The organism is Panacagrimonas perspica (assembly GCF_004364935.1).
Classification (GTDB): Bacteria; Pseudomonadota; Gammaproteobacteria; order Nevskiales; family Nevskiaceae; genus Panacagrimonas; species Panacagrimonas perspica.
Genome location: NZ_SOBT01000009.1, coordinates 960,069 through 1,016,912, shown reverse-complemented (window position 1 = coordinate 1,016,912; position 56,844 = coordinate 960,069). Strand labels below are relative to the sequence as shown.

At 65.6% G+C, this 56,844-nt stretch carries 49 protein-coding genes and 1 pseudogene (1 of these 50 cut by a window edge); 22 read left to right on the top strand and 28 right to left on the bottom strand.

The features are described 5' to 3' along the window. The 6 genes from DFR24_RS16070 to DFR24_RS16045 all read right to left on the bottom strand — a co-directional run. A protein-coding gene (locus DFR24_RS16070; RefSeq protein WP_133882396.1) for a hypothetical protein crosses the window boundary here: on the bottom strand, positions 1-185 show its 5' portion. It extends 328 nt beyond the left edge of the window; 185 of the gene's 513 nt are visible here — the first part of the coding sequence; it begins with the start codon at positions 183-185; its stop codon lies off the left edge, out of view. A 4-nt stretch (positions 186-189) separates the two neighbouring features. Further along, on the bottom strand, positions 190-450 hold the full coding sequence (locus DFR24_RS16065) for a toluene-4-monooxygenase system B family protein (protein WP_133882395.1): 261 nt from the start codon (positions 448-450) through the stop codon (positions 190-192). A 47-nt stretch (positions 451-497) separates the two neighbouring features. Further along, the gene (locus DFR24_RS16060; protein ID WP_133882394.1) at positions 498-2,012 is read right to left on the bottom strand and encodes a ferritin family protein; all 1,515 of its coding nucleotides are present in this window, start codon (positions 2,010-2,012) and stop codon (positions 498-500) included. Between the two features lie 28 nt (positions 2,013-2,040). After that, positions 2,041-2,415 (bottom strand): hypothetical protein, encoded by a 375-nt coding sequence (locus DFR24_RS16055; protein ID WP_246051674.1) that lies wholly within the window; start codon positions 2,413-2,415, stop codon positions 2,041-2,043. A 71-nt stretch (positions 2,416-2,486) separates the two neighbouring features. After that, complete coding sequence (locus tag DFR24_RS16050; RefSeq protein ID WP_162851250.1) at positions 2,487-2,888, bottom strand: nuclear transport factor 2 family protein; 402 nt, start codon at positions 2,886-2,888, stop codon at positions 2,487-2,489. 20 nt (positions 2,889-2,908) lie between these two features. Next, complete coding sequence (locus DFR24_RS16045) at positions 2,909-3,901, bottom strand: type 1 glutamine amidotransferase family protein (protein ID WP_133882391.1); 993 nt, start codon at positions 3,899-3,901, stop codon at positions 2,909-2,911. A gap of 300 nt (positions 3,902-4,201) precedes the next feature. Here DFR24_RS16045 and DFR24_RS16040 point away from each other — a divergent pair, with 300 nt between their 5' ends. From DFR24_RS16040 to DFR24_RS16015, 6 genes are all read left to right on the top strand, one after another. Beyond that, positions 4,202-4,804 (top strand): TetR/AcrR family transcriptional regulator, encoded by a 603-nt coding sequence (locus DFR24_RS16040; RefSeq protein ID WP_133882390.1) that lies wholly within the window; start codon positions 4,202-4,204, stop codon positions 4,802-4,804. 64 nt (positions 4,805-4,868) lie between these two features. Then, on the top strand, positions 4,869-5,576 hold the full coding sequence (locus tag DFR24_RS16035) for an SDR family oxidoreductase (protein ID WP_133882389.1): 708 nt from the start codon (positions 4,869-4,871) through the stop codon (positions 5,574-5,576). After that, on the top strand, positions 5,573-7,009 hold the full coding sequence (locus DFR24_RS16030; protein ID WP_133882388.1) for a DHA2 family efflux MFS transporter permease subunit: 1,437 nt from the start codon (positions 5,573-5,575) through the stop codon (positions 7,007-7,009). The genes DFR24_RS16035 and DFR24_RS16030 overlap by 4 nt, the downstream gene beginning before the upstream one ends. Before the next feature lie 168 nt (positions 7,010-7,177). Continuing rightward, positions 7,178-8,617, top strand: coding sequence for an ATP-binding protein (locus DFR24_RS16025; RefSeq protein ID WP_133882387.1), 1,440 nt, complete (start codon positions 7,178-7,180; stop codon positions 8,615-8,617). After that, positions 8,614-9,606, top strand: coding sequence for an O-methyltransferase (locus DFR24_RS16020; protein ID WP_133882386.1), 993 nt, complete (start codon positions 8,614-8,616; stop codon positions 9,604-9,606). Before DFR24_RS16025 ends, DFR24_RS16020 begins: the two co-directional genes overlap by 4 nt. After that, the gene (locus DFR24_RS16015) at positions 9,603-10,166 is read left to right on the top strand and encodes a hypothetical protein (protein ID WP_133882385.1); all 564 of its coding nucleotides are present in this window, start codon (positions 9,603-9,605) and stop codon (positions 10,164-10,166) included. Before DFR24_RS16020 ends, DFR24_RS16015 begins: the two co-directional genes overlap by 4 nt. Positions 10,167-10,184: 18 nt before the next feature. Here the strand turns inward: DFR24_RS16015 and DFR24_RS16010 are convergent, their stop codons facing one another. After that, positions 10,185-11,348: a DNA cytosine methyltransferase gene (locus DFR24_RS16010; RefSeq protein WP_133882384.1), complete on the bottom strand. Its 1,164-nt coding sequence runs from the start codon at positions 11,346-11,348 to the stop codon at positions 10,185-10,187. 105 nt (positions 11,349-11,453) lie between these two features. On the opposite strand from DFR24_RS16010, the gene DFR24_RS16005 reads away from it, so the two are divergent. Then, a complete protein-coding gene (locus DFR24_RS16005; RefSeq protein WP_133882383.1) occupies positions 11,454-11,912 on the top strand; it encodes a very short patch repair endonuclease in 459 nt (152 codons plus the stop codon). Here DFR24_RS16005 and DFR24_RS16000 read toward each other — a convergent pair. After that, positions 11,909-12,343: a helix-turn-helix transcriptional regulator gene (locus DFR24_RS16000; protein WP_133882382.1), complete on the bottom strand. Its 435-nt coding sequence runs from the start codon at positions 12,341-12,343 to the stop codon at positions 11,909-11,911. The genes DFR24_RS16005 and DFR24_RS16000 overlap by 4 nt on opposite strands. A 332-nt stretch (positions 12,344-12,675) precedes the next feature. Between DFR24_RS16000 and DFR24_RS15995 the strand changes: the two genes are divergently transcribed. The 3 genes from DFR24_RS15995 to istB all read left to right on the top strand — a co-directional run bounded on the left by DFR24_RS15995 (position 12,676) and on the right by istB (position 15,674). Further along, positions 12,676-13,287 carry a hypothetical protein gene (locus DFR24_RS15995; protein WP_133882381.1) on the top strand — a complete coding sequence of 204 codons (612 nt, stop codon included), beginning with the start codon at positions 12,676-12,678 and terminating at the stop codon, positions 13,285-13,287. A 94-nt stretch (positions 13,288-13,381) separates the two neighbouring features. Next, on the top strand, positions 13,382-14,878 hold the full coding sequence (gene istA / locus DFR24_RS15990) for an IS21 family transposase (RefSeq protein WP_133882380.1): 1,497 nt from the start codon (positions 13,382-13,384) through the stop codon (positions 14,876-14,878). Beyond that, entirely contained in the window at positions 14,871-15,674 is an 804-nt protein-coding gene (gene istB, locus DFR24_RS15985; RefSeq protein ID WP_133882379.1) for an IS21-like element helper ATPase IstB, read from the top strand. Before istA ends, istB begins: the two co-directional genes overlap by 8 nt. A gap of 307 nt (positions 15,675-15,981) precedes the next feature. Here istB and DFR24_RS15980 read toward each other — a convergent pair. The 3 genes and pseudogenes from DFR24_RS15980 to DFR24_RS15970 all read right to left on the bottom strand — a co-directional run. Further along, positions 15,982-16,842 (bottom strand): annotated as a pseudogene (locus DFR24_RS15980) (YifB family Mg chelatase-like AAA ATPase); the annotation flags it as partial. A 33-nt stretch (positions 16,843-16,875) separates the two neighbouring features. Beyond that, on the bottom strand, positions 16,876-17,148 hold the full coding sequence (locus tag DFR24_RS15975) for an accessory factor UbiK family protein (protein WP_133882377.1): 273 nt from the start codon (positions 17,146-17,148) through the stop codon (positions 16,876-16,878). A 15-nt stretch (positions 17,149-17,163) separates the two neighbouring features. After that, entirely contained in the window at positions 17,164-18,426 is a 1,263-nt protein-coding gene (locus DFR24_RS15970) for a putative Na+/H+ antiporter (protein ID WP_133882376.1), read from the bottom strand. Between the two features lie 191 nt (positions 18,427-18,617). On the opposite strand from DFR24_RS15970, the gene DFR24_RS15965 reads away from it, so the two are divergent. Genes DFR24_RS15965 through DFR24_RS15950 form a run of 4 tightly spaced genes read left to right on the top strand, consistent with a single transcriptional unit; the run spans position 18,618 to position 22,651 of the window. Then, on the top strand, positions 18,618-19,565 hold the full coding sequence (locus DFR24_RS15965; protein ID WP_133882375.1) for an ABC transporter ATP-binding protein: 948 nt from the start codon (positions 18,618-18,620) through the stop codon (positions 19,563-19,565). Next, positions 19,562-20,305 (top strand): ABC transporter permease, encoded by a 744-nt coding sequence (locus tag DFR24_RS15960; protein WP_133882374.1) that lies wholly within the window; start codon positions 19,562-19,564, stop codon positions 20,303-20,305. Before DFR24_RS15965 ends, DFR24_RS15960 begins: the two co-directional genes overlap by 4 nt. Before the next feature lie 17 nt (positions 20,306-20,322). Beyond that, complete coding sequence (locus DFR24_RS15955; RefSeq protein WP_133882373.1) at positions 20,323-21,723, top strand: GldG family protein; 1,401 nt, start codon at positions 20,323-20,325, stop codon at positions 21,721-21,723. A gap of 10 nt (positions 21,724-21,733) precedes the next feature. Beyond that, the gene (locus tag DFR24_RS15950; RefSeq protein WP_133882372.1) at positions 21,734-22,651 is read left to right on the top strand and encodes a DUF4340 domain-containing protein; all 918 of its coding nucleotides are present in this window, start codon (positions 21,734-21,736) and stop codon (positions 22,649-22,651) included. Positions 22,652-22,693: 42 nt separating this feature from the next. On the opposite strand, the gene DFR24_RS15945 is transcribed toward DFR24_RS15950, so the two are convergent. The 7 genes from DFR24_RS15945 to kdpF all read right to left on the bottom strand — a co-directional run bounded on the left by DFR24_RS15945 (position 22,694) and on the right by kdpF (position 32,019). Beyond that, positions 22,694-23,758, bottom strand: a complete 1,065-nt coding sequence (locus DFR24_RS15945; protein WP_133882371.1) for a Leu/Phe/Val dehydrogenase — start codon at positions 23,756-23,758, stop codon at positions 22,694-22,696. 133 nt (positions 23,759-23,891) lie between these two features. Then, complete coding sequence (locus tag DFR24_RS15940; RefSeq protein ID WP_133882370.1) at positions 23,892-24,584, bottom strand: response regulator; 693 nt, start codon at positions 24,582-24,584, stop codon at positions 23,892-23,894. After that, positions 24,581-27,256 (bottom strand): sensor histidine kinase, encoded by a 2,676-nt coding sequence (locus DFR24_RS15935; protein WP_133882369.1) that lies wholly within the window; start codon positions 27,254-27,256, stop codon positions 24,581-24,583. Before DFR24_RS15935 ends, DFR24_RS15940 begins: the two co-directional genes overlap by 4 nt. A gap of 122 nt (positions 27,257-27,378) precedes the next feature. After that, on the bottom strand, positions 27,379-27,963 hold the full coding sequence (kdpC, locus tag DFR24_RS15930) for a potassium-transporting ATPase subunit KdpC (protein ID WP_133882368.1): 585 nt from the start codon (positions 27,961-27,963) through the stop codon (positions 27,379-27,381). Between the two features lie 17 nt (positions 27,964-27,980). After that, on the bottom strand, positions 27,981-30,029 hold the full coding sequence (gene kdpB / locus DFR24_RS15925) for a potassium-transporting ATPase subunit KdpB (protein WP_133882367.1): 2,049 nt from the start codon (positions 30,027-30,029) through the stop codon (positions 27,981-27,983). Between the two features lie 185 nt (positions 30,030-30,214). Beyond that, entirely contained in the window at positions 30,215-31,912 is a 1,698-nt protein-coding gene (gene kdpA, locus DFR24_RS15920; protein WP_133882366.1) for a potassium-transporting ATPase subunit KdpA, read from the bottom strand. A 17-nt stretch (positions 31,913-31,929) separates the two neighbouring features. After that, positions 31,930-32,019 carry a K(+)-transporting ATPase subunit F gene (gene kdpF, locus DFR24_RS15915; protein WP_133882365.1) on the bottom strand — a complete coding sequence of 30 codons (90 nt, stop codon included), beginning with the start codon at positions 32,017-32,019 and terminating at the stop codon, positions 31,930-31,932. Positions 32,020-32,382: 363 nt separating this feature from the next. On the opposite strand from kdpF, the gene DFR24_RS15910 reads away from it, so the two are divergent. The 5 genes from DFR24_RS15910 (at position 32,383) to DFR24_RS15890 (ending at position 39,560) form a co-directional block, all read left to right on the top strand. Continuing rightward, positions 32,383-35,733, top strand: a complete 3,351-nt coding sequence (locus DFR24_RS15910) for a transglutaminase family protein (protein ID WP_133882364.1) — start codon at positions 32,383-32,385, stop codon at positions 35,731-35,733. A 229-nt stretch (positions 35,734-35,962) separates the two neighbouring features. After that, on the top strand, positions 35,963-36,862 hold the full coding sequence (locus tag DFR24_RS15905) for an acyl-CoA thioesterase (protein WP_133882363.1): 900 nt from the start codon (positions 35,963-35,965) through the stop codon (positions 36,860-36,862). Between the two features lie 271 nt (positions 36,863-37,133). Next, the gene (locus tag DFR24_RS15900; protein ID WP_162851249.1) at positions 37,134-37,874 is read left to right on the top strand and encodes a helix-turn-helix domain-containing protein; all 741 of its coding nucleotides are present in this window, start codon (positions 37,134-37,136) and stop codon (positions 37,872-37,874) included. A 46-nt stretch (positions 37,875-37,920) separates the two neighbouring features. Continuing rightward, positions 37,921-38,703, top strand: coding sequence for a TetR/AcrR family transcriptional regulator (locus DFR24_RS15895; protein WP_162851248.1), 783 nt, complete (start codon positions 37,921-37,923; stop codon positions 38,701-38,703). 95 nt (positions 38,704-38,798) lie between these two features. Continuing rightward, positions 38,799-39,560: a citryl-CoA lyase gene (locus DFR24_RS15890; protein ID WP_133882360.1), complete on the top strand. Its 762-nt coding sequence runs from the start codon at positions 38,799-38,801 to the stop codon at positions 39,558-39,560. 78 nt (positions 39,561-39,638) lie between these two features. On the opposite strand, the gene DFR24_RS15885 is transcribed toward DFR24_RS15890, so the two are convergent. The 3 genes from DFR24_RS15885 to DFR24_RS15875 all read right to left on the bottom strand — a co-directional run bounded on the left by DFR24_RS15885 (position 39,639) and on the right by DFR24_RS15875 (position 42,985). Next, positions 39,639-40,418 carry an SDR family NAD(P)-dependent oxidoreductase gene (locus tag DFR24_RS15885; protein ID WP_133882359.1) on the bottom strand — a complete coding sequence of 260 codons (780 nt, stop codon included), beginning with the start codon at positions 40,416-40,418 and terminating at the stop codon, positions 39,639-39,641. Positions 40,419-40,527: 109 nt separating this feature from the next. Then, positions 40,528-41,310, bottom strand: a complete 783-nt coding sequence (locus DFR24_RS15880; RefSeq protein WP_133882358.1) for an SDR family NAD(P)-dependent oxidoreductase — start codon at positions 41,308-41,310, stop codon at positions 40,528-40,530. A gap of 52 nt (positions 41,311-41,362) precedes the next feature. After that, positions 41,363-42,985 (bottom strand): AMP-binding protein, encoded by a 1,623-nt coding sequence (locus DFR24_RS15875; protein WP_210772521.1) that lies wholly within the window; start codon positions 42,983-42,985, stop codon positions 41,363-41,365. A gap of 307 nt (positions 42,986-43,292) precedes the next feature. Between DFR24_RS15875 and DFR24_RS15870 the strand changes: the two genes are divergently transcribed. After that, a complete protein-coding gene (locus DFR24_RS15870; protein ID WP_162851247.1) occupies positions 43,293-44,093 on the top strand; it encodes an enoyl-CoA hydratase/isomerase family protein in 801 nt (266 codons plus the stop codon). Positions 44,094-44,232: 139 nt separating this feature from the next. Further along, positions 44,233-45,393 carry an acyl-CoA dehydrogenase family protein gene (locus DFR24_RS15865; protein WP_133882356.1) on the top strand — a complete coding sequence of 387 codons (1,161 nt, stop codon included), beginning with the start codon at positions 44,233-44,235 and terminating at the stop codon, positions 45,391-45,393. Positions 45,394-45,450: 57 nt separating this feature from the next. Here DFR24_RS15865 and DFR24_RS15860 read toward each other — a convergent pair whose 3' ends face one another. Further along, positions 45,451-47,040 (bottom strand): acyl-CoA synthetase, encoded by a 1,590-nt coding sequence (locus DFR24_RS15860; RefSeq protein ID WP_133882355.1) that lies wholly within the window; start codon positions 47,038-47,040, stop codon positions 45,451-45,453. Between the two features lie 11 nt (positions 47,041-47,051). Then, entirely contained in the window at positions 47,052-48,833 is a 1,782-nt protein-coding gene (locus tag DFR24_RS15855; protein ID WP_133882354.1) for an FAD-dependent oxidoreductase, read from the bottom strand. 329 nt (positions 48,834-49,162) lie between these two features. On the opposite strand from DFR24_RS15855, the gene DFR24_RS15850 reads away from it, so the two are divergent. Continuing rightward, positions 49,163-49,453 carry a DUF1330 domain-containing protein gene (locus tag DFR24_RS15850; RefSeq protein ID WP_133882353.1) on the top strand — a complete coding sequence of 97 codons (291 nt, stop codon included), beginning with the start codon at positions 49,163-49,165 and terminating at the stop codon, positions 49,451-49,453. 179 nt (positions 49,454-49,632) lie between these two features. Here DFR24_RS15850 and DFR24_RS15845 read toward each other — a convergent pair whose 3' ends face one another. From DFR24_RS15845 to DFR24_RS15825, 5 genes are all read right to left on the bottom strand, one after another. Beyond that, positions 49,633-50,112, bottom strand: a complete 480-nt coding sequence (locus DFR24_RS15845) for a LolA-like protein (protein ID WP_133882352.1) — start codon at positions 50,110-50,112, stop codon at positions 49,633-49,635. Positions 50,113-50,162: 50 nt separating this feature from the next. Next, complete coding sequence (locus DFR24_RS15840) at positions 50,163-50,897, bottom strand: SapC family protein (RefSeq protein ID WP_133882351.1); 735 nt, start codon at positions 50,895-50,897, stop codon at positions 50,163-50,165. A 230-nt stretch (positions 50,898-51,127) separates the two neighbouring features. Continuing rightward, positions 51,128-51,922: a FecR family protein gene (locus tag DFR24_RS15835; RefSeq protein WP_133882350.1), complete on the bottom strand. Its 795-nt coding sequence runs from the start codon at positions 51,920-51,922 to the stop codon at positions 51,128-51,130. A gap of 10 nt (positions 51,923-51,932) precedes the next feature. Continuing rightward, positions 51,933-54,983 carry a two-partner secretion domain-containing protein gene (locus DFR24_RS15830; protein WP_133882349.1) on the bottom strand — a complete coding sequence of 1,017 codons (3,051 nt, stop codon included), beginning with the start codon at positions 54,981-54,983 and terminating at the stop codon, positions 51,933-51,935. Between the two features lie 9 nt (positions 54,984-54,992). After that, positions 54,993-56,633 carry a ShlB/FhaC/HecB family hemolysin secretion/activation protein gene (locus DFR24_RS15825; RefSeq protein WP_133882348.1) on the bottom strand — a complete coding sequence of 547 codons (1,641 nt, stop codon included), beginning with the start codon at positions 56,631-56,633 and terminating at the stop codon, positions 54,993-54,995. Positions 56,634-56,844: the final 211 nt, after the last annotated feature.

Genomic DNA, 56,844 nt, shown 5'->3' with positions numbered 1-56,844 from the left:
CGCGCGTCGCCCGGGATGTGCACCTCGAACGCGAAGAACGGCCACAGGTTGACCTCCTGCATCTGCGCGAACGCGAACAGCCATCCGCCGACCAGGCCGACGAACACGCCGAGGGCGGCGTGCCCCTGCATGACGTCCTGAAGCCGTTCCGCACGCGCGTCGATATCCGAGATCGTCGGTGCCATCGTCCTACTCCGCGTACCGGACACGGATCGCGTCCATCGGAGAGATGCCCGCGGCCTTCACCGTCAGCGAGTCCGCGACGTCCCGCCCCGACGAATCCGCGACGATCAGCCGGGCGTCGCGCGGGCGGACGCGAATGCCCACCACGTGCGAAGCGACCTTCGCCGCGGCCTCGGCGACGGTCTCGCCGCCGAGCAGGACCACGAGCAGCGACATGCAGTCGCCTTCGAATATCGCGTTCACGGGTATTGCTTCGGGCTGCGCCATGCGCGGGCTCCTCGGATTCGGTCTCGGGGGACGGATGCGATGCGGCGTCAGGCCGCACGACCCAGGGGCGAAGGCCTTCCGTACTCCGAGGCCCACCGGTAGTCGTAGGCGTCGGTTCCGCGGCTCGCCGGGTCCATCCCCATGAATTCGAGGATGCGTTCGACGGTCGGCGGCTCGGGACCCAGCCCGCCGGTCGCGATCCTCTCGACGACCGTCTTCTGATTGAGCATGTCGCGGTCCTGCCACCAGATCTGGCGGCACGGCTTCGAACAGAAGTGGTACTTCACGCCGCCGTGGACCAGGCTGTAGTTGGCCATCGGACAGGACGGATCGTTGGGCGCCGACGCGGTGCCGATCGGCACCTGGCAGCAGTTGCAGGTCCAACCGGGCGTCGCCGGCAGCGTGAGCGCTTCCTTGCCGGCGACGACGTTTTCGATCATCACGTCCCAGATGCCGCCGAACTGCTCTTCCCACTTCGGGTACTTCTTCACGAGCCAGTCGCGCTCCCGCCGGGAGACGCCTGCCTGAGGTCTCCAGTACATCGCCGGACGGAAGAACCAGATGCCGATGTGGCACGCGTGGTTCCAGGTTTCGAGTCCGTCGAGGAATTCCTGCCAGTACCAAGGTTTCTGGAGCCCGAACTCCTTGAGGGTGTCCATGTACTGCGTGACGAGCCACTCCTCGATGAATTCCTTGTACGAAACCTTCCGTTCGGCCAGGGGCGCGTAGTAGTCCATCGGGACGCCCAGCGCGAAGCAGAACTGACGCGCCGACAGCCAGAAGGACTTGTCGACCAACCACTGGGCACGTTTGGGGTCGTGCTTCATCAGGATTTCGATGGTCGGATGCCCTTGCTGCGCGTGGCGTGCTTCGTCCGTCTGACCCGACGAGATCATATTGGCGAAGCTGATGTCCCCCGCCGCCAACGCGTTGGCGGCCATGGCCACGAACGAGATGTTGGTGAAGCCGGTCTCGAAGGTGAAAGGCAGCTGGATGGCGACATCGACGGCACTCGGATTCGCCATCAACGAGTCGAAGACGCCGCGATTCGAGACGGTCACGAAATTGTTCGTGTGGAACGCGCGCTGCGCCCAGTCGAACTGAGGATCGCGGTCGATGAACTCGTGCGCGAAGTTCAGATCGAGCTGCGTGTGGCGGATCTCGTCCAGCATCCCGAACACCGCCATGTTGCGCCAAGCGGCCGACAGTCCGAAGCGGGCCATGCGCAGCTCGCCCACGCCGGCCATGTACTCGGCGCCGGTGGTCACGCCGTAGTGGATCTTGGTGGCGGACTTCCAGCCTTCGTCCATCTTCTGGAAAGCGCCCGACCGCTTCATGGCCGCCTTGACCGCGTAGGCGCCGGATTCCTTTTCGCGCTGCGTAGCGACGTACTCGGGATACGTCACCTTGAACGGCTCGTCCCAACCCTTCCAGTCGTCGTCCGGAACCGTGCCGCTGCCGGCCATAGCCTCTGGAAAGACCGCCTCGCGGTCCACGTAGGAATAGGTCCACTCCACATCCCTGTAGAGGTCGTACCAGTCTTCGCGCTTGAGTCGAGCCACGTCGTTCTCCTTCTCGGTTCGGGTGCCGTCAGGCGACGGCGGCGAGCTGACGGCGCATTTCGCGTCCGTCCCAGTACGCCGCGATCTCGGAGATCTTTCCGGCGTCGTTGTGCTTGAAGAGGTACAGGACCGGCAGGTCCATGCGGCCGCCGCGCGACGGGATGCCCGCGTACGGGCGGGTCTGGACGCCTTTCATCTCGACGGAGCACGCGCAGTTGCCGTCCGCGTCCGATTCGACCCACAGCACGCGGTGTTCCAGCGTCTCGAACGACGTCAGCATCTCGGTCCAGAGCGTCCGGCCGATCGACACGACGTGCCCTTCGCTGCGCTCGAACCGTTGCGTGCGCGGAAAGTCTCCCGCGACGTGCCGGATCGTGGCGCGTTCGTCGCAGAGCGAGGTCATCGATCGAACATCCCCGCTTCGGAAAGCCGCGAAAAAGTCTCGTGCGATTCGATCCGCATTCGTGTTGACGCTCATGCCGCCTCCGCCGCCGGTCCGTGGACATGTACCTCGCGCCGCCGCGCCCATTGCTCCCGGCACCAGTGCAGTTCGAGGGTCTCGATCCTCCCGTCGCGGTCGACCGCCACCCACGCCTGGTCGATCCACATTCCGGCGACATTGGCGGCGTCGGATCCGGGAAGCGACTGCAATCCGTCGAGCGTCACCTGGGCGACGCCGCGCGTCCCGCCCCGGAACGATCGGCGAATCCGCACGACGAGCGCCGGATTGCCTGCAATGAGCTCGCGCAGGAATGCGGCAAGCGGACGTTCCGTGTCCTGTTTCTCGGAAGATCCGCGCACGCGGGCGTCGGGTGCCAGGTAGGCGAGCGCACCCTCGACCGATCCGGCCTGAACGGCGGACAGCAGCTTGTCCAACGGTGTTTCGCGATTGCGGCTCATCGGCTTGCCCTTCCCAGAAGTCGCGACACGGCGGCCGACGCCGACAGATAGTTCTGCGTCGAAATCAGGTTCCGGTCGATCCGCACATTCGGCGTCCAAGGCGCAGCGGTGGCGACCACCGCGCCGCGGTTTTTCAGCAGCGTTTCGGTGTCGGCGACGTCGATGGACATCGCCTCGCGCACTTGGTCGCGCTCGTCGGCCGAGGGTCCAGTCGCCACGTATCCGTCGAAGAGCCAGCGGCCGTCGCCGAGCCGTCCCGCTTCGAGAGCAGCGGCCGCGCCGTACGACAGCAGGGCGATGGGCTTGCCCAGCGCGTGCGCCCGACCGATCGCATCGGCGACGTCCGGATCCGTGCCCGCGTCGTTAGCCGGGGCGCCGGCGACGATCAAACCGTCGACGGTCCTCAGGTCGACGTCTCGGAGCGCGAGCACCGTTGCAAACGCCGGCTCGAGGACACGCATCACCGCGGATCCCCGCTCGCGAGCGCCGCGCACGGCGGCGTCCAGCGCCTCCGCCACATCGGCTACGCCGAGTCGGGCGGCGACCGCGGGCTGCGCCGCGGCAGCAGCGTCGAATCCGGCGCGCTCCTTCAACGCCGCGCGCGCCGCGCGCTCGAGCGCCTCGAGAATCTTGTCCTGCGTTTCGCCGCGCGCCCGAAGCGCGGAGGCGAGATTCCTCGCACAAACGAATGCGCGCTCGGTGAGGTCGACCAGCGACAGGCTCGACGACTCGGGGTGCCGTGCGCTCGGACGTGCGATCGCCGCGGCGAAAGCGAGATCGGCGAGTTCGTAGTGGAAGCGCGGCTCGAGACTCAAGCGAGAAACGGCGGGCCTGGTGCCGGACGCCGTCGCGATCCGAAGCGTCGCCGACGCGCGCGCCGTCTCCTCGACCGCGCACGCCGCTTCGGACGCCCAGCATCCTTGTGCCGGGTTCGGCTTTTCGCCTGAGCCGATCTTCGGCTCCGCAACGACCAACAGGTACGACTTCATCTTTCTTTGTTCTCCTCGTCGCGCGCGGGCGTCGTGTCGACGCCCCGCCTCGCGATTCGCGTATTGCGGTCGCGAACCGTCTCGATGTGCGGAGATCGTAGGCAGCGCATCCGCGTGCGCCTACGCCCGATCCTGCGAGTATTCGTCGCGATTCGATTGTGTTCTCGGCGCCATAAGCCGCGTGTATCGAACTCATCGATTGCGCTCATACATGCGCGTTCGTCGGCCTTTTTTTGCGGTTCCACCGCTCGTTCGCGTTGCGGTATTGACGGCGCGCGCCTTTAATATGATGATCATCATATGACGAGCAGAATCTACGGCCCCGAAGGGAAAAAGCAGGCGACACGCGAGAAAGTTCTGGATGCGACGTCGAAGCTGGTCCGACGTGCCGGCTGCGACGGCGTGAGCGTCGGAGCTGTGATGGGTTCGGTCGGACTCACGCACGGCGGCTTCTACGCGCACTTTCCGACGCGGGACGCCCTGGTCGCGGAATCGATCGACCGTGCCGGCCTTCAGAGTCTCGAGGCCGTCCGCCGCGGCGTCGCCAAGCGGATCGAAGGGGGCGCCGCGCCCGCCGAAGCGCTCGTCGAAACCTATCTGTCGGATGCGCATCTGGCCGGCGTCGAGACCGGATGCCCCGTCGCCGCGCTGATCGGCGAAGCGGGCAGACAGGCGCCCGAGATCCGCGACGCTACGGAGCGTCGGTTGTGCCGCTTCGTCGAACTGGTCGGAGAACATCTCCCCGCCGGCAGCTCCCGGAACGAAGCCCGCTCCATCGCGGCGACTCTGATCGGTTCCCTTCAGATGGCCCGCGCGATCTCGGACCCCGCGCAGGCCCGCGCGACGCTGGCCACACACCGCCGAATGCTGCTGTCCCGACTGGAGAGCGCCGCTCTCCGCTGACGGATTCCGGGCCACACCGGAGTCCGCGGCATCCCTACCCGTTTTCCGTCACATGGAGCTCGTCATGCAGGTCAAGGATTCCGTCGTACTGATTACCGGCGCCAATCGCGGCATCGGCAAGGCGTACGCCGCCGAGGCGGTCGCACGCGGCGCGAAGAAGGTGTATGCGGCCGCTCGCGATCCCGCGTCGGTCGACATTGCGGGCGTCGTTCCGATCCGCCTCGATGTCACACGTCCCGAGACGATCGCCGCGGCGGCCGCGCTGTGCAAGGACGTTACGATCCTGGTGAACAACGCGGGCGTCGCGCAGCTCGGCGGGTTCATGGCCGACAACGCGGCGGAAGCGGCGCGCCAGCAGTTCGAGATCAATTTCTACGGCCCGTTGCGCTTGGCGCAGGAGTTCGCCCCGATCCTCGCCGCCAACGGAGGCGGCGCGATCGTCAACGTGCTGTCGGTGGTCAGTTGGTTCACCCTCCCGTTCCTCGGCGTGTACGGGGCGACCAAGTCCGCCGCATGGGCGTTGACCAACTCGCAGCGGCTCGAACTTGCCGCGCAGAAGACCCGGGTCGTGGGCGTGCACGTCGGCTTCGTCGATACCGATCTCACGAAGGGCATCGACAGCGAGAAGGTTGCGCCGCGACAGGTGGCGATCGCGACTTACGACGGACTCGCCGCGGGCCTCGACGAGGTTCTCGTCGACGAGATCTCGAAAAACGTGAAGGCATCGATGTCGACGGCCAAACCACTCTACCTGACCGGCCTGCAGGCATGAACGTCGGCGCGCCGACATCTGGAGCCGACGCCGAGATCGCGGTGAAGCGCGGATGGTCCGTATTCCGGATCGCCAGCATCGCGGTCTTCCTGGTTTCGTTGGACAGCACGGTCCTCTTCGCGGCGTTCGGCGCGCTGCGCCAAGGTTTTCCCGATGCTTCGGCCGCCGACCTGTCCTGGGTACTCAACGCCTACACGGTCGTGTTCGCTGCGATGCTGATCCCCGCAGGGGGATTGGCCGACCGCCTGGGCCGAAAGATGATCTTCCTGATCGGCGTCGGCGTCTTCCTGGCCGCATCGGCCGCGTGCGGACTGTCGACGACGGTCGAACTTCTCGTCGCTGCCCGCATCCTCCAGGCGGTCGGCGCAGCGCTGTTGACGCCGTCGTCCTTCTCGCTGGTCCTCGACGCTTTCCCGCTCTCGCACCGGGCGCTGGCCGTGAGCGCCTGGGGCGCGGTCGGTGCGCTGGCCGCCGCCACCGGCCCGGGCCTGGGCGCGTTGATCGTCGACACGATGGGATGGTCGTGGGCGTTCTACTTGAACCTACCGCTTGGCGCGTACTGCTTCTGGAGAGCGCAGCGGACGCTGGCGGAATCTTCGAAGCCTGCGGTGAAACGCCCGCTGGATTGGACGGGTATGGCGACGATGATCGTCGGCGTCGGCGCCGTTCTCACGGCCATCGTTCAGCACGGTTCGCCCGACTGGAGCTCCCAGGAGATCGCCTTCGCCGCGATCGTCGGCGGGACCGCGCTCGCGGCCTTCGTCGTGTGGATGCGGATGTCGAAGGAACCCCTCGTCCCGCCGGAGCTGTTCCGCGACGCGAACTACCGGTTCGCGAACATGGCGACGTTCGTGTTCGGCGTCGCTTTCTCGATGATGTTCTTCGCCTTCTTCTTCTACATGACGAACATCTGGGGATTCAGCCTGCCGCGCGCGGGAATGGCGATCATGCCCGGACCGCTGACCGTCATTCCGACGGCGATCGCCGTCGGCAAGCTGGCCGGCCGATTCGGGCACAGGCGAATCCTCCTGACCGGATCGATGGTCTACGCCGCGAGCGGCGTCTGGTTCATGCTGGTTCCCGGCACCGAGCCTCACTACGCGACCGCCTGGCTGCCCGGTCTGATCGTCAGCGGGATAGGTGTCGGAATGATCATGCCGTCGCTGTCGGGCGCAACGGTCGCGAACCTCGCACCGGTCCATTACGGGGTGGGCAACGGCTTCAACCAGGCGTTGCGGCAGATCGGCGGCACGGTCGGCGTCGCTGTCACGATCGTGCTGCTCGGCAACGAGCAATTGTCGCGTGCGGACTTTTCGGTCACGTACGCAAGCCACGTTGCGCTTGCCCTGCTGGTCGGACTGCTCTGCCTGGGCCTGCAGCAAAGTCCGCGTGCAGCACCGGCGAGCACCGCGGTCGCTGCGGCAAAAACCTGATTCCCCACATCCCATATTTCGTCCTAATGTTGACGGAACTGCGATACGGCGGAGAAGCGCATCGAATCCGATATCCTTGCCGGGGTGGGGGAAAGAATGTGATCAGCTCCGGACGACACCGCAGGTCGTCCGAATCCGCAAGGAACTTCGAACTTTGGGGGCGGCACCATGGGGAACACCGCGTCTGCTCATCCGTCGAAAAGCTTTTTCGTCGCGATGCTGACGAGAGATATCGATCTGCGCGACGCCGTATTGGATCTGGTCGACAACTGTGTCGACGGCATCCTCCGGACCAACAAAGACTCCCAGCCGGACGACGCCGACCGCCCGTACGAGGGATTCAAGGCGGAACTCACGATCAATCCGAAGGTTTTCGTTATCTCCGACAATTGCGGCGGCATTCCCCGCGAGACTGCCGAGAAATACGCCTTCAGGCTCGGGAGACCCAAAGGTCTCAAGGACGAGAACTTGCCGACTGTCGGCCTGTACGGAATCGGCATGAAGCGCGCGATCTTCAAGTTGGGACGGTCGTGTTCCGTAACGACATCCCACGGGGAAGGCGTCTACGCCGTGACGATCTCTCCGAGGTGGATGGAGAGCGACACAGATTGGGATCTACCTCTCGCCGACGTACCTCGAAAAGATCTTCCGAAGCCGCTCCGCGACGGTACCTTGGGAACGGTTGTTTCGGTAACGAACCTGCATGCTCCGATTGCCCAGGAGTTCGACGCCAAGCATTCGTTGTTCCTGACCGGCCTCGCCAATACGATCGCGACCCACTACGCGTACATCATGCATAAAGGCTTTTCGGTCTCCATCAACGGCAAGGAGATCGTCCCGAAGTCGCTCGGCGTACTCGTCTCGGACAGAAGTATTCCCAAGGACCAACGCATCGAACCGTTCATCTACAAGACCTCGTCGAACGGTGTCGAAGTCGAGCTGACCGTAGGTCTTTATCGGGAGATTCCGACCGACGACGAGGTCCAGGCCGAAGTGGAGGGAAAATCGACCTCCGGCAGCCGGGATACCTGTGGCTGGACGGTCATCTGCAACGACCGGGTAGTCCTATACAGCGATAAGACTGGACTGACCGGCTGGGGCCTGGCCACCGTTCCGGCCTACCACCCGCAGTTCATCGCCATCTCCGGACTGGTTCGCTTTCGAAGCATGGACGTCGGAAAACTCCCGGTCACGACAACCAAGCGAGGTATCGAGGCGAGTTCGGAGCTATACCTTTCCGTTCGGGACGTCATGCAGGAAGGCCTCAAGCTCTTTACCAACTTCACCAACCACTGGAAGTCGAGGGGCGAAGAACGTAAAGCGATGATGAAGCAGGCCAAGGCGATCGACCCCATCAAAGCCGTCGCACTGCTCGCCAACAGCCCCAAGCAATGGACGGCAGTGCGAAAAGGACTTGGAGGCTCCAAGTACGTTCCCTCGCTACCCAAGCCCGCGCCCAAGCCCGAAACGACCAAGTCCATTCGCTTCACGCGGCCGATCAAGGAGTTCGAAGCCGTCGCCGAGTACCTCTTCGACGACAAGGATTCGGACCCGTCGGAGGTCGGAAACGAGTGCTTCGAGCGTGTACTTAAGAGAGTGAAACAGTGAGCGGCGGTTTCGTCCCCTATCACCTCCGGCAGAACAAATCGGTCGAGCGGGCTGTTTTCATCGATCTTCTCTCGCGGGTGGGAAGATCTACGGCGGTGCCGATCCACAAGTTCACGTACGTGGGGTTCGCCGGGCCTTTCTCTGAGGACTTCAAGCTGATCCATCAGCACCTCGGACTGGCGAAGATGATCTCGGTCGAGGCCGAAGATGTCGTTCACCGGCGACAGAAATGGAACGCGCCCATCAGATGCATTTCGTACAAGAAATGCTCCGCCCGCGACTACATCGATGCATTCGACGGAAGCAGCCCGACCATCGCATGGTTGGACTATGCCGAGGCGAGCAAGGTCGGCGATCAAATTGCGGAAGCGGAGTTCTTACTCCAGAAGATGGCGCCGTACGACGTCCTGAAACTGACGGTCAACGCCAATCATCTTTCTCTCGGCGAGGCGAACAATCTGCAGCGCAGGCTTGATCGCGCGAAGCATCGGTTCGGCGCGTTCCTGCCGACCCCGCCGGTGATCGATCCGGACGACATCGATCGTAAAGGCTATCCCCGCTTCGTGTTGAAGGCGATAGAGACGGCATGCAAGCGCGCGATGGCGGGAAAGAAGGGACACGTTTTCCAGCCTTTGGCGGCATTCGTGTATTCGGACTCGATGCATCAGATGCTCACCGCGACCGGGATCGTCTTGCCGGTAGACAAAACCTCGGCGTTTCTGAAGGAGACCGGTCTGAACAAGTGGCCATTGGCCACAACGGATTGGGGGAACGGCGTTACCGATCCCATCGAGATCGGCATCCCGGAAATGTCCGTTCGCGAGCGACTCTTCATCGATCAGCTGATGCCGAAAACGAAGTCCCGAAGTGTCTTACGACGGATGGGTTTCGGCCTGGCGGAGGGAACGGAAGATCGGTCGATCGAAGCGCTGGAGAGCTACCGTCGCTTCTATCGCCACTACCCGTACTTCTCAAAGGTCATCGTTTGATCTCCGTCGACGAGGACAGCGAGTTTCGGCGGATCTTCGACATCTCGTTGGACCGAGTCGTGGTCGTCTCGGAGCTGCCGGCGCGCGCGACCCCCGAATGGCACGCGATGGGGTACGCCCACAACCTTTCGTACAGTCCGATCGGCCGATTCAGCGCGGACACGATCCGTAAGGTCGCCGAGCTCGAGAAGAAACTGATCGACGAGCTTCCGCCCAATAGCGGCGACGAGATCAGTGGCAGCGAACTCGAGGTCGAGTTCGCGGACGAATGTCCTTCGAAGGTCCCGGAGCTGGATCTCGGATGTTGTGCGGTAACGCTTGCTCTAGCGGCTTACGGATGCGTTCCGATTGCGAGTTGCAACGGCGGCGCCTTCGTACACGACCATCACGAAGACCACCCCATCGTGGCGTTCTATTGCACCCGCGCCCAATTCAAAGCGCTCGACCCTGTCCTTGAGGGTTTCGAGGTGGGACTGTCGGGATCGGATCCCGTGGTGCTTTGCGCCAAGGACGTGCGCGAATTCGTCAACGTAGCCGAAGCGATCCTAGCTACCCTCTAGCGCTCCGGGCCCAACGAATTACGGACGGGCCGCGAGCGGAACAGAGCCGACTTGCTGGTGAAGCTTCGCGAAAATTCGCGACAGGATTACTTCCGCCACGAGCGGGCTGACGCTGTTGCCGATCTGCCGGAACGAATGCCACTTGGTTTCGTCGAACTGAAACCAGTCCGGAAATCCTTGCAGTCGAGCGGCCTCGCGCGGCGTGATTACACGTGGATATTTCCAGTGGATAGGACGGACCGACTGAAAGCTGCCGCGTTCCGGCCCGGTGCCTGCGCGGAGCGTCGGGCATAGGCCGTCGCCGTCGAGCCTCGGGAATCGCGAGATCGATTCGCGCTCTCCGCTGCGCACGCGCTGGAACCGCTTGCGCGTATCCTCGGAATGCTTGGTTCCCAGGCATCCCGACACTTCTTTGTGTTCAGCCAACCTGGCGATGCTCTTCTCGTCGCCCACGCCGGCCGGGATGTTGCCCAGGACCCGACTCCGGAAGTACGAGGAGCCGACGAGGGTCGATCGGCGCCAGCCTTGTTCGGGGCGCTGCCAGTCGCTTCGAATTTTGTTGGGAAGCCCGGTCAACGCTTCCTTGACCGTGATCGTCTTGAAGCCTTTGGCTTCGAAGAGGCTTTCCGCAGTCAGGGCATCGACACGGTTCGGGTCATAGCCGACGAAGAACACGCGTTCACGCGATGTTGGGGCTCCGAGTTGGCCGGAATCGACAACCGTCGGTTCCAGCTTCACGTACGACTCGGGCACGAGCGCGAGGGCGGTCGTTCGCACGTCTTCGTTTTGTGGCCAGAGAATGCCGGGTACGTTTTCCGCTACGTAGAAGGCGGGACGCAGTTCCGACACCAATCGGAAGAAATGCCAGAACAGCTGGTTTCGAGGATCCTCTTTGGAGCGTTTCCCGATGCTGCTGAAGCCTTGGCACGGTGGCCCGCCCAGCAAACCGGTTGGCGCAACGGCGCATTTCAACGCTTCGAGCAGCTTCTCGCCGCTGGTCTTCGAGACGTCCCACGGCAGGTGCAACGCACCGGGAAAGTTGACCGCGTGGGCGTCGGAAGCGCGCTCATCGAGTTCGACTGAGGCGGCGACGTCGAATCCCGCCCTGGCCGCGCCGAGACTCAGTCCGCCGACGCCCGAGAAGACGTCGATTACGGCGGGACGAGCAATGGAGTCGAACATTTTCGCATACTACCCAAATATTGGCCGGCTGGCGATCGCGCCGACATTTGGAGTCGCCTCCTTTCGGGTATCAGGCCTTTTTGGGTTTGCGAGGAGCCGGAACCGATGGCCGATCGATTGACCCCCGAGCGTCGTTCGCGGCTGATGTCGAGGGTTCGTTCCGCGGACACCGACATCGAGACGTCCCTGCGTTCCGAGCTGCACCGTCGCGGGCTGCGGTTCCGAAAACACGTGAAGTCGCTTCCAGGCCGACCGGACATCGTGTTCGGTCCCGCGCGTGTCGCCGTGTTCGTCGACGGGGATTTCTGGCACGGCTGGCGCTTCCGGGAGAAGGCCCAAAAGCTGCCGCCGTACTGGCGCGAAAAGATCCGGGCGAATCGGGTAAGGGACCTGAGGAACTTCCGCCTGCTGCGCCGCCAAGGTTGGAAGGTTGTCCGAATTTGGGGGCACTCGATCAAAGCTGATCCGTCGGCAGCCGCAGACCGCGTGCAGCGCACAATCGCGTGGAGGCTCCGGGATCGGCGTCGATTCGCCGTAGCGCGATCACCCCTCGGCAGGGGCTAGGCGCCGGAGGAGAGTCTGGCGGCGGCTTCCTTCTTCCCCAGGTGTCTGACGGCAGCGAGAGACTCGAGCTGCGCCCGACGCGGAAGCGACTTCTCGGTTTCCCAGTTGTAGACGGTCTGCGCCGAAACACCGATCAAGCGACCCATTTCCGAAGCGCTCAGATCGAGACGGGCCCGCAGGGAACGAAGACCCTTCGCTTGGAATCGGATCGGCATGCTCGACACCTCGGCGCTAGGTGTCTCTGTCGGACGGCCGGTTCCCTTGCGTAGCTGCTTGAGCTCCTTCTCGAGCGCGGCAACGGATCTCTTCAGCTCCGCGATGTCCCTGCGATGCCGGGCCGTCGCCGCCGACACGGGTGTCATTCCCTGTTTGAGGACCTTCTTCGCAAGGCGAACGATCTCTTCTTTCAGCGCTGCGGCGATGCTGGCCATCTCGAATTCGGCGCCCTTACTGGATCGGATAAAGATACTCGCAAAAAAAGCGCGCGTTCAATACCGCCCGCAAATGCCGCGGTGCGCAGCCACCTCACGTAGTACCGATCGTCTCGGCTGCACCACTTGGCATTCCTGGGAAGGGAAGCGGCGGAGCCGTCAGGGTTTCCCGGAACAGAGGTATCGACACCGGAACAGCGGCCGTTTATTTCTATAAAGAACTCTTCGCCACGAGTGCATCCGCTCTGGAATACGGCACCTCTTTGCGATAGCGTTCTCGTGGGGGCGCGAAGTCCGACGAACTTTGTGCAGATATAGATCTGGGAGTGACAATGAAAACTGCTATCGCGGCCATTTTCGCGGCTACCTGCGCGCTGTCTGCTTGCACGCCGCAGGCCACCCAAAAACCCGCAGCTGAAGTGCTGCCTCAGAAGTGGGTTGCCGATCTGTCCAAGGACGAGTGCTTGTCCAATGGAGATTCAGCAGCAAGGCTGTCTCCTTTCGCCATTTCTGCGATAACAAAGGTCGCCGACTGGGCACTGAGCGCGGCAGTCGACAAGGTGCAGGAAGCGGCCGAGAAGGACCGGATCGGATTCTCGCAAGCGTTCGTCGACGGGTCATTCCTTTATTACCGTGCCGGATCCAACGCGCCGCAAACGGCGACCTGTATCCGGATCGCGCATGGAACCGCTCTGAAACGGGATGCGAATGGAGAGTCGCCGGATGACGACTGGTGCCAAGGAATAGCAGGCGCATCCGACCTCTGCAAAGGCCTAAGACCGGAGAAGGCAAGCGCGGTGAAAGACCTCGGAAAGCGGCTTGGAATCTCGTCGCCGGACTTCTACGCCGAAATCCAACTTGAGAATCGAGACAACGCGACCGCCACTCGAGGCACAGTTGCCTACCTTTACTACCCGGCAGTGTTGCCGCGCGTTGAAAGTTGACCAGTATTTCGAGGTTCTGCGCGCTGAAAATTGACCAGGGTGTTCTTCACTAGCCTGCGGGGTTTTGGCCCTGCAGGAAGACGAGGTGCACACCATGGCGATGTACGCAAAAGTTCGGAGACTGCGGTTTCGGGACGGCCTGTCGATCAGCGAGATCGCACGCCGGACCAGCTTGTCGAGAAACACCATCAAGGGCTGGCTGCGTGAGGCGTCCCGCAACGAGATGGCCTACCGACGTCCGGCCGGTCCCAAGAAGCTCGATGCACACGAGGCTTGGCTACGCCAAGCCGTAGAGGCTGACGCGCACCGGCCGCGCAAGGAGCGTCGCACCGCGCTGCGGTTGTATGCCCAGCTTCAATCTCAGGGCTTTGGAGGCAGCTACAGCCGCGTCACCGAGTTTGTCCGTCGATGGCGATCCGACCAAGGCGCTGTGACCGCCCGCTCGGCCTACGTGCCGCTGCGCTTCGAGTGGGGCGAAGCGTTTCAATTCGACTGGAGCGAGGAGCACCTGAGCATCGGCGGGATCTGGCGCAAGATCCAGCTCGCGCACATGAAGCTGTGCGCGTCCCGTGCCTTCTGGCTGGTGGCGTATCCGACCCAGAGCCACGAGATGTTGTTTGATGCCCACACCCGCTGCCTGACGGGCCTAGGCGGCGTGGCGCGCCGGGGCATCTACGACAATATGAAAACGGCGGTGGACCGCGTGCCGGGACGCGGCAAGGCGCGCATCGTCAATGCACGGTTTTCAGCGATGACGTCGCACTACCTCTTCGACGCCGACTTCTGCAATGTCGCTTCGGGCTGGGAGAAGGGCCGGGTCGAGAAGAGCGTGCAGGACACCCGGCGACGCATCTGGCAGTCGGCCGCCGACCACCGCTTCGCGAGCTTCGCCGAATTGAATGTGTGGCTGGCCACGCAGTGCGTATCGGCCCGCTCGGCTGCACATCCGGAATATCCCGGCATGACGATTCAGGAAGCGTGGGAGCACGAGCAGCCGCAGCTGATGCCCATGCCGACGCCCTTCGATGGATATGTCGAGCTACCGGCCCGGGTGTCGAGCACGAGCTTGGTCTGCGTGGCGCGCAATCGCTATTCGGTGCCGTGTGCCCTGGCCGGACACCGCGTCAGCGTGCGGCTGTATCCCGAGCGCATCGCCGTCGTCGCGGATCAGCAGATTGTCGCCGAGCATCCGCGTGCGTCAGACCGCGATCACGTCGTCTACGACTGGCAGCACTACCTGCCGCTCATTGAGCGCAAGCCCGGGGCGCTCCGAAACGGCGCTCCGTTTGCCGAGCTGCCGATGCCGCTGCAGAAGCTCAGCCGTGCGCTGCTGCGACGCGAGGGTGGCGACCGGGTGATGGCCCAGGTGCTGTCGGCGGTGCCGCGCTTCGGGCTTGAAGCGGTGCTCGTCGCGGTGGATCTGGTCCTCGAATCCGGCCGGCCCAGTGCCGAGCACGTCCTCAATGTGCTGACGCGATTGAAGGAGGGACCGCCACCGGAGAGCGTCGAGACCAATCTCACCGTGAAGACGGCACCGACCGCCGACACGCAGCGCTACGACAGCCTGCGCACGGAGGTGAGCCATGGCTGATCTCGTCGCTGATCTGAAACGACTGCGGCTATATGGCATGGCCCAGCGCTACGCCGAGATCCTGGAACAAGGCAGTGCCCAAGGCCTGACCACCTACGAGCATCTACTGACGCATCTGCTGGACGCTGAGACCACGGACCGCGCGATGCGCTCGACCCGCTACCAGATGCACGCGGCCCGCTTCCCGATTCACCGCGATCTGGCCGGCTTCGACTTCGACCAATCGAAAGTCGACCGCAAGCAGATCAGCACCTTCGCCACGACGGCCTTCACCGAGAAAGCCGAGAACATCGTGCTGATCGGCGGCACCGGGACGGGCAAGACGCATCTGGCCACGGCGCTCGGCGTCGAAGCCATCGTGCGCCACGGCAAGCGCGTGCGTTTCTACTCGACGGTGGAGCTGGTCAACGCACTGGAAAACGAGAAGGCGGCCGGAAAAGCCGGCCGACTCGCCCACCAGCTGATGCACCTCGACCTGGTGATCCTCGATGAGCTGGGATATCTGCCGTTTTCGCAGGCCGGCGGGGCACTGCTCTTCCACCTGCTCTCGAAACTCTACGAGCACACCAGCGTGGTGATCACCACCAATCTGGTCTTCGCCGAGTGGGCCAGCGTCTTCGTCGATCCGAAGATGACCACCGCACTGCTGGACCGGCTCACGCATCACTGCCACATCGTCGAAACCGGCAACGAGTCCTACCGATTCCGGCATTCCAGCAGCACGGCCAAGTCCCGCATCAAAGCTCGTGAGCAGGCCAAGACCCAAGCCCAGGAGGACGCCAATGAACTGATCTGACGACCTACAATCCCAACACGCCGAGGGCTACGCCCTCGGCCTCCAGCCCTGGTCAATTTTCAACGAGCACAGCTGGTCAGTTTTCAGCGCGCGCCAACATGCATGCTGCTTGCTGATGCGCTTGCCCATGCTTGGCAGGCTAGTTCACGTCCTACCGGAAGGCCATGGGCCACGTGCAGATCAATCGATGCGCTATCGAATAAGTATGTACGTTCGTCTCAGCGTCATGATTTTCATATAATTTAACGCTCCCGACGAGGGGGTTAAGTGATTCGCCATTCTCAGAATTAGCTGTTCATTCTCAATTTGGCGTGTTTTTCACACCTCCGCCGACCAGCGCGACGGCCGAAGCCGTGTGGTGCGGCGTCCGGTACGGCCGCTGGCCCCAGCGATTCGCATCGAACCCGCCTTGGCTCACCGATGCGATGGCCGCCACTTCGATGGCCTCGTCCTCGGTCAGCGGCGGCAGCAGCCCCGGCAGGCGCGCGGCGAGCATGCTCTTGCCGGAACCCGGCGGCCCGATCATCAGCATCGAATGGCTGCCGGCCGCCGCGATCTCGAGCGCGCGCTTGGCCAGATGCTGCCCACGCACCTCGGCCAGATCCGGCTGCGCTGCCGTCGCGGGCCCTGGCGCTACCCGCCCGATCGGCTCCAGCGGCCCGGCGTGCAGCGCGGCGCACAGCGTGGCCAGGTGCGCCGCGGCGAAGACTTTCGCCCGGTTCGCCAGGCCCGCCTCGGCGGCGTTCTCCATCGGCACCAGCAGACTGCGCTGCGCCTGCGCGGCCTTGAGCGCGGCCGGCAAGGCGCCGCGCACCGGGCGGATCTCGCCCGACAGCGAAAGCTCGCCGAGGACCTCGATACCGTCCAGCGCGGTCTCGGGAATCTGCCCTGAAGCGGCGAGGATGCCTAGCGCGATCGCGAGATCGAAACGGCCGCCTTCCTTGGGCAGATCGGCCGGCGCCAGATGGCAGGTGATCCGGCGATTGGGGAACGGATAGCCGCAGGTCTGCAGCGCGGCCTTCACCCGATCCTTGGCCTCGCGCACCGCGGCTTCCGGCAGCCCGACGATGTTGATGGCCGGCAGTCCCGGCGCGAGATGAACCTCGACCGCCACCAGATCGGCGGCAAGGCCGTTCAGCGCGCGGGAGAAAACGGTGGCGAGCGACATGGGCGACAGGGGGCGTCGTCGGTCGCCGCCCGATCAGGGATCCCGGCTCCCTGCGGCAGGCTCGCCGCGGCCTTTCTCCAGCGCCGTCAGCCGCGCCTCGAGTTCCTTCAGCCGCTTCTGCGTGCGCAACAGCAGCTCGGCCTGCACGTCGAAGCGTTCACGCGACACCAGGTCCCAGCGTTCGAGGTTGGCACGCAGCACGGCGCGAAAGTTGTCCTCGAGCTCGGCCCGCAGGCTCTTGAGCCCCGGTGGCAGGATCGCCGTCAGGCGCTCGGCCAGCTCCTCGATTCCCTTGAACTCGTTCATCCCTTTCTTCGCTCCTCAGAGATAGCGCAGCGCGACGATGGCCACGAGCGTCGGCGGCACGGCGGCGACGAAGATTCCGAGTGCCCCGATGCTCTCGTCCTCGAACTTGCTCTTCAGGATCGAGTAGCCCGCCGGGTTGGGCGCATTGGCGATGACCGTCAGGCCGCCGCCGGTGACCGCGCCTGCGACCAGCATGTACTTGAACTCGTCGGTGAGTCCTTCGACGAGCGAGCCCAGATAGGTCAGCGCCGCGTTGTCCGTGATGGCCGTCAGCGCGGTGGCGCCGAAATAGACCTGGTTGGGGTTCATCTGCAGCAGCAGCGGCTGCAGCCACCATTGCTGCATGCCGCCCAGCACCACCAGGCCCGCCAGGAAGAACGCCACCAGCAGGCCTTCGCGGATGATCAGCCGCCCGTGGTGATGCCGGTACGCAGTGGCGAAGCCCAGGAAGAACAGGAACAGCCCCAGGAACAGGGCCGGATGGTGCGAGAACGTCACGATGCTGCCGAGCAGCAGTACATTCACGACCATGATCGGCAGCGGCACGGCCGCGCGCTTGGACGCAGCAGGCGGCGGCACCTTGCGCAATTCCTTCGCGAACAGCGCGGTCACCGCCGCCGCGTTGATGGTCACCGCGATCGCCGCCTTCCAGCCGAACTGCGACAGCATGAAGGCGGTGTCCCAGCCCCACTTGGCCGCCACCATCAGCACCGGCGGCGCAGCGAACGGCGTCAGCACGCCGCCGATCGAGACGTTCACGAACAGCACGCCGACGGTGGCGTACTTCAGCCGCGTGCTCAGTCCCTCGTCCTCGTCGAGGAAGCGGTCGCGCAGCATCAGTGCGCCCAGCGTCATCGCAGCCGGCTCGGTGATGAAGGAGCCCAGCAGCGGCACGAACGACAGGATCGTGAAATACATCGCCAGCGGCGCCGGCAACGGCAGCACGCGGGCCAGGCCGCGCACCATCAGGGTCGCGAGGTTCAGGATGGGCCGGCTGCCGGCCACGATCATGATCGCGAACACGAACAGCGGCTCGGTGAAATTGCGCGAATCCACGTAGGCCACCGCCTCCGCCCGCCCCGCCAGCATGAACATCAGCACGATCAGGACCATTGCCCAGAACCCGAACACGACCTCCACTTCGCCGAGCAGGTGGAAGATGCCCTCGTGCGCCGGGTGCTGATGGGCCAGGTGCTCGAAGAACTTCGTCGAGAACGTGTGGACCAGCGCGATGCAGAAAATCGCGGCGGCTACGGACTGGATCAAAGTCGGCGTCATGATCGGATTCGGACGGGCGAGGAAGCGGAGGGTCCGCAACCTTAGCAAATGAATTCCGTGCACCCGCACGTGGGAACGCACCGGCCGCGAGTCCTGCCACCGCGATTCCGTAGAATCGCCGCCGCACGGTGGAACCGCCCGCCTTCGGCGCGGTCCATCGCGCGTCCATCACCTTACGAGCCCAATAAAAGATGGCCAGCGACAACATCCTGATCGAGGCCCGCGGCCTCACGCGGCGCTTCGGCCCCAACGTGGCGGTCGCCGATCTGAGCCTCAAGCTCGCCCAGGGCGAGATCCTCGGACTGCTCGGCCCCAACGGCGCCGGCAAGTCCACGACGATGAAGATGCTCACGGGCAATCTCGCGCCGACCGAGGGCGAGGTCTTCATCAAGGGCCAGTCGCTGCGCGACGACGCCGTATTGGCCAAGCAGCAGCTCGGCTATCTGCCGGAGCAGCCGCCGGTCTACCCCGAACTGACCGTCGACGAGTACCTGCGCTACTGCGCCGGCCTGCACGGCATCGCCTCGAAGGCGCGCGCAGCCGCGGTGGACTCCGCCAAGCGCGACTGCGGACTGTCCGACGTCGGACGCCGCGTCATCGGGAATCTTTCAAAAGGCTTTCAGCAGCGCGTGGGACTGGCACAGGCGATCATCCACCGGCCGCCGGTCGTGGTGCTCGACGAACCCACGGTCGGCCTCGACCCGATCCAGATCCGCGAGATCCGCACGCTGATCCGCGAACTGGGACGAGTCCACAGCGTCATCCTGTCCAGCCACATCCTCCCCGAGATCCAGGCCGTCTGCGGCCGCGTGATGATCGTCAACCGCGGACGCCTGGTGTACGACGCCGCCATCGATGCGCATCTGGGCAATCCCAAGCTGATCGTCGGCTTCGCGCGCGCGCCAGGATCGAACGAACTGGCCGAGATGCAGGGCGTGCTCTCCGCCGAGACGCTCGACGACCGCCGCTTTCGTCTCAGCCTCGATCCTGCGCATGACCCGCGCGACGCCATCGTCGCGCTCGCGGTGCAGCGCGGCTGGGGCCTGCAGGAACTTCGTCTCGAGGCCAAGACGCTGGAAGAGATCTTCGTGGAACTGACGTCCGGCGATGTGCAGCCCCTGATGAGGAACGCGGCATGAGAAACACATTGGCAATCGCCGCCAACGAGACACGCCGCATCTTCGTGTCGCCGCTGGCCTGGGCCGTACTCGGCGTCACGCAGCTGATTTTCGGCTACATCTTTGCCGGCGCCGTCGTGCAGTACGTGCGCAATTCCGACATGGCCGACCAAGCCGTCGGCGTGTCGGACTATGTGGGCAGCGGACTCTACGGATCGGCCACGATCATCCTGCTGCTGATCCTGCCTCTGATGACGATGCGGCTGTTCTCCGAAGAGCGGAAATCCGGAACGCTGACCTTGCTGTTCTCGGCGCCGGTGACGCTGGTCGAGATCGTGCTGGGCAAGTTCCTCGGCGTCATGGTGTTCGTGCTCGCCATCATCGGACTGCTCGCACTGATGCCGGCCTCGCTGCTGCCCGTGGTGAATCTCGATCTCGGACGCCTGGCCGCCGGCCTGCTCGGCCTGCTGCTGCTGACGATGGCCTTCGCGTCCTGCGGCCTGTTCATCTCGTCGCTGACGCGCGAGCCGACGATCGCGGCGGTCGGCAGCTTCGCGGCGCTGCTGGTGATCTGGCTGCTGAAGATGCCGGCGAGCTTCGACTCGCCGTTCGCGCCGGTGTTCGACTACCTGTCGCTGATCAGCCACTACCAGGATCTGATCAGCGGCCTGTTCGACTCCTCGGACGTCGTCTATTACCTGCTGTTCACCGCGCTGTTCCTGTGGCTGACCGTGTTGCGGCTCGACATGGAACGGAACTGAGCCAAGGCGCGATCACCATGAAACAGAAGAACAAGAACCTCATCAACCAGCTCATCGGCGGCGTGCTGTTCCTCGCCGTCATCGTGATGCTCGGCTTCCTGTCGGTGCGCTACAGCGTCAAGCAGGACTGGACGTTCAACAAGCGCAACACGATCTCCGCGGCGAGCCAGCAGCAGCTCGCCACGATGAAGGATCCGATCCGCCTGATCGCCTTCGCGTATCCCGGGGCACCCGAGCGCGCGACCGTGCAGTTCTTCGCCGACCAGTACCGGCGCTTCAAGAAGGACGTGGAGCTCGAGTTCATCGACCCGAGCAGCCAGCCGCAGAAGGTCAAGGAGTACAACGTCTCGTTCGCCGGCGAAGTCGTCATCGACTACCAGGGGCGCCGCGAAAATCTGCGCACGATGTCCGAGCAGACCATCACCGGTGCGCTGCAGCGCCTGAGCTACACCGGCGAGAAGTGGATCGTCTTCCTCGAAGGTCATGGCGAGCGCGCGGTGGTCGATTCGCAGGACCAGAACGGCTATTCGCAGTTCGCACAGGTCCTCAAGGACAAGGGCCTGACGTATCAGCCGCTGAACCTGGTCAAGACGCCGTCGATTCCCGACAACACGTCGGTGCTGGTGATCGCCAGCCCCAAGAGCGCGATGCTCGAAGGCGAGGTCAAGCTGATCGACGAGTACGTGAAGAAGGGCGGGAATCTTCTGTGGCTCGCCGACCCGGACTACGTGCCCGGCCTGCTGCCGGTGGCCGAAACCCTGGGCATCACCTGGCAGAACGGCTACGCGGTGTTCCCGGAATACGAGCTGCTCGGCACCGGGCATCCCGGCATCTTCGCTGCGCTCGACTACCCGCAGAATCCGGTCACGCGCGGACTCGATCAGGTGACGCTGTTCCCGTTGGTGCGATCGCTGGTCGCGGACAAGACGGGCAGCGGCTTCACGATGCTGCCGCTGCTGACCTCGAGCAAGGAAGCCTGGCTCGAGACGCAGCCGATCAGCGAGTCCGGCGTGTCGCTCGACACCAAGGCCGGCGATATCGCCGGCCCGCTGATCATCGGCCTGACGCTGACGCGCGAGCTGCCGGACGGCAGCGTGCCGCCGCCTCCCGCCGCCGAGGGCGAAGAGCCCAAGCCCGTCGCAACGCGCCAGCAGCGAGTCGTGCTGATCGGCGATGCCGATTTCCTGTCCGACGCCTCGCTCGGCCAGCTCGGCAACCAGCAGCTCGGCCTGAACGTCGTGCAGTGGCTGGCCAGTCGCGACTCGCAGCTCAATATCGACGTGCCCAAGGCGCCGGATACGAACCTGTTCCTGCCGAACTGGGCCGTGATCCTGATCGGCGTGGGCTTCGTCATCGTGCTGCCGCTGCTGCTGATCGGCATCGGCGTGACGCGCTGGATCCTGCGTCGCCGCCGCTGACACGCACGCCATGAATCGCAGCTATCTCAATCTGGGCCTGCTGGTCGTCGTCGGTGGTCTGGGCGCCGCGCTGTGGTTCGGCCAGAAGAAGGAAGAGACCGGGCCGCCGCTGACTGCGCTCAAGCAGGACGCGGTCACGCGCATCGCGATCCAGCATCCGGGCAAGCCGGCGATCAAGCTGGAGAAGAAGGACGGCGCGTGGTGGCTGGTCGAGCCGGTCAAGAGCGCAACCGACAAGTACGAGATCGGCGGCATCCTGTCGCTGGCCGATCTCGAAGTGAAATCAAAGCTCGATGCCGGTGTGGATCGCAAGGAGCTCGAACTCGATCCGCCGAAGTACAGCGTCACGCTGGACGACACGCAGATCGATCTCGGCGGCAGCGAGCCGATCAAGTATCGACGTTACGTTGCGTCCGGCGAGATGGTCGGCGTCGTCGACGATCCGCCGAGCGCAGCACTGGACGCGGACTATTCGGATCTGGTGTCGAAGGCCGTCGTGCCGGCAAGCGCCACGCTCAAGCGCATCGAACTGCCGGGCCTGACCCTGGACAAGGCCGCCGATGGCGCCTGGAGCGCGCTGCAGAATCCGCAGGCGAAACCCGCGCAGGTCGCTCAGCTCGCCGAGTCCTGGCGCAACGCGCGCGCGTTGTGGAATGCCGCCGATGCACCGGAAGGCTCCACCGGCGACGCCGTGAAGATCACGCTCGATGACGGTCGCGTCCTCGACCTCGTCGTACAGGCGCGCGATCCGCAGCTCGTGCTGGCCAGCAAGGTACTCGGCGTTCGCTACACCTTGTCGAAGGCGCTCGTCGACGAGCTGTTCAAGATTCCGGAGGCGCCAAAGCCGGAGGCTGTCGATGGGGCTGCGCCGGCGGTTCCGGGGATGCCGGCGATTCCTGCGCCGCCGGCCGAGACGCCGCCGCAATAATCCAGCGCGCAGTGCCCCCGGACTTCGTCCGGGCTACGGTGGCTACGCCACACCGCGCGGTGCGCGGAAGATCGCTTCCGCCAGCCGGTCCGCGATCACATCCGTCGGCCGCCCCTCGTCGTGCGAACGCTCGAAGATCGTCGTCAGCGTGCCGCCGATGCGCCGCAGGTGCGACTCGACGTCGGCCCAGCGGCGCGTCGGTCCTTCGTAATACAGATTGATGATGCCGCCCGCGTTGATCGCGTAATCCGGTGCGTAGAGCACACCGCGTTCGAGCAGGGCCTTTCCCTGTCGCGGCTCGGCGAGCTGGTTGTTCGCGGCGCCGGCGATGATCGTCGCGCGCAGTCGCGGCACGCTGTCGTCGTTGAGGATCGCGCCGAGCGCGCAGGGCGAGAACACGTCGACTTCGAGCTCGAACAGTTCCGTTGCGTCGATCGCGGTGGCGCCGTACCGGCGCACGCAATCCTCGACAGCCGGCGCATGCGCATCGCAGACGAACAGCTTCGCGCCCGCTTCGTGCAGGTGACGGGCCAGCACCTTTCCCACCTTGCCCACGCCCTGGATCGACACGCGCAGATCCTTCAGATCATCACGACCGAGCTTGAAGCGCACCGCCGCCTGGATGCCGAAGAAGATGCCGAGCGCCGTGGCGGCCGAGGTGTCGCGATCGCCCGGATCATCGGGATTCAGCGGCGCAGCGCCACCGCCGATGAACGCGGTTTGCTTGGCGACCTCGTGCATGTCGGCCTCGTCGGTTCCCGAGTCCTCGGCGATCACGTAGCGGCCGCCGAGCGACTGCACGAACTTGCCCATCGCCTGCATCATCGCCGGCGTCTTGTCGCGGCGCGGATCGGCCATCACCACGGCCTTGCCGCCGCCCTGCTTCAATCCGGCGAGCGCCGCCTTGTACGTCATGCCGCGCGACAGGCGCAGCGCATCGGTGATCGCGAGCGCCTCGCTGCCGTAGGGATAGACCCGGCAGCCGCCGAGCCCGCGCCCGAGCGTGGTGTCGTGGATCGCGATGATCGCGCGAAGACCGGAAGCCGGATCGCGGTGGAAGGCGACCAGCTCGTGGTCGTCGTATTCGGGATGAGAGAGAACGGACATGTGCGCGTCCCGCGTAGCAGTTCACGGCGAGTCTACTGCGTGCACCTGCTCCGGCTCCCGTAGCCCGGACGAAGTCCGGGATCTCTCTCGCAGATCGGGCCAGGATCCCGGACTGCGTCCGGGCTACGAAAGCTCAGCCATTCACCAACCACCGATACCCGACCCCCGACTCGGTGGCGATCCAGCGCGGTTGCGCCGGGTCGTCGTGTAGCTTCTCGCGCAACTGGCGCACGAACACGCGCAGGTACTGCGTGTCGTGCTCGTGACCCGGCCCCCACACCGCGCGCAGCAGGTGGGTGTGCGTCAGCACGCGACCGGCGTGTCGCACCAGCTCGCTCAGCAAGGCGTATTCCTTGCGCGTCAGCGCCACGGCGGCGCCGTCCAGGCTCACGCGCCGCTCGACGTGATCCACGCGCAGACCGTTGTGCTCGAACACCGGCGCACCATCGGGACTCGCCGCACGTCGCAGCGCCACGCGTATGCGCGCCAGCAGTTCGGCGACGCTGAAAGGCTTGGTCACGTAGTCGTCCGCGCCCGCATCGAGCGCGCCGATCTTGTCGTCTTCGCGATCGCGCGCCGACAGCACGATCACCGGCACCGCGCTCCATTCACGCAGGCGTCGCACCACGTCGACGCCATCCATGTCGGGGAGGCCCAGATCGAGGATCACCAGCCGCGGCGCGCGCGCGACTGCAAGACGCAGCGCTTCGGCACCGTCACCCGCCTCGATCACCTCGTAGTCGTGCGACGACAGGCCGATGCGCAGCAGCTTGCGCACCGAGGCCTCGTCGTCGACGACGAGAATGCGCCCGGCCTCGTGACTCACGAGGGGCTTCCCGATACCGGCAACCGCACCTCCATGCGCGTGCCCTGCCCGTCGGTTCCCGCACTGACGCGAATCGTCCCGCCGTGCGCAGCCACGATGCCGCGGCAGATCGCGAGCCCCAGCCCGGTGCCGGCGGCGCGACCATCACCCTGCTTCACGCGGTAGAACATGTCGAACACTTTCTCGCGATCGGCCTCGGGAATTCCCGGCCCGCGATCGATCACCGAGATCCGCACGTCGCCCTTCTCGGCGCGGCATTCGACGCGCACCGGTGAATCCGTCGGCGAATACTTCATCGCGTTGTCGAGCAGGTTCACCAGCACCTGCTCGATCAGCACGGCGTCGACCCGGATCAGGGGCAGTTCGCTGGCGATCGTGATGTCGAGCGTTCGTCCTGCGAGCTGGCGCTCGACGCGCCGGCGCGCGCCCGCCACCAGCTCGGCGACGTCACAGGCATCCAGGCGAGGACTGAGCTTTCCGTAGGACAGGCGCGTCATGTCCAGCAGGTTCTGCACGAAGCGGTTCAGGCGTTCTGCTTCCTCCAGCACGTGCGCGGCCAGTTCGCGGCGCGCACCGTCGTCGAGCCGTCCGTCATCGGAGGCCAGCGCCTCCGCCGCGCCGAGCACCGACACCAGCGGCGTGCGCAGGTCGTGCGATACCGACGACAGCAGCGCGGCACGCAGGCCTTCGGTCTCGCTGGTCAGGCGCGAAGATTCCAGATCCGCGGCCAGGCGCGTGCGCTCCAGCGCGAGGCTGGCCAGATCGCCGACCGACTGCATCAGGCGCAGATCTTCCTCGTCGATCTCGCGCGGACGCTGCTTGGCGTTGACGCCGAGGATCGCGAGCTTGCCGCGCGCGGTGGCCAGCGGCAGGAAGCGCCACGGCGAGGCGGGCAGCGTGTCGGTGCTGGCACCGGCCTCCGCCTCGTGTTCCCAGGCCCAGCGCCCTGCGGCCTGCGCCAGCTCCTCCAGCGGGCGCGTGTTGCCGCTGCCGGCCATGACGATCAGCCGGCCTTCGGCGCCGGGCTGCATCAGCACGGCCTCGGTCGACAGCGTGTTCGCCAGATGCTCGACGGTGGCGCGCACCACCTCGCGCTGCTCCAGCGCGCTGGCCAGGCGCCGGCTCAGCTCCGCCTGTTCCTGCGCGCGGCGCGTGCTGGTGCGCAGCGCCTCGATCTGCTGGCGCAGCCGGCCGCCGAGATTGCCGACGAGCAGCGCAGCCAGGAAGAACGAGACCACCGCCGCGAAGTCGTCGCGGTCGTGCACGATCAGGCTGAAGCGCGGCTCGGTGAACAGGTAGTTGTAGAGCATCGAGCTGAGCAGGCTCGCGAACAGCGCCGGGAACAGGCCGAAGCGCACCGCGACGACGAGCACGGCGAGCAGGAACACGACGCCCAGGCTCAGCAGCCCGACGAACTGGTCGAGCACCTGCGAGATCGCGGTCGCGCCCACGCAGATCAGCACGGTCGCGGCGTACGGCTTCCACGATGGCGCCGGCAGGCGCGGACGCGGCAGCGGCTCGCTGGCGGCCGCCTCCGGGCCGCTCCAGGTCACCACCGTGATGTCGAGCGGCGTCGCGCGACGCATCAGCTCGGCAGCGATCGAGCGCGTCCACGGCCAGCGCCAGCGGCTCGGCTGCGGACGTCCGACGACGATCTGCGAGGCGTTGCGCGTGCGCGCCAGTTCCACCAGCGATTCGACGAGATCGGTGCCCGGCACCGTGATGACGTCGGCGCCCAAGCGTTGCGCCATCCGCAGATTGCGCTCGACGCGATCGTGCGCCTCGTCGGACATCGACAGCGCGCGCGGCGTCTGCACGTGCACGGCGATCCACGGGATGCGCCGGTGCTCCGCGATGCGGCGCGCTGCGCGCACGACGGTGCGGCTGATGTCCTGCTCGTTGACGCAGACCAGCAGGCGCTCGCGCGTCGGCCAGGGCTCGTCCACGGCGTGACGCGCCTTGAATTCGAGCAGCTGTGAATCGATGTGCTCGGCCGCGGCGCGCAACGCCAGCTCGCGCAGCGCCGTGAGGCTGCCCTGCCCGAAGAACTGCGTCAGCGCCTGCCGCGCTTGTTCCGGCACGTAGACCTTGCCGTCCTTCAGGCGCCGGATCAGGTCTTCCGGCGGAAGATCGATCAGCTCGATCTCGTCAGCGCCATCGAGCACCTCGTCGGGCACGGTCTCGCGCACGGTCACGCCGGTGATGCGCGCGATGACGTCATTGAGGCTGTCGAGATGCTGGACGTTCAGCGTCGTCCACACGTCGAGTCCGGCCGTCAGCAGGTCGTCGACGTCCTGGTAGCGCTTGGGATGACGCGCACCGGTGACGTTGGAATGCGCGAACTCGTCGACCAGCACGAGCTGCGGGCGCCGCTTCTGGATGCCTTCGACATCCAGCTCGTCGAACGTGCGGCCGCGGTACTCGACCTTGGCGCGCGGCAGGCGTTCGAGATCGGCGAGCTGCGCCTCGGTCTCGAGCCGCCCATGGGTCTCGATCAGGCCAACGCAGACGTCGATGCCGTCGGCTTTCGCGCGATGGGCCGCGCGCAGCATCGCGTAGGTCTTGCCGACGCCGGGTGCCGCACCGAGGAAGACCTTCAGGCGGCCCCGTCCCGCGCGACGCGCGTCCTTGAGCAGTTGCTCGGGCGAGGGACGCGTGGCGGCGGGGCTCATGCGTTTACTTTAAGCCACGTCACCGCGTAGCCCGGGTGTTGAATTTCGCGAAGCCAAAGAGCGGGGGCTTTTTCTCCGCGAACCAGAAGCCCCGGGTTTCACCCGGGCTACGGTTTCGTGCTTCAAGGTACGGGTGCAAGACCGGGCAGCGCATCGAGCGCCAGATTCAGTTTCAGCACGTTGACGCGTTTTTCTCCGAACACCCCCAGCGCGCGCGCTTCGGTCAGCGCATCGACCTGCTGCTGCACCTGGACCGCCGTCAGGCCGCGGGCCTTGGCGACGCGCGCCACCTGGAACTGCGCGCCAGCCGGCGACAGATGCGGATCCAGGCCGCTGCCCGAGGCGGTCACCAGTTCCGATGGCACCGTGGCCTGGCCCGGGTTCTCCTTCTGCAGCGCCGCGGTGCGTTCCGCGACGGCCGTCATCAGCGCTTTCGAGGTGGGACCCAGGTTGGAGCCGCTCGATGCGCTCGCATCGTAGCCCTGCCCGGCCGCTGACGGCCGAGGATGGAAGTAGCGATCGGACGTGAAGCCCTGCGCGATCAGCCCGGAGCCGATCAAGTGCCCGCCGTGCTCCACCAGGCTGCCGTGCGCCTGCTGCGGGAACAGCGACTGCGCGATGCCGGTGACGGCCAGCGGATACAGCGCGCCGGTCAGCGCCGTGAAGCCCAGCGTCAGCACCAGCGCGGGACGAAGAATGCTGTTCATGTTCCGGTTCCTCTGGCTCAGGCAAGGCCCACGGCCGACACGAGCACGTCGATCAGCTTGATGCCGACGAAGGGCACGACAATGCCGCCGAGGCCATAGATCAGCAGGTTGCGCCGCAGCAGCGCGGACGCCGACAGGGCCGCGTAGCGCACGCCGCGCAGCGCCAGCGGAATCAGCGCGACGATGATCAGCGCGTTGAAGATGATCGCGGACAGGATCGCCGACTGCGGCGAATGCAGGCGCATCACGTCCAGCGGCGCCAGTTGCGGGTACAGGCTCACGAACAGCGCCGGCAGGATCGCAAAGTATTTCGCGATGTCGTTGGCGATCGAGAACGTGGTCAGCGAGCCGCGCGAGATCAACAGCTGCTTGCCGATCTCGACCACCTGGATCAGCTTGGTCGGGTCGCTGTCGAGATCGACGAGGTTGGCCGCTTCCTTCGCGGCTGGCGTGCCGTCGTTCATCGCCACGCCGACGTCGGCCTGCGCCAGCGCCGGCGCATCGTTGGTGCCGTCACCGCACATCGCGACCATGCGCCCGCCCTGCTGCTCCTTGCGGATCAGTTCGAGCTTGCGCTCGGGCGTGGCCTCGGCGAGGAAGTCGTCGACGCCGGCCTCGGCCGCGATGCTCGCCGCCGTCAGCGGGTTGTCGCCGGTGATCATCACCGTGCGGATGCCCATCGCACGCAGTTCGGCGAAGCGCGCGCGGATGCCGGGCTTCACGACGTCCTTGAGATGGATCGCGCCGAGCAGCCGCGTCTCGCCGCCCTGCTTCACCGCGACCGCCAGCGGCGTACCGCCGGATTCGGCGATGCGCTCCACCGCCTTGCGGAACGCCGGCGGCACGTGCGACTCATCGCTGCCGAACGCGTACGTGATCACCGCTTGCACCGCGCCCTTGCGCAGCTCGGTGCCGTCGTCGAGATCGGCGCCCGACAGGCGCGTCTGCGCCGTGAACTCCACCGACTTCGTCACTCGCTGCGCGTCGCTGCCCAGATCACCCAGCCGGCGCTTCGCCAGCTCGACGATCGAGCGGCCTTCTGCGGTGCCGTCCGACAGCGACGACAGCCACGACACACGCGTCAGCTCGACCTCGTCGACACCCGGCGCCGGCAGGAAGGCTTCGGCCATGCGGTTGCCGTAGGTGATCGTGCCGGTCTTGTCGAGCAGCAGCACGTCGACGTCGCCGGCCGCCTCCACTGCGCGACCGGACTTGGCGATGACGTTGGCGCGCACGAGACGATCCATGCCGGCGATGCCGATGGCCGACAGCAGGCCGCCGATCGTCGTCGGGATCAGCGTGACCAGCAGCGCGATCAGCGCCGTCACCGGCAGCTTGCCGCCTGAGTAGTGCGCGAAGAACGGCAAGGTCACGGCGACCATCAGGAAGATCAAGGTCAGGCCGGTGAGCAGCACCGACAGCGCGAGCTCGTTCGGCGTCTTCTGCCGCGCCGCGCCTTCGACCAGGCCGATCATGCGATCCAGAAAGCTTTCGCCCGGATTGGCGGTGATGCGCACCTTGATCCAGTCCGAGACCACCTTGGTGCCGCCGGTCACGCTCGAACGATCGCCACCCGATTCGCGCAGCACCGGTGCCGATTCGCCGGTAACGGCCGCTTCGTTGACGGTGGCGATGCCCTCGATGACCTCGCCGTCGCCCGGGATGTTGTCGCCGGCCTCCACCAGCACGATGTCACCCGCGCGCAGGCTGCGGCTGGACACGCGCTCGATGCGCTTGCCGTCACGCTGCACCTTCTTGGCCTCGGTCTCGCCCTTGGCCGAGCGCAACGAATCCGCGCGCGCCTTGCCGCGGCCTTCGGCCAAGCTCTCGGAGAAGTTCGCGAACAGCACCGTGAACCACAGCCACAGCGCGATCTGCCCCGACCACAAGGCATCACCGTCGCCGAACAGGTCGCGCAGCCACAGCACGCTGACGAACACCGCGCCGATCCAGACGACGAACATCACCGGGTTGCGCAGCTGCGCGCGCGGGTCGAGCTTGCGCAGGCTGGCCTGCGATGCGGAGAGCCATAGCGCGTTATTGGGTGTCAGGGAGAGAGTCTTCATGGCGTGTGCGCGGTATCGAAGCCAAATACCGCAAAGGCGCAAAGGGAAAAGAAAGGTCGCAAAGATGGGATCAGGGCAGATTCCCGTTCGAGCAGCTCGATTTCAGGAGACGGAGTTTTCATTCTTTTCCTTTGCGTCCTTTCTTTTCCCTTTGCGCCTTTGCGGTGAAAACGCCCGGCAACACATCACCAGGTGGTCCCCGCCAGCATCGCGAAGTGCTCCGCCACCGGCCCCAGCACCAGCACCGGGAAGAACGTCAGGCCGCCGATGATCAGGATCACGCCGATCAGCAGGCCGACGAACAGCGGCGCGTGCGTCGGGAAGGTGCCGGCGGAAACCGGCGCCGCGCGCTTGGAGGCCAAGCTGCCGGCGACGGCCAGCAGCGGCAGGATGTAGGCGTAGCGGCCGATCAGCATCGCCAGGCCCAGCATCGTGTTGGTGTACGGCAGGTTGGCGGTGAAGCCGGCGAAGGCCGAACCATTGTTGGCGGCGGCCGAGGTGTACGCGTAGAGCAGCTCGGTGAGGCCGTGCGGGCCGGCATCCTGCAATCCGGACAGGCTCTGCGGCACGACGATGGCGGCGGCGCCGAACACCAGGATGCACAACGGCATCGACAGCATCGCGAGCACCAGCAGACGCACTTCGCGCGCTTCGATCTTCTTGCCCAGGTACTCCGGCGTGCGGCCCACCATCAGGCCGGCGATGAACACCGTCAGCAGCACGTAGAGCAGCATGCCGTACAGCCCGGCACCGACGCCGCCGAACACGATCTCGCCGAGCATCATGTTCACCAGCGGCACCAGCGCGCCCAGCGGCAGGAAGCTGTCGTGCATCGCGTTCACCGAGCCGTTGCTCGCGGCCGTCGTCGCGGTAGCCCACAACGCTGAATCGAACACACCGAAGCGCGCCTCCTTGCCCTCGAGGTTGCCGGCGTGGTGATCCAGCGGCAGCGAGGCCAGCAGGGGATTGGGGTGCGACTCGATCGCGTAGACGATCCCGAAGCCGACGACGAACAGCAGCAGCATCGCCGCCAGCAACGGGTAGCCCTGCCGGCGATCTCCCACCATCCGGCCGAACGCGAACACCAGCGCCGCCGGCAGCAGCAGGATCGACAGCACCTGCACGAGGTTCGACAGCGGCGTCGGGTTCTCGTACGGGTGCGCCGCATTGGCGTTGAAGAAGCCGCCGCCGTTGGTGCCCAGCTGCTTGATCGCGATCTGCGACGCGGCCGGGCCATGCGCGATCGTCTGCGTGCCGCCGTCGAGCGTCGTGGCCGACACGTAGCTGTCGAAGTTCTGCGGCACGCCCTGCCAGACCAGGAACACCGCGAGCAGCAAGGACAAAGGCAACAGCACGTACAAGGTCACGCGCGTCATGTCCGCCCAGAAATTGCCGAGCGAGCGCGTCTCGCGGCGGGTGATGCCGCGGATCAGCGCCACCGCCACCGCGAAGCCGGTCGCCGCGCTGGTGAAGTTCTGCACGCACAGCCCGGCCATCTGCGAGAGATAGGACAGCGTGCTTTCGCCGCCGTAGGACTGCCAGTTGGTATTGGTGATGAAACTCGCCGCCGTGTTGAACGCCAGGTGCCAGCTCAGTCCGGGCAGGTGCTGCGGGTTCAGCGGCAGCACGCCCTGCAGCATCAGCAGCGCGAACAGCAGCACCAGGCCGACGCCGTTGAAGGCCAGCAGGCTGCGTGCGTACGTCGCCCAGGTCTGCTCGCGCGCCGGGTCGATGCCGGCCGCCCGGTAAAGACCCGTTTCGACTCCACCCAGGCCGCGCGCACGGCCTTCGAACACCCGCGTCAGCCAGGCGCCCAGCGGCGGCGCCAGCGCGAGCAGCAGCGCCACGAACAACAGGAAGCGGAACAGGTCGTGCCCGTGCATGTCGGCGTCTCCCGGGCTCAGAAGCGTTCGGGGCGCAGCAGCGCGTAGACGAGGTAGGCCGCAACCGCGGCCGCGATCAGCAGGGCGAACAAGGACTCGGCGTTCATGCGGTCACTGTGCGCCGGGGAACATGAAGATTCGAGACGGAAACCGGGGGCCGGCTATAAAGATTCCATAAGGCTGTGCTCCCCTCTCCCGCAGGGAGAGGCGGCGGGCTTACGGGACTGACTCAATGTCAGTCCCGTGAGCCCGCCGGGGGGTGAGGGAGATTCGGTGCCCTACCCGACACTCCCTCATCCGCCCCTTCGGGGCACCTTCTCCCCGAGGGAGAAGGAACAGCACGGACCGGGGGCAGTACAGGGGTGGCCGCCTACCCTGCATCGATTCTTGCTACGACCAGCAGCCTCCCGCGGAAGCGGGCACGCGGCCACGTATCATCCCTGCCCGCGACAGGATCGAACCGAAGACCCATGCCCCTGCACGCTGCCTTGCTCCACCAGACGGTCTACGCCTACGACCGCCGGGTGACGTTGTCGCCCCAGATCATCCGCCTGCGGCCCGCACCGCACTCGCGTACGCGCGTGCTCAGCTACTCGCTGAAGATCGAGCCCGAGCCGCATTTCATCAACTGGCAGCAGGACGCCTTCTCCAACTGGCAGGCGCGCGTCGTGTTCCCGGAGCCGGTGGACCACTTCTCGGTGACGGTGGACCTGATCGCCGACATGGCGATCTACAACCCGTTCGACTTCTTCGTCGAGCCGGACGCGGAGACCTATCCGTTCAAGTACGCGGACGCGCTCAAGCTGGACCTCGAGCCGTATCTGCGCACGATCGAGATGACGCCGCTGTTCAAGCAGCTGGTCGACAGCATCCCGCGCACGCCGATGCGCACGATCGACTTCCTGATGGACCTGAACCGGTCGCTGCAGCAGTCGATCAAGTACCTCATCCGCATGGAACCCGGCGTGCAGACGCCGGAAGAGACGCTGACCAACGCGTCGGGCTCCTGCCGCGACTCGTCGTGGCTGTTCGTACAGTTGCTGCGCCGCCTGGGCCTGGCTTCGCGCTTCGTGTCCGGCTACCTCGTGCAGCTCACGCCGGACGTGAAGTCGCTCGATGGCCCGAGCGGCACCGAGGTCGACTTCACCGACCTGCACGCCTGGTGCGAGGTATACCTGCCGGGCGCGGGCTGGATCGGCTTCGACCCGACCTCCGGCCTGATGGCGGGCGAAGGCCACATCCCGCTGTGCGCGACGCCCGAACCCGCCACCGCCGCGCCGATCTCGGGGACCATGTCCTTCGCCGGCGAAGGCGAACTCAAGACCGAGTTCGCGCACGAGATGAAGGTCACGCGCGTGCTCGAGACCGCGCGCGTCACCAAGCCGTACACCGACGAACAATGGGCGGCGGTCGACAAGCTCGGCGCCGAGGTCGACGCCAAGCTCAAGGCCGGCGACGTGCGCCTGACGATGGGCGGCGAGCCTACGTTCATCTCGATCGACGACATGCAGGGCGCGGAGTGGAACACCGCCGCCGTCGGCCCGATGAAGGAGGGCCTCGCCAACCAGCTCATCCGCCGCCTGAAGGACCGCTTCGCACCCAACGGCCTGCTGACGTTCGGCCAGGGCAAGTGGTACCCGGGCGAATCACTGCCGCGCTGGGCCTACGCGCTGTACTGGCGCGGCGACGGCAAGCCCATCGTGCGTGGTGATCTCGCCGACGGCTCGACCAAGGCCAACGAACTCTCGGCGCGTGCGCTGATCCGCGGCATCGCCGAGCGGCTCGAGGTGAATCCGGACAACGCGGTCCCCGCCTACGAGGACGCGTTCTATTACCTGCACCGGGAGCGCAAGCTGCCGGAGAACGTCTCCGCGGACGACAGCAAGCTCAAGGACCCCGAGGAACGCGCCCGCATCGCACGCGTGTTCTCGCGCGGCCTCGATGTGCCCAAGGGCTACGCGCTGCCGGTCCAGCGCTGGCAGACGCAGGCCTGGATCAGCGAACGCTGGAGTTTCCGCGGCGGCCGCATGTTCCTGATCCCGGGCGACTCGCCCGTGGGCTTCCGCCTGCCGCTGGAGACGCTGCCCTGGCTGCCGGCCGGCGCCGTGCCCCAGGTCATTCCGTACGACCCGTTCGCCAAGCGCGAGCCGCTGCCCACGCCCGACATCCGTCGCCAGCCGTTCCTGCAGGCGCCGGTCACCGAGCAGGAGAAGCGTCGCCGCGAGCGCCAGCAGAAGCTCACGTCGGAACGCGACCAGCCGCCGCCGGAACGCCGCGGCGCCTACCTGCAGGGCGGCAACGTGCGCACCGCGCTGGCAGTGGAGCCGCGTGAAGGCTTCCTGTGCGTGTTCATGCCGCCGGTGGAAGGTCTTGCCGACTATCTGGATCTGGTCACCGCCGTTGAGGACGCCGCTGCCGAGTTCGACGTGCCGGTGCGCCTCGAAGGCTATCCGCCGCCGACCGACCCGCGCCTCAACGTGCTGCGCGTGACGCCGGATCCCGGCGTGATCGAGGTGAACATCCATCCCGCGCATTCCTGGGACCAGTTGCGCGAGATCACGCTGGAGATCTACGAGCAGGCGCGCCTCACGCGGCTGGGCACCGAGAAATTCCTGATCGATGGCCGTGCGGTGGGAACCGGCGGCGGCAATCACATCGTCGTCGGTGCGGGCACGCCGGCGGATTCACCGTTCCTGCGCAGGCCCGACCTGCTCGCGAGCATGATCCGCTTCTGGCAGAACCATCCGTCGCTGAGTTACCTGTTCTCCGGGCTGTTCATCGGCCCCACGTCGCAGCATCCGCGTCCCGACGAAGGCCGCGACTCGGCGCTGTACGAGCTGGAGATCGCGCTGTCGCAACTGCCGCCGGCCGGCACCAGCGCCGATGCCGCGCAGTTCCCGCTGTGGATGGTCGATCGCCTGTTCCGCAACATCCTGATCGACATCACCGGCAACACGCATCGCACCGAGCTGTCGATCGACAAGCTGTACTCGCCCGATGGCCCCACCGGTCGTCTGGGTCTGCTCGAGATCCGCAGCTTCGAGATGCCGCCGCACGCACGCATGAGCCTCGTGCAGCAGTTGCTGGTGCGCTCGCTGATCTCGGCGTTCTGGAACAAGCCCTACACCGCGCCGCTGATCCGCTGGGGCACGCGCCTGCACGACGAGTTCATGCTGCCGCACTTCGTCTGGGCCGACTTCCTCGACGTGCTCAACGAACTCAAGGAATGGGGCTACCCGATCCGCGCGGAGTGGTTCGAGCCGCACTTCGAGTTCCGCTTCCCGCAGCACGGCACCATCGGCCACCAGGGCATCGAGGTGGAACTGCGCCACGCGCTCGAACCCTGGCCGGTGCTCGGCGAGGAAGGCAGCGCCGGCGGCACGACGCGCTTCGTCGACTCCAGCCTGGAACGCGTGCAGATCAAGACGCGCGGGCTGGTGCCGGGTCGTCACTTCGTCACCGTCAGCGGACGCCGCCTGCCGCTGCGCGCCACCGGCGTGCGCGACGAGTACGTGTGTGGATTGCGCTACCGCGCCTGGAAACCGGCGTCGGCGCTGCATCCCACGATCGGCGTGCACACGCCGCTGGTGTTCGATCTCTACGACGCGCGTCATCGTCGCGCCGTCGCCGGTTGCACGTATCACGTGATGCACCCGGCCGGTCGCAACTACGAGACGTTCCCGATCAACAACTACGAGGCCGAGGCGCGGCGCCTGTCGCGCTTCGAGCCGAGCGGGCACACGCCGTCGACGTACTGGCCGCCGTCGGAGTCGCCGAATCCGGATTATCCGTGCACCTTGGATTTGCGCCGACCTAGCTGAGAGCAAGACAGTGGCTCCCTCTCCCCATGCGGCTCCATCGCATGGGAGAGGGGCAGGCTTTTGAGCGAGTGCGCCCACCCGTAGCCCGGGCGCAACCCGGGCCTCGTCCATCTCAGCGCGTGCGCGCGTGTCCAAGCGGGCATCCCGGGTTTCACCCGGGCTACGCGATGCGTGCGATCAAGCGGATGCGCCTGCACACTGCGCATCGGACACGTGGAGATTCGCGGTGATGGGCAGCACGAACGACACGCAGCGCAGTGGCGACACACCGCCGTGGAATCCGATCGAACTCGAAGGCGCGTTGCGACTCGATCCGGTCGGACCGGACCGCTACGTGAACCCGCGCCTGGGCCTGAACATGAACGGCAATCTGTTCGGCGGCCAGTTCATCGCCAACACGCTGAGCGCCGCGATGCTCAGTTGCCCCACGCGCGTGCCGCGGTCCATCCAGGGCGTCTTCCTGCGGCCCGGGCGTGCGGGGCAGACGCTGGAGCTGATCGTCGAGCGCGCTCATGACGGCGCACGACTGAGCCATCGGCGCGTACAGATGATCCAGTCGGACCGGCTGATCTTTTCGGCGCAGGTCTATCTCAACGACGCTCACGTGCTGGCGCCGCCGCAACACCAGGTACAGGCGCGCGACCTCGCGCCTGCGCCCGAATCGCTGGCGGACATCGAAGCCCTGTCCGCGGCCGTCGGTGACCGGGTGCCGGAACGCATCCGCCAACGCCTGCTCTCGAAGAAGTCGGTGCAGGTCAAACCGGTTCGCGGTGCGGAAGGCCTGCTGTCACGTTCGCCGGAGCCGCGACTCGCGACCTGGCTCAAGCCCACCGTCGCGATCTCGTCCGAGCCGCTGCTGCAGTACGCCGCGCTCGCGTTCCTGTCGGACTACTGGCTGTGCTGGCCCACGCGCAGTCCGCACACGGAAGGCCTGCTCGATCCGTCCAACCGCATGCACAGCCTGGATCACTCGATGTGGTTCCACGCCGCACCCAGCGTCGACGACTGGCTGCTGTACGAGGTGGAGAGCCCGGTCGCCGGCAACGGCTTCGGGTTCGGGCGCGGGGCGATGTTCAACCGCGACGGTCTGCTGCTGGCCAGCGCCGCGCAGCAGGCGCTGCTGGACTGACGGCACACCGTAGCCCGGGCGAAGCCCGGGGTTCCCCTCGAATTGCGGAGCGCGCGCCCGGGCTACGGGTCGGCCGCGTGCAACCCGGACTTGCCCCCGACCCTCTGCCCGTGCGATCTTTTAGTGCGATAAAACTTTCGGGCGATGGGCCGATCACGGATCCACGACCCGCTGGAGGAGAAACACGATGGAGCATGCGCGACGTCGCGAGCCGAAGTTCTCGAGTCACCCCCCTCATTCCCTGACGTCCTCGTCGCGGAAGGCGCGGGGGATGGACCGCATGATGCTGGTCACGCCCACGCGCATTGCCTACCGCGGACTGTTCGGCACGCCCGGCGTCCGCTACTTCGGCGCGTGGACGCTGTACGTGGCGATCAACACGCCTTTCGAGGCGTCGATCGACGATGGGCCGTCGCGCAGCGAGACCTTCGTCGCCGTGCCGCCTTACACGCCGCACCTGGTTTCTACGCCGGACCGCGAGATGGCCGAGGTGCTGGTGGAGGCCGAGGCTGTCGACGGCTGCCGCTTCCACGACCAGTTCCTGGCCACACCCGTGCAGCGCCAGCGGGTCGCCGCGACGATCCGGGCCGGCCTGTCGCGACCGCTGTCGTCGTGCCCGTCCGAGGATTTCGACCTGCGCTTCTTCGGCGAGCGCCTGCCGGCGCGCGACCTCGATTCGCGCATCGCCCGCGCCATCGAACGCATGAAGGACGACCCCGCAGGGCGCCTGACCGCCGAGGACTGCGCCGCGATGACAGGGCTGTCGTTCTCGCGCTTCACGCATCTGTTCAGCGACCAGACCCAGACCACGTTCCGGCGCTTCCGCGCCTGGAAGCGGGCGCGCGGCCTGATGCCGCTGATCGCCAATCCGCTGAACCTGCTCGATGTCGCGCTCAATGCCGGTTACGCGGACTCGACGCACTTCAGCCACTCGATCCGGCAGTTCTACGGCTACACGCCGCGCGACATCTTTGCCGGCTCGCGCCGCCTCGCCATCTTTTCGCAGCCCTAGCTTGTTCACGCAAGAATCACCGCGCGGAAAGCTCGACAAAGGCAGCATGTCGCGCGAAATCCAGAAAGAGGATCGCAAGCGCCGGATCCTGGATGCGGCCGAGGCGCTGATCCGCAAGACGGGGACCACGGAGTTCTCGATGGCCGTGCTCGCCGAGCGCGCGTCGCTGAGCGGCCCCACGCCATACAACCTGTTCGGATCCAAGGGCGGGATTCTCTACGCGCTGCTCAACCGCTCCGTCGACGGCCTGTTCTCGGACATCGCGCGCGGCCGCGGCAAGTCGCCCGATCCGGTCGAGATGGTGCTGCACGCGGCGCAGACCGCCGGCGACGAGTTCGCCTCCGATCCGCGCTTCTACCGGCCGCTGTACCAGTTCCTGCTCGGCATCCACGATCCGGTGAATCGCCCGGCGTACATGGATCGCGCGTTGTTCTACTGGAAGCAGGCACTGCTGCACCTGGCCGAGGCCGGCCAGCTTCCGGAAGTGATCTCGCACGACCAGCTCGCGCGGATGATGGTGGTCAACACGCTCGGCGCGCTGGACCTGTGGGTGCAGTCCGAGCTCGACGACGACCAGTTCCGTGCGCAGGTGCTCTACGGCACCGCGGTGCTGCTCTACAGCGTGGCCGACGCCACGCAGCGTGATCACCTGAGCGCGCGCCTGCGCGTGCTCGAACGCCAGCTGCCGAAGCGCTTCAGCACGCAGACACCGGAGACGGCTCCGATCACGGCGTCGCTGCCCGTCGCCAAGCGGCGTGCGGCGACGGTTGCGCCTGCTGCTCCGCCGCCGGCGAAGTCGCGACGCAAGGTCACGCGCGCAACGGTCTGACACCCGTTGCCGAGGAAGCCCGGGGCTGTTGCTTCCCGACGAGGTGAACCCCCGGGCTTCGCCCGGGCCACGTGAGTTCGAACCCGAGCACCGCCATGAAATCCACGAACGCGACCACCGAACTGTGCCGCTATAACGAAACCGAGATATTCGTGCGCGAGCGCAATCTCTGCACCGAGCTGATCGGCAAGACGAGCTTCACGGAGTTCGTGTTCATGCAGGTCACCGGACGCAACTGCGGACCGACCGAACGCGCCGTGCTCGATGCCGTGCTGGTGACGCTCTGCGAGCACGGCATGACACCCAGCGCGGCGGCGGCGCGACTGACCTATCTCGGCGCGCCGGAATCGCTGCAGGGGGCGATCGCGGCCGGCCTGCTCGGCGTGGGCAGCCAGTTCGTCGGCACGATGGAAGGCAGCGCCACGATCCTGTGCCAGCTCGCGGACAGCGGTGATGGCGCCGAGGCGACGGCACGCGACATCGTCGCTCAGCACCGTGCCGAGAAGAAGTCGCTGCCGGGCTTCGGGCATCCGCATCATCGGCCCGACGATCCGCGACCGGCCGCGCTGTTCGCCGTGGGACGCGCGGCCGGCGTCAGCGGCCGCTACATCGGTCTGCTCGAGATGCTGTCGCGTGAAATCGATCGCGCGTACGGCCGGCATCTGACGATCAACGCCACCGGCGCCATCGCCGCGCTGCTGCTCGAGATCGACGTACCGCCTTCGGTGATGCGCGGCTTCGCGGTGCTCAGCCGTGCCGCGGGACTGATCGGGCATCTGTACGAAGAACAGCGCAAGCCTGCTGGCGGTGCGATGTGGAAGGCCGTGGACGCGGCGGTGCCCTACGAGGCCCCGTAACCCGTAGCCCGGACGAAGTCCGGGGTTGCGCTCCGTCTTCGAGGGGGAACCCCGGACTTCGTCCGGGCTACGGTGCGCTCAGGCCGACAGGCCGCCATCCACCATCAAGGCCTGCCCGGTGATGTAGGCCGCCCTGGACGATGCGAGGAACGCCACGGCTTCGGCGACCTCCTCGCACAGGCCGAGCCGGCCGAGCGGCGTGTACTCCACCGCCATGTCGAGCAGCTTCTTGGTTTCGGTCTTCATCATCTCGGTAACCATCCCTCCGTCGATGACGCCCGGTCCCACCGCGTTGGCGCGAATGCCGTTGCGCGCTTCCTCGGTCGCGATGTGGCGCATCAGCATCTGCACGGCGGCCTTGGGCGTGGCAGACAGCGCGTCGAGCGGCACGGTGCGCTGCGTGGCGCAGGTGATCAGCGCGACGAACGAGCCGCCCTTGCCGGCACGCAGCACCGGGATGCCACTCTGCGCGATGTTGAAGAATCCGATGACGTCGGTCTCGATGACGCCGCGGAAGGACTCGAACTTGAAGTCCGCCAGCGGGCCGGTGTCGAACACGAGGCCGCCTGCCGACACCACGGTGTGCACGCGACCGAAGGACTTCACGGCGCTGGCATACACGGCGTCGACCTGCGCGCGGTCCGTCACGTCGCAGGCGATGGCCTGCGCCTTGTAGCCGAGTCCGCGCAGCTTCTCGACGAACTGGTTCGTCTCGTCGGCGCGCGAGCGGTAGGTCACGACGATGTCGCTGCCACGCTCCGCCATCAGGCCCGCCGTGGCCTGGCCGAGCCCGCCGCTGCCGCCGAAAATGACCGCGCAACCCGCCGGGTATTCCGGGGTCTTGATGCCGAATGTCATGGGAATGCTCTCCTGATCCTGAAGTGGAACGTAGCCCGGACGAAGTCCGGGGTCCGGTCGTATTGCGTGCAGCAGCCCCGGACTTCGTCCGGGCTACGGATGCGTCCGATCACTGGGCGACCATGCCGCCGTCGATGCTCAGCTCGCTGCCGATGCAGAACTTCGATTCGTCCGACGCGAAGAACAGGCAGCCGTAGGCGATCTCTTCCGGCCGGCCGAGACGGCCGATGGGCTGGGATTCCGCCACCGTCTTCTCGAAACGTTTCGGATCGTCGTTGCTGTTGATCGCCTCGCGCAGCAGCGGCGTGTCGACCGCGCCGGGATGGATCGAGTTGGCGCGGATGCCGTGACGCGCATGCGTCACGGCGGTGCTCTTCGTGAACAGGCGCACGGCGCCTTTCGATGCGTGGTACGCACCGAATCCGATCGAGCCGATCATGCCGTAGGCCGACGAGATGTTGATGATCGAACCGCCGCCGTTCTTCTTCATCAGCGGCACCGCGTACTTCGTGGACAGAAACACGCCCTTCACGTTGACGTCCATGATGTGGTCGTACTCCTCCTCGGTCGTGTCGACCTCGGCCTTCGGGCTTTCGACGGCGGCGTTGTTGACCAGCACGTCGAGACGCCCGAAGCGCTTCTCGGAGAACTCGATCAGGCTCTTCACTTGCGCATGCACGGACATGTCGCAGCGCTGGAACACCACGGTGCCACCGGCCTTTGCAAGCTCCGCAGCAAGCCTCTCGCCCTTGTCGACCTGGATGTCCACGATGATCAGACGCGCGCCCTCGGCCGCGAAGACGCGTGCCGTCGCCTCGCCGATACCCGAAGCGCCGCCGGTGAGGATGCAGACCTTGTCGGCCAGTCGGCCGGAGCCCTTGTGCTGAAGCATGCGGCGTCTCCTCTCGATGTTCTGATGGCGGATGATTCGGGCCCGCGAGCGATCATCCCGGCTCGCGGAACAGCCCGGCGTGTTCGCTGCGGATGACGTGCTTGAGGATCTTTCCCGTCACGGTCATCGGAAAACGTTCGAGGAACACGACGCGCTTGGGCACCTCGTGCTTGCCCAGGCGTTCGCGGCACCAGGCGCCGATCTCGTCTTCGCTCAGCGCGATGCCGGGCTTGGGCACGACGAAGGCGGTGACCGCCTCGATCCAGTAATCGTGCGGCAGGCCGACGACGGCCGCGGCCGCCACGCCCGGATGCCCGAGCAGCGCGCCCTCGACGGTGCACGACGCCACGTTCTCGCCGCCGGACTTGATCATGTCCTTCTTGCGATCGCTGAACAGGAACTGCCCGTCCTCGTCGATGAGGCCGAGATCGCCGGTGTGGTGCCAGCCGTGCTCGCGCGAGGCGGCCGTGGCGGCCTCGTCCTTGAGGTACTCCATCAACACGGTGGGTCCGCGTACGACGAGCTCGCCGATCTGTCCTCGCGGCAGCAGATTTCCGGCGTCGTCCATGATCTGGAATTCGCAGGTCAGTCCCTGCTGACCCCAGTACTGACCCTTCTTCGTGAACTGGTATTCGGGGCGGAACACGCAGGCCGACGGATACACCTCGGTCTGTCCGCTGCTGAGCGCGAAGCGCGGGCAAATCTCGTGGATCAGCCGCGACAAGGTCTCGGCGTCCATCGGCGTCATCGCGTACAGGCCGTAGCGCATCGAGTCGAAGCGATACTTCGCGCGTTGCGGGTGATCGAGCACCGCGCGCCACATCGTCGGCAGCGCGAAGCACCAGGTGACGCGCTGGTCCGTGATGTGCCGCATCAGCGTTTCGGCGTCGAACCCGCGCATGACGATCTGCGTGGCGCCACGATGCAGAAACGAGCTGACCAGCGTGTGCTGCGCGCAATGGAAGAACGGCAGCATCGCGACGGTGACGTCGTCGGTGCGCATCTCCATCTCGATGATGTTGTTCAGCGTCGCCAGGTACACCGCGAGATGGCTGATGACCACGCCCTTCTGCTCGGCGGTGGTCCCGCTGGTGAACATGACGATGGCGGTATCGCGGTCCTGGATCTCGACTTCGGGGTCGGTGGTCGGTTGGCCGGAGAAAGCGTAGGCGAAGTTCCCCCCCGTAGCCCGGACGAAGTCCGGGGATGCCTCGGCCGACGAATTCGGGCCCCCGGACTTCGTCCGGGCTACGGGAGAGGGATCGTCAATGGTCAGCAGGTCCGGCGGCGTGCGCCCGGCTTCGCGCATCACCGGCAACAACGCCTCGTCGACGATCAGCAGCTTCGCGTCGACCTTCTCCAGGATGTAATCGAGCTGCTGGCGCTTGAGCAGCACGTTCATCGGCACCCAGACCAGCCCTGCCTTGGCGATGCCGAAAGCGGCGACGATGAAATCCAGCGAGTTCACGCACAGGCAGGCGACGGCATCGCCCTTCTTCAAGCCACGGCCGAGCAGATGGCGCGCGAACTGGTTGCAACGCTGGTCGAACTCGCGATGCGTGACGCGGCGATCGCCGTCGATGAACGCGATCTTGTCCGGATACAGCACGGCCACGCGGCGCGGGATGTCCCCGATCGCGACCCGGTTGATGAGCGTCGTCTGCGTCTGCACCATCAACTCTCCTCGCGCGGTTTTGGGTCGTGTAGCGGTGTGTACCTGCCGGCGGTCCGACCCGCACGAACGGCGAGACTGCGGGGACACTTCGTTCCGAGTCTTGCGCCCACCGGTCGCCTTGAGCCGGTCGGTACAAGACCCTTCGAAGCAGCCGGGGCCACACTCGTTCGACATGCCCCGGAGCGCGTCGGTTCGCGCAGATCCGCGGTACACAGGAGCAAGCAATGGACGGCGGCATCCCCTCGGCAGGCGACGGCAGCGGAATCTCGCGGACGATCATCGTCGGCGCGGGCGCGCAGGTGGCCGCATGAGCCTGGCTCCGTTTGCACTCGATACGGCCAGCGGTGTCGCGACGCTGACGATGAACCGGCCCGAGCGGCTGAACGCGCTCGGATTCGAGTTGATGGACGAGATGCTCGCCGCGCTGGCGACGCTCGCGAAGGATCCGGCCTGCAAGGCCCTGGTGATCACCGGTGCGGGCAAGGCGTTCTGCGCCGGCGCGGATCTCAACTCGTTCGCCGAAGTGCACGCGCAGCAGCGCTACATGGATTCGGGCGAGCAGGTCAGCGAGGCGATGCGCGAGCGCTTCAACCCGGTGGTGGCCGCGATGTTCGCGTTTCCCAAGCCGCTGGTGACCGCGATCAACGGCATGGCCGCCGGTGGTGGCGCCGCGATGGCGTTGGCCGCGGACGTGGTGCTCTGCGGTGCGTCGGGCAAGCTCAAGTTCGTGCAGGCGCAACAGCTCAGCATCGTCGCCGACCTCGGCGCGCACTGGCTGCTGCAGCGCCTGGGCGGCCGCGTCGTCGCACTCGGCGCGATGCTGCTGGGCGAGACGCTGGACGCCGCGCGCAGCGCGTCGCTCGGGCTGGTCTGGGAGGTGATCCCCGACGCGGAACTGCTGGTGCGTGCCCAGGCAGCCGCGGCGAAGCTCGTGAGCGTGCCGGCCGACGTGGTAGTGGCCACGCGCACGATGGTCGACGCAAGTCCCGGTGCGGGCTTCAGCGCGATGCTCGAAGCTGAGCGCATGTACCAGCGCGAATTCTGTGCGCGGCCGGCCTTCCTCGCGAAGATCGACGCCTTTCTCGGGCAGCACAAACCACGCGGCTGACGAACCGAAACCCCGGAACGTAGCCCGGACGAAGTCCGGGACCGGCGTTCGAAGCCCGAAAGATCACGTGCCGAAAGCCCCCGGACTTCGTCCGGGCTACACACTTTGCGTTGAAACGCGCTTGTCGAGTTGACACCCCATGACCCCTGAAGGCCATCGCCCCACGGAAACCGCCGAGGAACTCGCCGAGTTCCGGACCCAGCTTCGCCGCTTCGTCGATCGCGAGATCGCGCCCTTCGTCGACGAGTGGGAGGAAGTCGGCGAGATGCCGCGCGAGATCTATCGCAAGGTCGGCGAGATGGGTGTGCTCGGCCTCGGATATCCCGAGGCCTACGGCGGCATGCCGGCGAGCCTGACGATGCGCTCGGTCGCGATCCAGGAACTGGCGCGCGCCGGCTGCGGCGGCGTCTTCGTCTGCCTGTTCACGCACTCGATCTTCGCGCAGCCGATGCTGGCGCTGGGCAGCGAGGAGCAGAAGCAGCGCACGCTGCCGGGCGTGTTCTCCGGCGAGCACATCGCGGCCTGCGCCATCACCGAGCCTTCGGGCGGATCGGACGTGGCCAACCTGCGTACGCGTGCGCGCCGCGAGGGCGACGAGTTCGTCATCGACGGCGAGAAGACGTTCATCTCGAACGGCATGCGTGCGGACTTCTACGTAGTGGCGGTACGCACCGGCGGCGAAGGCGCGGGCGGCGTGTCGATGCTGCTGGTCGAGCGCGACCGTCCGGGCTTCACGCGCACGCGGCTGCGCAAGATGGGCTGGTGGAGCTCGGACACCGCGACCTTGCACTTCGATGGTTGCCGCGTGCCGGTGGCCAACCTGCTCGGCCGCGAGGGCGCCGGCTTTCGCACGCTGATGGAGAACTTCAACGGCGAACGCCTGATGATGGCGGACGAGGCCTGCGCGTTCGCCGAGGTCTGTTACGACGAAGCGGCGGACTGGGCGCGCGAACGGCGCACCTTCGGCGTGCCGCTGGTCAAGCACCAGGTGATCCGGCACAAGCTGGTGGACATGCGCATGCAGATCACCGCAACGCGCGCGTGGATCGATCGCTGCACCGCACGCATGGATACGGGCGACCGCAGCGAGGAATTCGTCGCCGAGCTGTGCATGCTCAAGGTCATGGCCGGCCGCACGATGCAGTCCTGCGCCGACCAGGCCGTGCAGATCCTCGGCGGCATGGGATTCATGCGCGGCATGCGCAGCGAGCGGATCTACCGCGACGTGAAGGCGATCATGATCGGCGGCGGCGCCGAGGACATCCTCAAGGAACTGGCGTCGAAGAAGCTAGGTTTGTAGCCCGGGTGAAACCCGGGGTGTCTATCGCAAACGGAACGGATCCCGGTTTCACCCGGGCTACGCGGACGTGGCGCAGCGTTCGCGCAGTTCCGCCTTGAGCACCTTGCCGTTCGAGTTGCGCGGGAGCGCGTCGATCAGGCGCAGTTCCCGCGGCAGCTTGTAGCGCGCGAGCCGTTGGCCTGTGAAATCGCGTAGCTCCTCCAGCGTCATGTTGTGTCCAGGCCGCGTCGCGACGAACGCCACCACGCGCTCGCCCCATTGCGCGTCGGGCGCGCCGACGATGGCCACCTCGAACACCGCGGGATGGTCGTACAGCACGTTCTCGATCTCGGCCGGATAGATGTTCTCGCCGCCGCTGATGATCATGTCCTTCAGCCGGTCGCACACGTACAGGAAGCCCTCGGCGTCGCAGTAACCGACGTCGCCGCTGTGCAGCCAGCCTTCGGCGTCGATGGCCTCGCGCGTGGCTTCGGGGCGGTTCCAGTAACCCGGCGTGACGTTCTCGCCGCGCAGGCAGATCTCACCCTTGATGCCGGCTTCGGTGATGACGACGCCCTCTGCGTCGACCAGGCGGAACTCGCTGAGCAGCGTCGCCTTGCCGCAGGACCCGAGCTTGTCGATCGCCCGTTCGGCTTCGAGAAACGTGACCGCGGACGAGCTCTCCGTCATGCCGAAACCCTGGCTCATCGGAATGCCACGCCCGTTGAACAGCCGCAGCAGCGGTTCGGGCACCGGCGCGCCGCCGCCGATGATCAACCGCAGGCTCGACAGATCGGTGCTCGCGAAATCCTCGTGCTGCGTGACCGCGAGCAACATCGCCGGCACCGCGAAGCTCAGCGTGATGCGATGACGCGCGATGGCGGCCAGGTAGTCGGCCGGCACGAACGCACGCTGCAGCACGACGTGACCACCGGCGAGCAATGCCGGCAGCACGGTCACGCACAAGCCGCCGACGTGGAACAGCGGGGCACAGTTGAGCACGACATCGGATGAGCCGAGGTCGCCGGCGAGTACCCAGTTGATGCTGTTGGCCCACAGGTTGCCGTGCGTCAGCATCACACCCTTGGGCCGCCCGGTCGTACCGGAGGTGTACATGATCGCCGCCGGATCGCCGGCGACCGAGGTCCGCGGTTCGATCGCGAGCGGAGGCGTCAGCGGTTCGGTCGCGTCCCATCCGTCTAGTGTGTCGGCACCGGGCCTCAGGAACCGGCGGCAGCACGACAGCGTGCCTGCGGCGCGCGCATCGACGATCGTCGCGCGATGGTCGTCGTCGACGATGAGCGTGTGCAGGCCCGCATCGCCAATGATGAATTCGAGCTCGTGCCGCGCGAGACGAAAGTTGAGCGGGACGAAGATCGCGCCGAGGCTCGCCGACGCGAACAGCGCGATCAGCACGAAGGGATCGTTGAAGCCCAGCCATCCGACGCGATCACCGCGGCCGACGCCACCGGCGGCGAGCACCGCTGCGAAGTGTTCGACGCGACTCTGCAGCTCGCCGTAGGTCCAGCTGCGATTCTCGAAGCTCAGCGCCTGGCGCGCGGGCGCGCGACGTGCGCGGCGGCGCAGAGACTCCGCGAGATCGCAGGGATTGGGCCGCGCGGGTGTCACAGCAGAACCTGCGAAGAGATCCGGCTGCTCCGTCGTCATTACACGGACTCCTACGCCGGCCTGATCGCCTCGGCCGCCGCCGCGGTGCCGGCCAGGTACCCGAAGGTCATCGCCGGTCCGATCGTGCCGCCGCCGCCCCAGTAGGCCTGGTGCGCCGGACTCGCCACGCAGTTGCCGGCGCCATAGAGACCCGGAATCGGCTGGCCGCTCGCGTGCAGCACCTGGCCGGACGCGTTCACGATCGGCCCGCCCTTGGTGTCGAGCGTGCCGGCCCCGAGGATCACCGCGTAGAACGGACCGGTCGACGCAATGGGGTGCATCGTCTTGTTGGCATACGGGTTGGCGGCCGGCTTGACCACCGCGTACTGCCAGGCGTTCTCGTTGGGCGTGCCGCCGCGCTGGAAGTCCGCATCCTTGCCGCTCTTCGCGAATCCGTTGAAGCGCTGGATCGCCTTCTGCAGATTGGCGTCGAAGTCCTTCGCCAGCGTGATGCCGCCGGTCTGCGGCGCGATGGCGAGCAGGCGCGCTTCGATGGCCTTGCGCAGTTCCGGCAACGTCGCCGCTTCGATGATGTGTGCGGGCTTGGCCGTGGGCAGCGGGATCGGGTCGTAGCCCGCGTAGGCCTTCGACGTGCGTGAATCCCAGATCATGAACCCGAGCTGGTTGGGGTACTCGAGCTTCACCGGGTCCCAGGTGAAGTGGAGCTGCGCGCGCTCGTTGTAGGCCACCTTCTCGTTGCCGAAGCGTACACCGTAGCGATTGACCTCCAGCATGCTGTCGCCCGGGCAGGACCAGACGTTGGACGGCACGCTGCGCGTCTTCACGGCGACTTCGACGGGCACCTGCGCCCACCAGGCGTTGTTCATGTTGCCGAGCGTCGCGCCCAGGCCCGTGGCGATGCCGACGAAGTCGCCGGTGCTGCCCGGCGCCGCGCAACCGCCCCAGATCTTTCCGCGCAGGAAGCCATCGGCCATCGGCACGTTGTGCGTGAACCCGCCGGTGGCGAACATCACGGCCTTGTTCGCGCGCACGCGGATCGGCTGGGTTTCGCCGCCGTCGGCGACGACGCCGGTGACCTGTCCCGCCGCGTTCTGCGTGACCGCGAGCACCTGGTGTTCGAGCAGCATCTGGATGGGCCGCTTGTCGAAGCCCTGCTGCAGCATCCACAGCAAGGATTCGCCGCTGCCGCCGCCGCCGGCCCAGAAGTGCCGCTCCGGGTACGGGCGCACGTCCGTCACCAGCGAGCGTCCCTTGCTGACCTTGTTCTCGGGAATGTGGCCGTAGTAATCGGGCCAGATCGCATCCGGCGCGAACTGCCAGGGAATGATACGCAGGCCGGTGTCGGCCATCAGCTTCTCGAGCACGGGGCTCGCGTTGTCGACGAAGGTTTCGAGCAGCGTGAACGCCGCGGCCGGTGCGCCGAGCGTGGGATGGTTGGGCAGGAAGCTGTCCGGGTAGGCCAGACGCACCATGTAGCGCAAGGCATCGAGGCGATCGTCGACGACGCCTGCGGCGCGCAGCAGCGGATTGTTCGGAATCCAGAACACGCCGGCCGACTTCGCCGTGGTGCCGCCCTTGAACGGCATCTTCTCGATCATGATCACCGTCGCGCCGCGCTGCGTGGCCGCGATGGCGGCGCTGGTCGCAGCGATGCCGCTGCCGACGATGACGACGTCGGCCTGCTGATTCCAGGTGGTGCTCGCATCGCTCGGCACGGCGGCGATGGCAGGCAGGCTCGTTGCGCCGAGCGCACCGGCACCCGCGAGTCCTTTCAGAACATCACGCCGGCGCAGGCCGCGCGGCTCGTCGTCCTGCCGGATCTGCTTCGACATCGATTTCTCCTGGGTCCCTGGTGCGGGGTCGGCGGATTGCACGCCCCGTCACTCATTCGCTGGACTGCTGGCCGCTGTGATATCGGCGGCCTTCTCGTCGCCCCGCTTCGCTCGCAGAGGCCTGCGATCTTGCGCCGGGGTCGAGCAGGATTGTTCCATAGGCGCGTCGCGGTTCACGACCCGTCGATGCAAGTGCACACCCGCGACGCGAGTGCGCACGGACTCGGTGTTCGCCCTTGGTGGGTAGTGCTCGGAGGTCCCTGCGCTTAGCATCGGCGCGGCCATTTCCCGAATGGCTCCCACAACGCCACGACGGAGACAGAAAGACGATGGCCGCAATCCTGGTCGCATTCGCCAAAATCAAGGACGCCACGAAACTGCAGGAATACTCGTCGGCCGCTGGCCCCACGATCATCGCCGCCGGAGGCTCGATCGTGGCGCGCGGCAAGCTCAAGGTCGCGCTCGCCGGCAGCTTCGATGCCGACTCCTGCTTGATCGTGAAATTCGAGAACGTCGCTGCTGCGCAGGCCTGGTACCAGTCGCCGGCCTACCAGGCGCTAGTGCCGCTCCGCGATCAGGTCATGTCGCCGACGTTCCTGGTGCTCGAAGAGCCCACCTGAGCGGTCAGTCGCCACCCCCCGTAGCCCGGGTGAAACCCGGGGCTCCACCTCGTCGGCGAGCAACAGTCCCGGGTTTCGCCCGGGCTACGGAAACCGCCTGCTTCCCCCGTTTCGTTCCCAGCAATTCGTGAGCGCAGCGAACTGACGTATCGAGCAACCGAGCTCCGCAGCTCGTGCTGCTATTTCGCGGCGGGCGCCGTAACCCCTGTGTAGGTCGTCGTGCCCTCGTACTTCTCGCCGGCCTCGCGGTAAGGCAGACCGTCCTTGTTGCCGATCCACACCTTGCCCGAGAACGTCGGCTGCCCAGGGACCGTGGTGGTGAACGAGTAGATCGTCGTGGCGACGCCGTCGACGCTCTCGGCTCCGAGCTTCTTGCACTCGCTGACGTTGAAGCTGTCCACCGCCTTGGCGATGTTGTTGACCATGCCCGGCGGCATCTTCTTCCAGCCGCTTCCGCCCATGTTGGCGTAGATGTCCTCGCCCGTGCGGATCATCTCCATGCTCATGCCGTTCATGGTCTTCTTGCTGTGCCATGACGTGGCCGAGGCGCGACCCTTGTCGGCGTCGATGATGGGCTTGCAGGAGGCGTCGGAGGCGGCGTGTGCCAAGGGTCCGTGGATCGTGCCGAGCAGACACACCAACGACAAGCGCCGCAGCATGACCGCCGCCGCCCTCAAATATCCTTCCAGCCGGGGCGATTGGCCCGTCATTACTTAGCCGCAATATTCGCGAGGCGGGCGAAGTTCGCGAGAGAGGAAAGATGACTGTAGACGGCGTGCAGGTAGCCTGGTTGGGCAAGCCCGTGCAGCGCATCGGGCGAAAGCGCATGCAGTTTTTCTTCGTCGACCCGCATCAGCCCCTGAAGATGCAACTGGGTGTTGGTTCTTGGAACGATCAGGTCGTTTAGCGTCACCAACAATTCAAGTCGCTCCAGCTCTGCCACGAATGCCGCCGTTCTGCGTTGAGCATCTTCCATCCCACGAAGCAATTCGTGCTGAGCCTTGAATGCGTCAGTGGGATTACCGTCCGAGTCGAGCAGAGCAGGCGCATTCGCGTCGAGACAGTCCTCTTGTACGCAGACCGCTAGAACACCCTCTTGGCCATCCGCTCGACGCGAAAGGCAGAAAGGATAACGTCGCACGTACCCCGGGACGTAGGTGTCCTCGCGCCATTTGCCGTTTGCATCCACGAAAAAATTTCCGCGATCGCCGAGGCCAAGAATGGCAATTGGGATGGGGCGGCCGCTCGTGCTGTCACGTGTGAAAGCGATGGGATAGTGGAATAGCGCTACCCGGAATTCCTCAGCACTCAGAAATACAGCGTTGAGCCCAGCGGTCCACCGCATGTCCAGTCCGGGCTTGACGCCCAGACCGGCGTGAGCATCCCGCTGCATCATGACGATCTTGCCGTAGCCAGGAGGAGAGGTAAGGGTGAGTTCGGCCATGAGCAAATAATTGAAAAGAGAAAGATGAATGAAGAAAGGGCGGGTCGCCCGACTGACGGGCGACGCAGCGAGGATCGAGCCTAGCGCGGATCGTAACCCACGGCTGCCGTCGCGCCGACTGGCGCCACCCCAACAGGGTTGGGCGAAGTGGCCACCGCCTTACGCCAGGTCGGTGTCTCGCCGGCAAAAAACCTTGCGAGCGGCTGACCCAGCGTTTACGAGGCCTATGCTCAGCCTCCGCAAGAACGCGGGTCGGGAATGGGATCCGTCGCGAGGAATTTCGGAATTTCACTCAGACGGAACTGGGATCCGTCCCGCGTCACCAGCAGATTCTGCTCTGCGTCGACCGGGCAGATGATGCCGATCTTTTCCTTCTGATCGCAGTTCTTGCCTTCACTCTCGACGTCGACGCCACCGGTTTCGACGCCAGTGACGAGGCCGCCTTCGGCGACGTAGCCTTCCGTGATCTCGCCCCGGATCACCGGATCGGCGGCACACGCGGCATCACAGACGACGGCGGTGTAATCCGTGCCGCGAATACCGATCGTTGCCACCGCGGTGCTCACGCGGTATTCGCTGCGGTTCAACTTGCCAATCGTTCCGGAAACCGCCCGGAACCCGCCTTTGAGCAGACGGAAAAACGCACGGGAACCATCGATGGCAGGCGCTGAAGCAGCAGCCGCGACCTGTCCGGGCTTGACCTTCGCTGCAGCCGGCTTGGCGGCACCGGCCATCTGGAAGTCTTCGATCTGAAAACGAGACTTGGGCCGGATCAGGACGAAGGAGCCGTCGACGAACTTCAGGTTGATGTAGGTGGTGGGCCCGGAACTGATGATATCGCCGGAGTAGACCTTGTCACCCTTCGCGACGGCGCGCATGGAGCCATCATCGCCGTTGCTGACAGTACCCTGCCCCGAGGCGAACCGGATTTCCGCAACCGCGTCCGCGGCGAAGCCAACGCCGCTGGCACCCAGCCAAGTGGTGGTCACCAGGATGCCAGTGCGAGCCCAAAATTTGAGGTTCATTCGTTTGACCTTACTGACACGCGAGAACAGAGCCAGCGGCAGATTTGTACTGGATGGTGCTATCCAACGCGGCGGCGAGATCAAACGTCACGTCCGGGGCTCCATTCGACACCGGCTCACTTCGGGCCGCGATGAATTCGGCTGTTGGGCGGGGCGGAAGCGGCGACGGATACAACACATCAGGTATCCGCGGCGGATCTATCGGGGGCCGCGGCCCATCCGTCGCCTCCCGCCCCAGCACGATGACCTCACCATCCGTCTCGATCCCGTCCGAGTTGTAGATCAACCCGCCAGGGCCCGCAGCAAGAACGTAATTGAACCCGTTGGTCCCTTCATCAACGGAGCCGTCATCCCCAATCACGACATCTCCAGGATTCGCAGTGCTGCCGAACACCAGCGTTGCCCCAGGGAAATTGGCGAAAGATGCTGGCGACAAATTCAGGTCAGCCCCCTGACCTAGATTCTGCTCGAAGCCGACGGAACCGCCGGGCGACGCAGGCACGTACTGCATGAATAGGGGGAACGATGAGGACGACGCGGTGTGGACCTGCGAAATAGAAAGAGTAGGTTCAGCAGCTAACTGAAAACTGTAGACGTTGGTTTGGATGTAAAGATAATCACCACCGACGTACAAGCTACCGCCCTGACCACCGAGCAGAACCGAGCCGTCCTCGCCCGAAACGAAGCTGGCGTTCGGCCGCTCGTGCTCAGGAATGTAGAGGGGGGCGCCGCCGGGGCTATCTGGCACCTCGTCGAGCTCGATTCCATCCGCACGTGGAGATAGGAGCGCGACGCTTTCTTGTTGCGATGGATAGAGTGCTCGAAGCTGCTCGATCAATCCTGGCCGGTCGCCAACGCTAGGGTCGCCTCCGATCAAAGTCTCGCCGGTTCCCACCCGCAACTCGGACCTGCCCAGGTCAATGCTCCCCGACGCCTGGATGCCCAAAGCACCCCCGAATATCCGGTTCGAAGGACCATCCCCATCATCCAGGCCACCAAGATCGGTGACGTCACCGTTTGTGGCAACGACTCGTACCTCACCCTGGCCGTCGATGAACGCGTTATCAAAGACGACCTCGGCTCCGCGGATGAACACGGTCCCGGGGCTCGACGATCCGTCGAGATTTGGTGTCATCAGTACGCCGGAGCCATCAATCGGCGCTGCCTGATAGGAGCCGCTAAGTTTCACGCTCCCCGTCGCACGAAGATCCAGCGCGCTGCCGGAGATGTCGTTGGAACCCGAGAGCGCGTCGAGGTCCCCCGATGTGGCGGCAATGTAGACCGGTCCCGTCGCCTCGATTTGCGCCCCGTTCAGAGCGACCGTGGCCCCCTGGATGAAAACGCTTCCAGGACCGGTCGCCCCCTCTTTGCTCACCGCTGTCAGTACTTCGGGGCCAGGCACCGTTCCTGCGGAAAACGAGCCCGCGAGCTCAATATCCCCTGCTGCCTGGAAATCCAGAGAATCGCCGGAAATTTCGGTCGAAGAGGAACTGGTAATGTCGCCCGTGGTAGCGACAACGCGGAATTGGCTCGCTGCATCCGCGGACGCGCCATTCAATGCGACAGCGGCACCTTGGATGGAAATGCTCCCAGGGTCCAGGGCGTCTTCCAGGCCCGGCACCTCCGGCACTTCGGAGTTGATGAACGAGCTGTACGAGCCGCCGAGTACGACATTTCCCGTCGCGCCGATCCCTATCGCGGATCCCGAGACCTGGCTACCCGATTCATCCGAGACGTCACCTGCCGTCGCGACGATCCGGACCTGGCTTGCACCACTGATGGACGCCTCGTTGAGCGTGACGTCAGCGCCCTGGATCAGAATGGTCCCTGCGCTAGGCACGCCGCCGGCGTCCGCGTTGACCAAAGGCCCGTTCGCGGTAATCGTTGCCGGCCCATCGAACGAGTCGTCGATCAACTGACCGACCGCACCGATGACGACGCTGCGGTCGCTCTCGATCCTGATCGCCTGCGGCGTGTATAGGGAAGACTCGCCCCCGTCGTCGTAGGGATCATCCGACGCGCTGACATCGATCGTCCCGGTGCTCTCGATCGATCCACCGGTCGACGTCAGATAGACGCCGCCATTCCCATCGAGGCTGATTCCATTGGCGCGAATGCTGCCGCTGTTGAGGATGCCGACGGCAGGCGTAGTGCCGGAAGCACGGGCGAGAAGGGTTATCGCGCCGCCATTCGCTATCAGTTGGCCACTGTTTCGGATCGCAGCCAGATCGTTGACCGCCTCCATCGTGCGTGGCGTGACTTCGTAACTGATCAGCCCGTTGTCGAAGCTGACGGCCAGCGAGGAACCGCTCGCAAGCGCGATCTGCCCGTTGCTCGCCTCGATGCTGCCGGAATTTTCGACAGTCCGACCTGCCAGAATCGCGATTCCGCTCCCTGCAGAATTGGCATCCGCCGTAACAACTTCTCCACCGCCGCCAATCGGCGGAAGTTCGGGAAACTCACTGCCGCCGTTGCCGGTTTCATTGGGAATGACGCAGCAAGCGGGATTACGGCCGTCGACGCCGACCGTGATGAAGCCCTCGTTCGAAACAACGCCCGCGCCCTCCCCCTGATTCGCTGGGTTGTCCGCGAAGACGAACCGACCTGCGTTGAAATCCGCGTCCGAAATATCGAACGTCGTTGCCAGCAAACCGCCGACGTTCACGCTGCTGCCAGCACCGAACAAGATCCCGTTGGGATTGATCACGAACACGCGGCCGTTCGAGTTCAAGGCTCCATTCAGGAACGATGCGTTCGGACTGAGCACGCGATTTACCGCCACGCTGCTGGTGTCGGGCTGATCGAACTGCACGATGTTGCCGTTGGCGATATCGAACGTCGACCAGTTGATCAGCACGTTGCTGCTGCCCTGAGCCACGTGCACGAAGTCTGTGTCGTTGAAGTCCGTGCCGGTGGTGATGACGGCGGAGCCGCTTACGACCTGGCCTCCCGTCGGCAGCGAAGTCGGCAACCCTTGCGCAAACGCAACGCTGTGCATCGCCAGCGGCAGCAGCGCGCAGAGATAGGGGTTGAGCTTGAATCCGAATTTGGTCGGGAGCATGGGGATCCCTCAGAAGCTGACTGCGGCGGAGGCGAAGAAGCGGAAATCGTCGTCTCCGTCTGAAACCGGTCGATCGTCGAGCGGTGCTGACCCTTCGAATTTCGCGGAAATCATGCGGTAGCGGAAATCCAGGCCGGCGCCGACGCTGCTGAGCGCATCGTTGTCGTCGAAGCCGGCAGGCAGGTCGTAGCGCTCCACGCGACCGGCGTCTCCGAAGATCGACGCCATGGCCAGCACAGGCCCGATCTGGAACGGGCGGCGCAGCGTAATGGAGCCGAAGATGCCGGCGTCGCCGCGCACTTCGGACGACGGATAACCGCGCACGCTGGACGGGCCGCCCAGCGAATACTGCTGGGTGTCGGGTAGGGCTTCCGGCGAATAGGTTCCGGCCCCGCGCAGTAGAAGCTGCAGCTTTGCCGGCAGCGGCTGGAGATGAAGAATTTCAGCTTCGCCGCGGAAGAGCTGGCGGTCTTTGCCCTTGGGCTTCGCGAGCTGGTTGGGGTTGCTATCGGCGAAGTTACTCGAGGCCCCGAGCGTGATCAGCGTCGCAGCACTATTGTTCCAGATGTGCAGCAGGTTGCCGCCGAGCTCGAACAGTGTCAGGTCGGTATCACCCGGCAGACGCAGTCCGAAGAGGTCGGCGTTGGCGCGCGTGTTGCTGCCTCCCACCGTCATCTGGAGGCGATCACTCTGCGTCCTGATGAAGCTGTGGGACAACTCGATGCGTGCGGTCTTGTTCTCGCCTTTGACGCCGTCGACGATCTTGTCGTCGAGCTCGAAATCAGCGTGCCCGTAAGAAGCCGACAGTCGTGTACCCAGGTGATTGATGGGAACGCTGTAGGAGATGAAGCCGTACTTGAGCAGCGCGTCCTCCGACACCAGGCCCATCAGCTGCAGCTGATCGCCTATGCGAAGCGGATTGTTCAGCGCACCACCCGCACTGAAGCGAATCTCGCCGATGCTCTCGCGACCGTGATTGTCCACGCCGAAGAAGAGGTCGTACGGATCTTCGGTTGCGATCACCGAAACATCGTTGACGCCGGGGGCACCGCTCGGTCGCAGTACGGCACGAGTCCTCAAGCCGGGGAGTTCGTTGAGGACGTTCAGACCTTCGGTCAGCGTCGCACCGCGATAGACGTTGCCTGGCTTGACCCCGTCCAGGTAGCTCGCGATCGATTCGCTCTTGTATCGCTTGGCGCCTTCAACCGTAACTCTTCCGACCGTTCCTTCCGAAACTTCCATCCTGACGATGCCCGACTCGATCTTCTGAGGCGGGACATTGACCGTCGCCAACGTGTAGCCCTGCGAGATGTAGAAGTCCGCAACCTTGTCGGCCGCGTCAAAGATGTCGAACAGCGTGAGATCCTGTCCTTCGTACTCGAGCGTGATCGCTCGAAGCTGATCGTTGGCGAATAGCGTGTTGCCAGTGAATTCGAACCGCTGAATGTTGACCAGCTTTGCCGAGACCGACATCTGCTTCTGAGGCCTGCGCGCGGGCTGCTGGATCAGAGGGGCCGATGCCTCCGGCACCTGTGGCGACGGCTTGACCGAATCCCCTACGGCGCCTGGTGTCGTCTGGGCGAGCGCGACGCTCCCATAAATCGCCAGCACCAGACCAGTGCTCGCGGCGGCTCGATATTTCTTTGACATCTTTTCCCCGAAAGAAACGAACTGTTTCCTGGACCGCCCTATTTCCGAGTCTATCGGAGAAAACTAGGGGAGCCAATGAATGTTATGCGGCGTCCGTGACGGTGCGCACAGCGCCTCGGACCATCACGTCGCCCGCTTAAAGATCCCCACAGCAACCTGACGCAAGCTTCGCCTTTCGGAGTAGGCCGCGGCGTCTCGCGATCCAAAAAAA

Excerpts from the sequence above, each read along its gene's own strand:
- DFR24_RS16065 (WP_133882395.1), bottom strand. The coding sequence starts at position 450 with ATGGCGCAGCCCGAAGCAATACCCGTGAACGCGATATTCGAAGGCGAC.
- DFR24_RS16055 (WP_246051674.1), bottom strand. The coding sequence starts at position 2,415 with ATGACCTCGCTCTGCGACGAACGCGCCACGATCCGGCACGTCGCGGGA.
- DFR24_RS16045 (WP_133882391.1), bottom strand. The coding sequence starts at position 3,901 with ATGAAGTCGTACCTGTTGGTCGTTGCGGAGCCGAAGATCGGCTCAGGC.
- DFR24_RS16040 (WP_133882390.1), top strand. The coding sequence starts at position 4,202 with ATGACGAGCAGAATCTACGGCCCCGAAGGGAAAAAGCAGGCGACACGC.
- DFR24_RS16035 (WP_133882389.1), top strand. The coding sequence starts at position 4,869 with ATGCAGGTCAAGGATTCCGTCGTACTGATTACCGGCGCCAATCGCGGC.
- DFR24_RS16030 (WP_133882388.1), top strand. The coding sequence starts at position 5,573 with ATGAACGTCGGCGCGCCGACATCTGGAGCCGACGCCGAGATCGCGGTG.
- DFR24_RS16025 (WP_133882387.1), top strand. The coding sequence starts at position 7,178 with ATGGGGAACACCGCGTCTGCTCATCCGTCGAAAAGCTTTTTCGTCGCG.
- DFR24_RS16010 (WP_133882384.1), bottom strand. The coding sequence starts at position 11,348 with ATGTTCGACTCCATTGCTCGTCCCGCCGTAATCGACGTCTTCTCGGGC.
- DFR24_RS16005 (WP_133882383.1), top strand. The coding sequence starts at position 11,454 with ATGGCCGATCGATTGACCCCCGAGCGTCGTTCGCGGCTGATGTCGAGG.
- DFR24_RS16000 (WP_133882382.1), bottom strand. The coding sequence starts at position 12,343 with ATGGCCAGCATCGCCGCAGCGCTGAAAGAAGAGATCGTTCGCCTTGCG.
- DFR24_RS15995 (WP_133882381.1), top strand. The coding sequence starts at position 12,676 with ATGAAAACTGCTATCGCGGCCATTTTCGCGGCTACCTGCGCGCTGTCT.
- istA (WP_133882380.1), top strand. The coding sequence starts at position 13,382 with ATGGCGATGTACGCAAAAGTTCGGAGACTGCGGTTTCGGGACGGCCTG.
- istB (WP_133882379.1), top strand. The coding sequence starts at position 14,871 with ATGGCTGATCTCGTCGCTGATCTGAAACGACTGCGGCTATATGGCATG.
- DFR24_RS15975 (WP_133882377.1), bottom strand. The coding sequence starts at position 17,148 with ATGAACGAGTTCAAGGGAATCGAGGAGCTGGCCGAGCGCCTGACGGCG.
- DFR24_RS15970 (WP_133882376.1), bottom strand. The coding sequence starts at position 18,426 with ATGACGCCGACTTTGATCCAGTCCGTAGCCGCCGCGATTTTCTGCATC.
- DFR24_RS15965 (WP_133882375.1), top strand. The coding sequence starts at position 18,618 with ATGGCCAGCGACAACATCCTGATCGAGGCCCGCGGCCTCACGCGGCGC.
- DFR24_RS15960 (WP_133882374.1), top strand. The coding sequence starts at position 19,562 with ATGAGAAACACATTGGCAATCGCCGCCAACGAGACACGCCGCATCTTC.
- DFR24_RS15955 (WP_133882373.1), top strand. The coding sequence starts at position 20,323 with ATGAAACAGAAGAACAAGAACCTCATCAACCAGCTCATCGGCGGCGTG.
- DFR24_RS15950 (WP_133882372.1), top strand. The coding sequence starts at position 21,734 with ATGAATCGCAGCTATCTCAATCTGGGCCTGCTGGTCGTCGTCGGTGGT.
- DFR24_RS15945 (WP_133882371.1), bottom strand. The coding sequence starts at position 23,758 with ATGTCCGTTCTCTCTCATCCCGAATACGACGACCACGAGCTGGTCGCC.
- DFR24_RS15935 (WP_133882369.1), bottom strand. The coding sequence starts at position 27,256 with ATGAGCCCCGCCGCCACGCGTCCCTCGCCCGAGCAACTGCTCAAGGAC.
- kdpC (WP_133882368.1), bottom strand. The coding sequence starts at position 27,963 with ATGAACAGCATTCTTCGTCCCGCGCTGGTGCTGACGCTGGGCTTCACG.
- kdpB (WP_133882367.1), bottom strand. The coding sequence starts at position 30,029 with ATGAAGACTCTCTCCCTGACACCCAATAACGCGCTATGGCTCTCCGCA.
- kdpA (WP_133882366.1), bottom strand. The coding sequence starts at position 31,912 with ATGCACGGGCACGACCTGTTCCGCTTCCTGTTGTTCGTGGCGCTGCTG.
- kdpF (WP_133882365.1), bottom strand. The coding sequence starts at position 32,019 with ATGAACGCCGAGTCCTTGTTCGCCCTGCTGATCGCGGCCGCGGTTGCG.
- DFR24_RS15910 (WP_133882364.1), top strand. The coding sequence starts at position 32,383 with ATGCCCCTGCACGCTGCCTTGCTCCACCAGACGGTCTACGCCTACGAC.
- DFR24_RS15905 (WP_133882363.1), top strand. The coding sequence starts at position 35,963 with ATGGGCAGCACGAACGACACGCAGCGCAGTGGCGACACACCGCCGTGG.
- DFR24_RS15900 (WP_162851249.1), top strand. The coding sequence starts at position 37,134 with ATGGACCGCATGATGCTGGTCACGCCCACGCGCATTGCCTACCGCGGA.
- DFR24_RS15895 (WP_162851248.1), top strand. The coding sequence starts at position 37,921 with ATGTCGCGCGAAATCCAGAAAGAGGATCGCAAGCGCCGGATCCTGGAT.
- DFR24_RS15890 (WP_133882360.1), top strand. The coding sequence starts at position 38,799 with ATGAAATCCACGAACGCGACCACCGAACTGTGCCGCTATAACGAAACC.
- DFR24_RS15885 (WP_133882359.1), bottom strand. The coding sequence starts at position 40,418 with ATGACATTCGGCATCAAGACCCCGGAATACCCGGCGGGTTGCGCGGTC.
- DFR24_RS15880 (WP_133882358.1), bottom strand. The coding sequence starts at position 41,310 with ATGCTTCAGCACAAGGGCTCCGGCCGACTGGCCGACAAGGTCTGCATC.
- DFR24_RS15875 (WP_210772521.1), bottom strand. The coding sequence starts at position 42,985 with ATGGTGCAGACGCAGACGACGCTCATCAACCGGGTCGCGATCGGGGAC.
- DFR24_RS15870 (WP_162851247.1), top strand. The coding sequence starts at position 43,293 with ATGAGCCTGGCTCCGTTTGCACTCGATACGGCCAGCGGTGTCGCGACG.
- DFR24_RS15865 (WP_133882356.1), top strand. The coding sequence starts at position 44,233 with ATGACCCCTGAAGGCCATCGCCCCACGGAAACCGCCGAGGAACTCGCC.
- DFR24_RS15860 (WP_133882355.1), bottom strand. The coding sequence starts at position 47,040 with ATGACGACGGAGCAGCCGGATCTCTTCGCAGGTTCTGCTGTGACACCC.
- DFR24_RS15855 (WP_133882354.1), bottom strand. The coding sequence starts at position 48,833 with ATGTCGAAGCAGATCCGGCAGGACGACGAGCCGCGCGGCCTGCGCCGG.
- DFR24_RS15850 (WP_133882353.1), top strand. The coding sequence starts at position 49,163 with ATGGCCGCAATCCTGGTCGCATTCGCCAAAATCAAGGACGCCACGAAA.
- DFR24_RS15845 (WP_133882352.1), bottom strand. The coding sequence starts at position 50,112 with ATGCTGCGGCGCTTGTCGTTGGTGTGTCTGCTCGGCACGATCCACGGA.
- DFR24_RS15840 (WP_133882351.1), bottom strand. The coding sequence starts at position 50,897 with ATGGCCGAACTCACCCTTACCTCTCCTCCTGGCTACGGCAAGATCGTC.
- DFR24_RS15835 (WP_133882350.1), bottom strand. The coding sequence starts at position 51,922 with ATGAACCTCAAATTTTGGGCTCGCACTGGCATCCTGGTGACCACCACT.
- DFR24_RS15830 (WP_133882349.1), bottom strand. The coding sequence starts at position 54,983 with ATGCTCCCGACCAAATTCGGATTCAAGCTCAACCCCTATCTCTGCGCG.
- DFR24_RS15825 (WP_133882348.1), bottom strand. The coding sequence starts at position 56,633 with ATGTCAAAGAAATATCGAGCCGCCGCGAGCACTGGTCTGGTGCTGGCG.